The organism is Lacticaseibacillus pantheris DSM 15945 = JCM 12539 = NBRC 106106, assembly GCF_001311175.1.
GTDB lineage: Bacteria > Bacillota > Bacilli > Lactobacillales > Lactobacillaceae > Lacticaseibacillus > Lacticaseibacillus pantheris.
The window spans coordinates 1-57671 of sequence record NZ_BBAI01000002.1 but is presented as its reverse complement, the minus strand read 5'-3'; the positions used below and the strand labels follow the sequence as shown (position 1 = coordinate 57671).

General features: G+C 52.8%; 48 protein-coding genes, 3 tRNA genes and 11 pseudogenes (1 of these 62 running past the window's edge). 13 read left to right on the top strand and 49 right to left on the bottom strand.

Translation table 11 applies throughout. From position 1 onward, the window contains the following. The 8 genes from JCM12539_RS01370 to JCM12539_RS01340 all read right to left on the bottom strand — a co-directional run. Positions 1-297 carry the 5' portion of a hypothetical protein gene (locus tag JCM12539_RS01370; protein WP_054648672.1) on the bottom strand. The gene continues 108 nt to the left of window position 1, outside the view, so the window shows 297 of its 405 coding nt (coding positions 1-297); it begins with the start codon at positions 295-297; the stop codon falls past the left edge of the window. A gap of 39 nt (positions 298-336) precedes the next feature. Next, positions 337-831, bottom strand: coding sequence for a YveK family protein (locus JCM12539_RS01365; RefSeq protein WP_054648670.1), 495 nt, complete (start codon positions 829-831; stop codon positions 337-339). Between the two features lie 63 nt (positions 832-894). Further along, a complete protein-coding gene (locus JCM12539_RS14970; RefSeq protein WP_369396031.1) occupies positions 895-1068 on the bottom strand; it encodes a hypothetical protein in 174 nt (57 codons plus the stop codon). Continuing rightward, a complete protein-coding gene (locus JCM12539_RS13715) occupies positions 995-1159 on the bottom strand; it encodes a hypothetical protein (protein ID WP_225350179.1) in 165 nt (54 codons plus the stop codon). Before JCM12539_RS13715 ends, JCM12539_RS14970 begins: the two co-directional genes overlap by 74 nt. A gap of 28 nt (positions 1160-1187) precedes the next feature. Next, complete coding sequence (locus JCM12539_RS01360) at positions 1188-2765, bottom strand: peptide chain release factor 3 (RefSeq protein ID WP_054648668.1); 1578 nt, start codon at positions 2763-2765, stop codon at positions 1188-1190. 3 nt (positions 2766-2768) lie between these two features. Then, positions 2769-3917, bottom strand: coding sequence for an AI-2E family transporter (locus JCM12539_RS01355; protein WP_054648666.1), 1149 nt, complete (start codon positions 3915-3917; stop codon positions 2769-2771). A 450-nt stretch (positions 3918-4367) separates the two neighbouring features. Next, positions 4368-5138 (bottom strand): hypothetical protein, encoded by a 771-nt coding sequence (locus JCM12539_RS01350; protein ID WP_156301968.1) that lies wholly within the window; start codon positions 5136-5138, stop codon positions 4368-4370. 537 nt (positions 5139-5675) lie between these two features. After that, complete coding sequence (locus JCM12539_RS01340; protein WP_054648660.1) at positions 5676-6020, bottom strand: hypothetical protein; 345 nt, start codon at positions 6018-6020, stop codon at positions 5676-5678. A 268-nt stretch (positions 6021-6288) separates the two neighbouring features. Here JCM12539_RS01340 and JCM12539_RS01335 point away from each other — a divergent pair. Continuing rightward, positions 6289-7183: pseudogene (locus tag JCM12539_RS01335) on the top strand (LCP family protein). Between the two features lie 343 nt (positions 7184-7526). Here JCM12539_RS01335 and JCM12539_RS01330 read toward each other — a convergent pair. The 3 genes from JCM12539_RS01330 to JCM12539_RS01320 all read right to left on the bottom strand — a co-directional run bounded on the left by JCM12539_RS01330 (position 7527) and on the right by JCM12539_RS01320 (position 9587). Then, the gene (locus JCM12539_RS01330) at positions 7527-8264 is read right to left on the bottom strand and encodes a hypothetical protein (RefSeq protein ID WP_156301966.1); all 738 of its coding nucleotides are present in this window, start codon (positions 8262-8264) and stop codon (positions 7527-7529) included. Between the two features lie 7 nt (positions 8265-8271). Beyond that, positions 8272-8637 carry a hypothetical protein gene (locus JCM12539_RS01325; protein ID WP_156301965.1) on the bottom strand — a complete coding sequence of 122 codons (366 nt, stop codon included), beginning with the start codon at positions 8635-8637 and terminating at the stop codon, positions 8272-8274. Positions 8638-8819: 182 nt separating this feature from the next. Beyond that, positions 8820-9587, bottom strand: coding sequence for a tyrosine-protein phosphatase (locus tag JCM12539_RS01320; protein WP_054648813.1), 768 nt, complete (start codon positions 9585-9587; stop codon positions 8820-8822). A 204-nt stretch (positions 9588-9791) separates the two neighbouring features. On the opposite strand from JCM12539_RS01320, the gene JCM12539_RS01315 reads away from it, so the two are divergent. Continuing rightward, entirely contained in the window at positions 9792-10229 is a 438-nt protein-coding gene (locus tag JCM12539_RS01315) for a GNAT family N-acetyltransferase (RefSeq protein ID WP_054648654.1), read from the top strand. Between the two features lie 36 nt (positions 10230-10265). Here JCM12539_RS01315 and rfbB read toward each other — a convergent pair whose 3' ends face one another. The 5 genes from rfbB to recX all read right to left on the bottom strand — a co-directional run bounded on the left by rfbB (position 10266) and on the right by recX (position 15801). Further along, positions 10266-11279, bottom strand: a complete 1014-nt coding sequence (rfbB, locus tag JCM12539_RS01310; RefSeq protein WP_054648652.1) for a dTDP-glucose 4,6-dehydratase — start codon at positions 11277-11279, stop codon at positions 10266-10268. Between the two features lie 542 nt (positions 11280-11821). Continuing rightward, positions 11822-12340: a GyrI-like domain-containing protein gene (locus JCM12539_RS01305; protein WP_054648650.1), complete on the bottom strand. Its 519-nt coding sequence runs from the start codon at positions 12338-12340 to the stop codon at positions 11822-11824. Between the two features lie 929 nt (positions 12341-13269). Beyond that, positions 13270-14106 (bottom strand): histidinol-phosphatase HisJ, encoded by an 837-nt coding sequence (hisJ, locus tag JCM12539_RS01300; protein ID WP_054648648.1) that lies wholly within the window; start codon positions 14104-14106, stop codon positions 13270-13272. A gap of 181 nt (positions 14107-14287) precedes the next feature. Next, positions 14288-14824 carry a nucleoside tri-diphosphate phosphatase gene (gene ntdP, locus JCM12539_RS01295; RefSeq protein WP_054648646.1) on the bottom strand — a complete coding sequence of 179 codons (537 nt, stop codon included), beginning with the start codon at positions 14822-14824 and terminating at the stop codon, positions 14288-14290. Positions 14825-14994: 170 nt separating this feature from the next. Then, positions 14995-15801, bottom strand: a complete 807-nt coding sequence (gene recX / locus JCM12539_RS01290; RefSeq protein WP_054648645.1) for a recombination regulator RecX — start codon at positions 15799-15801, stop codon at positions 14995-14997. Positions 15802-15860: 59 nt separating this feature from the next. Here recX and JCM12539_RS01285 point away from each other — a divergent pair, with 59 nt between their 5' ends. Both JCM12539_RS01285 and JCM12539_RS01280 read left to right on the top strand, forming a co-directional pair. After that, entirely contained in the window at positions 15861-16190 is a 330-nt protein-coding gene (locus JCM12539_RS01285) for a hypothetical protein (protein WP_054648643.1), read from the top strand. Beyond that, on the top strand, positions 16184-17428 hold the full coding sequence (locus JCM12539_RS01280) for a helix-turn-helix domain-containing protein (protein WP_054648640.1): 1245 nt from the start codon (positions 16184-16186) through the stop codon (positions 17426-17428). Before JCM12539_RS01285 ends, JCM12539_RS01280 begins: the two co-directional genes overlap by 7 nt. A 189-nt stretch (positions 17429-17617) precedes the next feature. On the opposite strand, the gene JCM12539_RS01275 is transcribed toward JCM12539_RS01280, so the two are convergent. Beyond that, positions 17618-17875 carry a hypothetical protein gene (locus JCM12539_RS01275; RefSeq protein WP_054648638.1) on the bottom strand — a complete coding sequence of 86 codons (258 nt, stop codon included), beginning with the start codon at positions 17873-17875 and terminating at the stop codon, positions 17618-17620. 151 nt (positions 17876-18026) lie between these two features. Between JCM12539_RS01275 and rlmD the strand changes: the two genes are divergently transcribed. Further along, complete coding sequence (gene rlmD, locus JCM12539_RS01270) at positions 18027-19403, top strand: 23S rRNA (uracil(1939)-C(5))-methyltransferase RlmD (RefSeq protein ID WP_054648636.1); 1377 nt, start codon at positions 18027-18029, stop codon at positions 19401-19403. A 179-nt stretch (positions 19404-19582) separates the two neighbouring features. Further along, on the top strand, positions 19583-20056 hold the full coding sequence (locus tag JCM12539_RS01265) for a nucleoside 2-deoxyribosyltransferase (RefSeq protein ID WP_054648633.1): 474 nt from the start codon (positions 19583-19585) through the stop codon (positions 20054-20056). An 81-nt stretch (positions 20057-20137) separates the two neighbouring features. Here the strand turns inward: JCM12539_RS01265 and JCM12539_RS01260 are convergent, their stop codons facing one another. The 4 genes and pseudogenes from JCM12539_RS01260 to JCM12539_RS01250 form a co-directional block, all read right to left on the bottom strand. Then, entirely contained in the window at positions 20138-21310 is a 1173-nt protein-coding gene (locus JCM12539_RS01260; RefSeq protein WP_054648632.1) for a hydroxymethylglutaryl-CoA synthase, read from the bottom strand. A 38-nt stretch (positions 21311-21348) separates the two neighbouring features. Beyond that, on the bottom strand, positions 21349-22221 hold the full coding sequence (locus JCM12539_RS01255) for a hydroxymethylglutaryl-coenzyme A reductase family protein (RefSeq protein ID WP_156301964.1): 873 nt from the start codon (positions 22219-22221) through the stop codon (positions 21349-21351). Continuing rightward, a complete protein-coding gene (locus JCM12539_RS14450) occupies positions 22218-22589 on the bottom strand; it encodes a hydroxymethylglutaryl-coenzyme A reductase family protein (RefSeq protein WP_162203976.1) in 372 nt (123 codons plus the stop codon). Before JCM12539_RS14450 ends, JCM12539_RS01255 begins: the two co-directional genes overlap by 4 nt. A 1-nt stretch (position 22590) precedes the next feature. Further along, positions 22591-23771, bottom strand: a pseudogene (locus tag JCM12539_RS01250) (thiolase family protein). A 206-nt stretch (positions 23772-23977) separates the two neighbouring features. Here JCM12539_RS01250 and JCM12539_RS01245 point away from each other — a divergent pair. Next, on the top strand, positions 23978-24196 hold the full coding sequence (locus JCM12539_RS01245; RefSeq protein ID WP_054648630.1) for a hypothetical protein: 219 nt from the start codon (positions 23978-23980) through the stop codon (positions 24194-24196). Here JCM12539_RS01245 and JCM12539_RS01240 read toward each other — a convergent pair. The 3 genes and pseudogenes from JCM12539_RS01240 to JCM12539_RS01230 form a co-directional block, all read right to left on the bottom strand. Then, complete coding sequence (locus JCM12539_RS01240; RefSeq protein ID WP_173585382.1) at positions 24193-24756, bottom strand: restriction endonuclease; 564 nt, start codon at positions 24754-24756, stop codon at positions 24193-24195. The two genes, JCM12539_RS01245 and JCM12539_RS01240, sit on opposite strands and share 4 nt — an antisense overlap. A 299-nt stretch (positions 24757-25055) precedes the next feature. Continuing rightward, positions 25056-25969 (bottom strand): annotated as a pseudogene (gene galU / locus JCM12539_RS01235) (UTP--glucose-1-phosphate uridylyltransferase GalU). A 382-nt stretch (positions 25970-26351) separates the two neighbouring features. Continuing rightward, the gene (locus tag JCM12539_RS01230; protein ID WP_054648626.1) at positions 26352-27458 is read right to left on the bottom strand and encodes a phosphomevalonate kinase; all 1107 of its coding nucleotides are present in this window, start codon (positions 27456-27458) and stop codon (positions 26352-26354) included. 1205 nt (positions 27459-28663) lie between these two features. On the opposite strand from JCM12539_RS01230, the gene JCM12539_RS01225 reads away from it, so the two are divergent. Together JCM12539_RS01225 and JCM12539_RS01220 are read left to right on the top strand one after the other, a co-directional pair. Next, entirely contained in the window at positions 28664-28927 is a 264-nt protein-coding gene (locus tag JCM12539_RS01225) for a hypothetical protein (RefSeq protein WP_054648624.1), read from the top strand. Positions 28928-28941: 14 nt separating this feature from the next. After that, positions 28942-29172 carry a DUF2922 domain-containing protein gene (locus JCM12539_RS01220; protein WP_054648621.1) on the top strand — a complete coding sequence of 77 codons (231 nt, stop codon included), beginning with the start codon at positions 28942-28944 and terminating at the stop codon, positions 29170-29172. An 83-nt stretch (positions 29173-29255) separates the two neighbouring features. Here the strand turns inward: JCM12539_RS01220 and JCM12539_RS01215 are convergent. The 9 genes and pseudogenes from JCM12539_RS01215 to JCM12539_RS01175 all read right to left on the bottom strand — a co-directional run bounded on the left by JCM12539_RS01215 (position 29256) and on the right by JCM12539_RS01175 (position 36313). Beyond that, a pseudogene (locus JCM12539_RS01215) lies at positions 29256-29961 on the bottom strand (GntR family transcriptional regulator). Between the two features lie 11 nt (positions 29962-29972). Then, a complete protein-coding gene (gene proC, locus JCM12539_RS01210; RefSeq protein ID WP_054648619.1) occupies positions 29973-30773 on the bottom strand; it encodes a pyrroline-5-carboxylate reductase in 801 nt (266 codons plus the stop codon). Positions 30774-30968: 195 nt separating this feature from the next. Further along, complete coding sequence (locus JCM12539_RS01205; protein WP_054648617.1) at positions 30969-32237, bottom strand: C40 family peptidase; 1269 nt, start codon at positions 32235-32237, stop codon at positions 30969-30971. Positions 32238-32513: 276 nt separating this feature from the next. Next, a tRNA-Tyr gene (locus JCM12539_RS01200) sits at positions 32514-32594 on the bottom strand. Positions 32595-32706: 112 nt separating this feature from the next. Beyond that, entirely contained in the window at positions 32707-33339 is a 633-nt protein-coding gene (locus tag JCM12539_RS01195; protein WP_162203974.1) for a metallophosphoesterase family protein, read from the bottom strand. Further along, positions 33317-33535, bottom strand: a complete 219-nt coding sequence (locus tag JCM12539_RS12980; protein WP_054648613.1) for a metallophosphoesterase family protein — start codon at positions 33533-33535, stop codon at positions 33317-33319. The genes JCM12539_RS01195 and JCM12539_RS12980 overlap by 23 nt, the downstream gene beginning before the upstream one ends. A 231-nt stretch (positions 33536-33766) precedes the next feature. Then, a complete protein-coding gene (locus JCM12539_RS01185; RefSeq protein WP_054648611.1) occupies positions 33767-35242 on the bottom strand; it encodes a peptide MFS transporter in 1476 nt (491 codons plus the stop codon). A 922-nt stretch (positions 35243-36164) separates the two neighbouring features. Beyond that, positions 36165-36237: transfer RNA gene (locus JCM12539_RS01180), tRNA-Thr, on the bottom strand. 4 nt (positions 36238-36241) lie between these two features. Further along, positions 36242-36313: transfer RNA gene (locus JCM12539_RS01175), tRNA-Glu, on the bottom strand. Positions 36314-36411: 98 nt separating this feature from the next. On the opposite strand from JCM12539_RS01175, the gene JCM12539_RS01170 reads away from it, so the two are divergent. Then, on the top strand, positions 36412-37059 hold the full coding sequence (locus JCM12539_RS01170) for an NAD(P)-dependent oxidoreductase (protein WP_054648609.1): 648 nt from the start codon (positions 36412-36414) through the stop codon (positions 37057-37059). Between the two features lie 89 nt (positions 37060-37148). Further along, on the top strand, positions 37149-37520 hold the full coding sequence (locus tag JCM12539_RS01165) for a CvfD/Ygs/GSP13 family RNA-binding post-transcriptional regulator (RefSeq protein WP_054648607.1): 372 nt from the start codon (positions 37149-37151) through the stop codon (positions 37518-37520). 62 nt (positions 37521-37582) lie between these two features. On the opposite strand, the pseudogene JCM12539_RS14920 reads toward JCM12539_RS01165, so the two are convergent. Next, positions 37583-38175, bottom strand: a pseudogene (locus JCM12539_RS14920) (peptidylprolyl isomerase). Positions 38176-39417: 1242 nt separating this feature from the next. On the opposite strand from JCM12539_RS14920, the pseudogene JCM12539_RS14965 reads away from it, so the two are divergent. Together JCM12539_RS14965 and JCM12539_RS01145 are read left to right on the top strand one after the other, a co-directional pair. Continuing rightward, a pseudogene (locus JCM12539_RS14965) lies at positions 39418-40472 on the top strand (NAD(P)/FAD-dependent oxidoreductase). A 152-nt stretch (positions 40473-40624) separates the two neighbouring features. After that, positions 40625-41272: pseudogene (locus JCM12539_RS01145) on the top strand (VTT domain-containing protein). A gap of 68 nt (positions 41273-41340) precedes the next feature. Here JCM12539_RS01145 and JCM12539_RS01140 read toward each other — a convergent pair. The 15 genes and pseudogenes from JCM12539_RS01140 to JCM12539_RS01080 form a co-directional block, all read right to left on the bottom strand. After that, the gene (locus JCM12539_RS01140; RefSeq protein WP_054648601.1) at positions 41341-41631 is read right to left on the bottom strand and encodes a hypothetical protein; all 291 of its coding nucleotides are present in this window, start codon (positions 41629-41631) and stop codon (positions 41341-41343) included. 139 nt (positions 41632-41770) lie between these two features. Beyond that, positions 41771-42823 (bottom strand): DUF4097 family beta strand repeat-containing protein, encoded by a 1053-nt coding sequence (locus tag JCM12539_RS01135; protein WP_054648599.1) that lies wholly within the window; start codon positions 42821-42823, stop codon positions 41771-41773. Between the two features lie 377 nt (positions 42824-43200). Further along, positions 43201-44771 (bottom strand): annotated as a pseudogene (gene rny, locus JCM12539_RS01130) (ribonuclease Y). Positions 44772-45091: 320 nt separating this feature from the next. Then, complete coding sequence (gene recA, locus JCM12539_RS01125) at positions 45092-46195, bottom strand: recombinase RecA (protein WP_054648597.1); 1104 nt, start codon at positions 46193-46195, stop codon at positions 45092-45094. 57 nt (positions 46196-46252) lie between these two features. Beyond that, positions 46253-47527, bottom strand: a complete 1275-nt coding sequence (locus JCM12539_RS01120; RefSeq protein ID WP_054648595.1) for a competence/damage-inducible protein A — start codon at positions 47525-47527, stop codon at positions 46253-46255. A 254-nt stretch (positions 47528-47781) separates the two neighbouring features. Beyond that, positions 47782-48359 (bottom strand): annotated as a pseudogene (pgsA, locus tag JCM12539_RS01115) (CDP-diacylglycerol--glycerol-3-phosphate 3-phosphatidyltransferase). Between the two features lie 141 nt (positions 48360-48500). Next, positions 48501-49424, bottom strand: coding sequence for a helix-turn-helix domain-containing protein (locus tag JCM12539_RS01110; RefSeq protein WP_054648592.1), 924 nt, complete (start codon positions 49422-49424; stop codon positions 48501-48503). Between the two features lie 97 nt (positions 49425-49521). After that, complete coding sequence (ymfI, locus tag JCM12539_RS01105; protein ID WP_054648591.1) at positions 49522-50247, bottom strand: elongation factor P 5-aminopentanone reductase; 726 nt, start codon at positions 50245-50247, stop codon at positions 49522-49524. Next, complete coding sequence (gene yfmH, locus JCM12539_RS01100) at positions 50244-51236, bottom strand: EF-P 5-aminopentanol modification-associated protein YfmH (RefSeq protein WP_225350171.1); 993 nt, start codon at positions 51234-51236, stop codon at positions 50244-50246. The genes ymfI and yfmH overlap by 4 nt, the downstream gene beginning before the upstream one ends. Then, a complete protein-coding gene (locus JCM12539_RS13700; protein ID WP_225350162.1) occupies positions 51212-51550 on the bottom strand; it encodes a hypothetical protein in 339 nt (112 codons plus the stop codon). Before JCM12539_RS13700 ends, yfmH begins: the two co-directional genes overlap by 25 nt. Beyond that, positions 51550-52005: pseudogene (locus tag JCM12539_RS15445) on the bottom strand (M16 family metallopeptidase); the annotation flags it as partial. The gene JCM12539_RS13700 and the pseudogene JCM12539_RS15445, both read right to left, overlap by 1 nt. Before the next feature lie 26 nt (positions 52006-52031). Next, positions 52032-52802, bottom strand: coding sequence for a peptidase M16 family protein (locus JCM12539_RS15440; protein WP_225350160.1), 771 nt, complete (start codon positions 52800-52802; stop codon positions 52032-52034). A gap of 24 nt (positions 52803-52826) precedes the next feature. After that, positions 52827-54760 (bottom strand): annotated as a pseudogene (locus tag JCM12539_RS01090) (DNA translocase FtsK); the annotation flags it as partial. Positions 54761-55915: 1155 nt separating this feature from the next. Then, positions 55916-56425, bottom strand: a complete 510-nt coding sequence (locus tag JCM12539_RS01085; RefSeq protein WP_054648588.1) for a tRNA (cytidine(34)-2'-O)-methyltransferase — start codon at positions 56423-56425, stop codon at positions 55916-55918. Between the two features lie 15 nt (positions 56426-56440). Further along, a complete protein-coding gene (locus JCM12539_RS01080) occupies positions 56441-57385 on the bottom strand; it encodes a magnesium transporter CorA family protein (protein WP_054648586.1) in 945 nt (314 codons plus the stop codon). Positions 57386-57671: the final 286 nt, after the last annotated feature.

Sequence of the window (57671 nt, the reverse complement as noted above, 5' to 3'; positions counted from 1 at the left end):
CACGGACTGCAAATTTAATGAAGTGAAATTTGGAATCTGTGGTGTCCAGGATGAACGTAAATTAGCATTGACCAACGCTACGGATTGATTAATACTGGCCAAGGCCTTAACCAATCCGACAGCCACATCTGCCTGAGTATCATCTTGATCAACAGAGACTAAAGCCACTGATCCACTTAAAATACCGTTACGACGGCTCACAACTAAATTAGTCGCTAAATCCATGAAGTCTTCACTGATACCAGCATCATCAATCGCAACATTTGTAAATGCATCGTTCAAATTTAATTTGCTCAAAACCATTCCTCCGAATTAAGGACTACAATTCCTGACATCTTATTTCTTATGAATAGCGCCAAGTTTAGTGAAGCCAAGTTCATTCGTTAAGAACGAGTCGTTATCGATGCGCTTGTCAGTTAATTCCTTGTAGAAACCATACAGTAATACAACAAACGCACCGAGGATAACACCCATAATTAAACCGACCAAAACATACTTCTTGGTGCTACCAGTCTTAATGCTGCCGTCGTTAGCTCGGGAAACAATTGTAACCCGCGAGCCACTCATCATTGTTTGAACCCGCTCGCGGAAGACAGCCGCAGTGGCGTTCGCAATGTTTTTGGAAAGAACGGAGTCACTAGAAGTCGCTTTAATTTTAAATACCTGAGAGTTAGCGTTACTACTGATACTTACAGCACTACTAACTTGGTCCGTAGTAACGGCACCCTTACCGTACTTTGCGGAGACAACGTGATACTTAGGTGATTGTTTCTTTTCCTTCAGGTACTTGGTAATTTCACCCGTCACACTATTCTTGTAAGTGCCATACACTGCTTTTTTTTCCGGGAATCGTAGTTTCGCGATGCTTGTGAGTGAGGTTGTAGGCGACTTCCTTCATGATTGAAGGACTTTCAACAATATCCTTGTAGGTGTCAATTTTTTTTGCACCTCGGCCTGCTGCACCGTCAGTTGACTATCATCCTTACCACTTGCTTCAATATTCACCATCAACGCCGTGTCCGAAGTGAAAGTGGGATGAACCGTCTTTTTCACGTATACAAATGCCACTACGGCCAGCAATAAACCAGTTAATAAAATCTTCCACCAGTGCTTTTTTTAATGATTGAAAGACCCAGGCAAATTCAATTCCGGTTTCCATTCTTTTACCACCTATTTTTTTTGATTTCCTACAACTTACTCGTCAACTCCACGTCCGGATACTTATCGTGGAACCACCGCTCCGCAAAGGCATTCTCGAACAGTAACAATGGTTCGCCGTGCACATCCTTTACCAGCAGGTTGCGCGATGAGCTCATCTTTTCATCCAGCTGGTCCGGGTTAATCCATCGAGCCGTGCGGTTGCCCATTGGCGTCATCTCAACTTCGGAGTTGTACTCGTTTTGCATCCGGAACTTGAAGACTTCGAACTGCAGTTGGCCAACCGCACCCAGAATGTACTCGTTGGTGGAGTACGTCCGGTACAACTGCACCGCACCTTCTTGCACCAGCTGCTGCATCCCCTTGTGGAAGCTCTTCTGCTTCATCACGTTCTTGGGCGTCACCTTCATGAACAGCTCCGGCGTAAACTGCGGCAGCGGCTCGAACGCCACTCCCTGCTTGCCGGCGTAAATGGTATCACCAATCTGAAAGTTACCCGTGTCATACAAACCGACAATATCGCCGGCAACGGCCTCGGTGACCGTCTCCCGCTCGGCGGCCATGAACTCGGTGGAATTATTCAGCCGAATCGTCTTGCCCGTCCGCTCCAGCGTGACGTCCATCCCCTTGGTGAACTCGCCGGATACAACCCGTACAAAGGCAATGCGGTCACGGTGGTTCGGGTTCATGTTCGCCTGAATCTTGAAAATAAAGCCGCTAAACTGCTCGTTGGTCGGCTGCACCTCCGTGCCCCCCACCGTCTTCTTGGCGGTCGGGGCCGGCGCGTACTGCACGAAGCTGTTCAGGAACGTCTCCACCCCGAAGTTCGTTAACGCACTACCGAAGAACACCGGTGTCTGGTCGCCCCGCGCAATCTTGTCGGCATCGAACTGGTTGCCAGCATCATCCAGCAACTCGATTTCATCCAAAGTCGCACGGTAGGTCGCTTCCTTGGCAATCACATCGTCTGCTGGCAGGTGACCATCAGCGTCGAGCTCGACAAACCGCTGTTCCGGCGTTTCCGGACGGTAGCGTTCCACCCGGTTGTTGACCCGGTCGTACAGTCCCAGTAGGGTCTTCCCCGACCCCATCGGCCAGTTCATTGCGTAACCCTCAATTCCGAGTAAATCCTCAAGTTCTGCGATGAGGTCGAGCGGCTCCCGACCGTCGCGGTCCAGCTTGTTCATGAAAGTAAAGATGGGAATACCGCGATCCTTAACCACTTTGAACAGCTTCTTGGTCTGCGCTTCAATACCCTTAGCACTATCAATCACCATGACCGCAGCATCCACGGCCATCAGTGTCCGGTATGTATCTTCAGAAAAATCCTCATGCCCCGGAGTGTCCAGAATGTTGATGCGCTTACCCTGATAATCAAATTGCATCACGGAACTCGTAACAGAGATACCACGCTGCTTTTCAATCGCCATCCAGTCGGACTTTGCGAAGTGGCTCGATTTACGCCCCTTAACGGTCCCGGCCTCACGAATCACACCCCCGAACAGCAACAGTTGCTCGGTGATGGTCGTCTTCCCCGCATCGGGGTGAGAAATAATGGCAAAGGTGCGGCGCTTGGCCACCGCCTGCTCTAATTCAGTCTGTTTCATTACTTATTTATGTTCCTTTTCTTCTTTGCTTGCACCCAAACCACTCGTTGATGACGGCTCCTGGACCATCTTTTCACGCCGCCGCAACTGCAATACCTGCCACAAGTACACCACGACGTTCTTAGCCACCGCGTACACCGGAATCGACAGGATCGTACCCAGTAATCCGTACAGGTGACTCGCCAGCAACAATAAAATGATAATTGTTACTGGGTGAATATCCAGTGACCGCCCAATAATGTTGGGGTAGATAAAATTGCCGTCCACCACGTGCACCACAATAACGACCGCCACGATACCAAACATCTGTCCCCAACCCATGTTGACGGACACCAGCAGGGCCGGAATAATGCCGATATACGGTCCCAGATACGGAATCATGGTTACCACACCCGCGATAATCGCTAGCAGCAGTGCGTACGGCTGCCCGATAATCCAGTAGCCCAATCCGGTCATGACGCCCACAAAGATACATTCCAATGCCTGGCCAGCAATGTAGTGCGCCAGCGTGTCGTTCAGACGCCGGAAGACCTCCCCCACTTCATCGTTAATACTCGTGGGAAATAAACGTTGGACGGCCGGCACAAACCGGTGACCATCCTTTAACATGTAAAAGAAAATGATGGGCACGGTAATTACGGAAAAGAAGGTGCCGACGGCTGATCCCAGAAAATCAGGCAACCCTGCGGAGGTCGACTTTAAAATGCTGGCCGTAATCTTTGAAGCATTGATGTGGCTGATAGCATCGTCGAGGTCCAACGCTTGGTACCAAGAATAATGTGACGCCTTCGCCAACACCGTCTGAAAATCCTTGACCAGCGTTGGTAAGGCCAGTACTAGGCGGGCCACCTGACGGAGCATTGCCGGAACGGCCCACACCACAATCAGGTAAACTAATCCCGCTAGTACCAACATCAAAATGGCGAGTGCTAATCCACGCGGCACCTTCATCCGCTCCATCATTTTCACAAATGGATTGAACATGTAGTAGAGGAACAACGCCGACACCAGCGGAATCAACCAGATGGAGAAAAAGGTTGCGACCGGTTGAAAGATAAACGTGACGGAGCTCAGTCCGGCAATGATGAGGACCAGTATCAAGATCTCCACTGACCAGAACATTAGCTTTGATTGCCGTAAACGTTCAAACATGGTGCCACCTCCCTCCATAACGGCTGCCGTGTATGGCAGACTATAGAAATACCAAGGTTAATAATACCAGAAAGCGGCCTGAGCACCAATAGGACGCGCTTTACGAACAGATTACGTTCAGCGACGCGCACACGTCCCAATCATTGCCGGTCACCCAATAAATGCCCGTATCGCGGCAGTCTGAGGCCGCGACAAGTATCTTATCGGTACGACATCCCCCACAATTTAAGTTTAAGGAAATTTAGCTTTTTGACCAATACGTTTCGTCATCACTGAAATAGACTGTGGTTGACAACAGCAAAAAAAGAAACAGACCAATTGACCTGTTTCCTTTAGATTCACTAATTGAATAAGGCTCGACAATACGCTGTCGTCGCCATTTACTAAGTACACAGGCTCAAGATATTAAATAAACACAATCAGTCGAACGCCGGCAAATCAATCCAAATGTCATTTGCTCTTTTTGAATAAATACTGCGGAACATTATTCCAGGTCACGCTATAGCAATATTTCCAACCGGGCATAGGTTCCTTTGAAGAACGCAAAATGAAATCACCTTTTGTTCCGCCCCTAAATATAGACATATCCCTCAGAGAACCATACCGCGAAAAATCGCCCATTTTCTTACTGAAATCGGATTTAGTGCCAGTACGGTTCAAGTACATTGAGTGGCTGATTGGGGCCTGTACCATTCTAAAATACATAAACTTCCAAGATAAACTATCAACGTAAAGACGACTGCTGTCACTTGATGACGTTACCGTTTGATTCAATTTTTGAACATCACGAAATCTGACTAAACCATTTTCAAAGAAACTACCCTCGGTACCGACTCCGAAGTACCCAAACGGTAGAAAGTAGGCAAAGGTGCAGATGGGAACGAGTACAAACAACAAACGAATAGAAGTCTCCCGAAAACGTTGAATACAAAGAAACAATCCCAGGCCAACCAATATTGCTAATGGTATGTTTAGCAAGTTCCAATGATTATAGTTTGGCGTAACAACAAGTGCTAAAGGAATAAAAGCAACTATATTAAGCGTCAACAAACGCCTAAAAAGTTGTATGGCCTTGGGCATTGTCTCAAGGTTACCTAGCATACCCACCGGAGCAAAGATTAATAACCATGGAGCAACCGCTCCAAACGGGCTGACCGAATTCCATTGCAAGTAGTCATTCCCGCCTAAATAAATGAGCAAACCGTCAACTAAATTGTGCATACACCTATTGATCAACCCAGGTCCCCTAAGATTAATCAGTGACCCAACCGATTTGCCGGCAGAGGAGGAATATCAAAAAAACAAAAAACTTTGTCGCATGCGTCAACTTCAAAATATTAACCCGATACGCAAATACTATGATTGGGACGGCGACCAAAAGAATCACAGCAACAGATACTATGTACTCCCAAATCTTAAAACTGTCATCCTTAACAAACGCAATAAAGTAGAGCACACAGACTACCGGTAAATAAAGCCATGCTGCAACGTAACCGTATGCCGTTAAAGATAAGAATAATGCTCCAAACAATACATCAATAATCCGCAATAGTTTACTTTTACTCATTGCTCCGGAAGCAAACAGGATAGTAGCAAGCATAAACATTAAGGGAGCAATATTGGCATCGAGAATCCACCGAGATGATATGAATATCCACGGACTACTAATCAATGCAATATTGACCATGGTCGTAAGGCGTAAACTTTTTGACCACTGGTAAACCTTAAAGATAAGTAGGCATAAGATTAACCAATTCATCAATAAAAATGGAACCTTAACGTGACCATGCTAAAACCAAACCAGCGTACTAGTGGTGCATCAACAATTGCATATAAAATAGACTGGCCCTGTCCCCAAACACTGGATAAATATATGGGTAAATGTAGACCATGGATGTCAGTACCAAATCGAGCAAACGATACAACCTCGTTCGCATAGTTCGCCTCGTCCACAAAAACGTTTGGGACAGTTGACACCTTGTACAACAGTAAAATCAGAAACACAAATACCAGCGTAATATTCAAAACAATAAGAATCTTATTTTCGTAAGCCCGCCAGAAACGGGGCTTCCTTTTAACTAACGTCTCAACTTGATTATCCACAGTAAGCCTCCTACATGCATCATTATTTTACCAGAGTATGTACTAATTCTTGACCAAAACAGCACGCCAAAATTGTTCTTCTATCGCTAGGTGCCGCATACCACCGCAAAATCTCCCGGATATTAACTAATGCCACATCCCCCACAATTTAAGTTTAAGGAAATTTAGCTTTTTGCCCCACGTTTACCAACTTTTCGCCGACTAATGTATAATGTCAATTGATTAACAATAGTACATATCATTCCGAGGGTAGAGGGTATTAGTTAATATGAAGAAAATAATTCTTTGGATTTGCGGCATCATCGTAGCTGCCGCTGTTTGTTTGGGTGGCTACGGGTACTACAAGATTCACCACACTACGAGCGCGGTTTACTCGTACAACAAAAAAAACGAGTTCAACGTCCGACAACAAGACGAAGGCCACCAAGTCGGTTGCCTACCTCATGTTAGGCACTGACACCGGGGCTTTGGGCCGCGCCTACAAGGGCCGGACGGACACCATCATGGTGATGGTGGTCAACCCGAAGACCAATAAAACCACCATGGTTTCCATCGCTCGCGACACGAAGATCGAGTACAAAGGTGAAACCATCAAGCTGAACGCGGCATACGCATACGGCAGTTCGGATACGGCCATCGCGGCGGTGGAGAAGTTGCTCGACATTAAGCTTGACGGTTACATCCTGGTCAACATGGGCGGCCTGAAGAAACTGGTTAACGCGGTTGGCGGCGTGAGCGTCACCTCGCCAATTAGCTTCAGCGAAGGTGGCTACACGTTCACCAAGGGCAAGACGGAAACCATGGATGGTGCCAAGGCACTTGAGTTCTCCCGGATGCGTCACGAGGATCCACGTGGTGACTACGGTCGTCAGGAGCGGCAGCAGCTCATCGTGAAGGCCATCCTGCAAAAGGCGAAGAGCCAACCAACCAGCCTGCTCAACACCAACTTCCTGGACGCCGTATCGGACAACGTGCGGACTAACATTTCCCTCTCGTCTTTGAAGAACCTAGCCTCCAAGTACAAGAGCGCCATTGGCAACATCAGCTCCGACCAGATGCAGGGATCCAGCGCGATGATCGACGGCCAATCATATGAAGTCATGAGCACCAGTGAAATTAACCGGGTGCACAGTGAGATCAACGACGCCATCAACGCACAGTAATTAAGTCAATATACACGAAGTCCGGGCCACCCATGCAAAGGTGATCCGGACTTTTTTTTGCTTGTCACGCTGGCATTAGTTCGTAATCAATCAAACACCCATGTCCCGCCACATGGCCTCGTACGACGTATACGTTGGATAATCTTCCCCATGTTCAGATTCCGCCAGTGACCACACTGTGGATGCTGGCAAACGTTTGCCACCGCTATGCTTCAACCTTTTTTTTACCCCAAACGGTAACGAAAAACCAGCTAACACCTAAACCAACTTGCTGATATCACTACAAACAGGAAGGCAAATAGAAAAGCGCCGAACACCAGGCCCGACGCTTCCATCCACACTATTAAATGCCGCCGCTCCAGTTACCGGTATACTGCGCGTCATCACTAGAACTGTTGCTGCTAGCGCCAGCGCCGGTAGTGTCAGATTCGCCACTACCACCAGTACTACCGCTGTCGGTACCGCCCGTCGAACCGGACGTATTACCGCCATCCGAGCTCGTCGATCCTTGAGAACCACTGTTACCAGATCCGGTATAACTACTGCCACTACCACCGCCAGTGCCATAGCTAGAGCTGTAACCAGAGTTGTACCCGGAACTGTATCCAGAATTACCAGAGCCACTGCTACCAGAATTACCGGTAGTCCCACTACTACTCGTGGCATTGGCATTGTCGTCGGAACTGCTACTCGACGCATCAGTGGCGTCGGCGCTACTACTTGTGGCGGCTGCACTGCTACTATCAGCCGCGGCATCAACCGCATCCTGAGCCGCGTCAACGTACTTCATGTACCGGGTCTTGAACGCATCAACCTTAACGGCATTGACCGCCTTTTTGGCTGCCGCGATGGCGTCGGCCGTCACGTTACTTTTAACCGAGTAGTTCTTGCTCTCGGTACCGTTACTATTGGTCACATCACCTAGCGTTCCGTCGTACAGCTTCTGCACTAGCTTCACGGCAGCAACTTCCTGATTGACCAGCTTCATTTGGTCACCATACTTCGTGACAAAGACGCTGTAGGAAGACACATCCCCCCAGGCAGCAACCAAATTATCCGCGTTGTAGTCAGGCACAATCACCTGGCTGTCACCCAACGCGTCTTTTAGGCCGCTGGTCACCGCAAAAAAAATGTTTGGCCTTACTAATGTCCCGGTCAGCCCGGTTCACTAACTTCACGTCGGCGTTAGTTAACTTACTACCGCGCGCAACCGCCTTATTGTACAACGTGTGCGCCGCCTGAATTTGCTTGTCGGTTAACTTGTCCGCGGGTAAATTGTGCTGATCGTTACTAAACAGCTTGTCGACCGCCTGATCGAGACGCACAACTGCAGCATCCGTGTGTGTGTTCTTGGCCGTTGTGGACGTAGCTTCGCCTTGACCACATCCGCCCAAAACCATCGCCGCCGCGAGCATCACCATGCCCACCGTTAAATATCGCAACCATTTTCGCACTGCGTTTACCCCCGCTTTTGCTCATGACGTCGGCCCAACCCGACGCAGATAATTGGTCAATCGTTAGTTAAATTTTACACCCTGCCACGTAGAAGGTATACAGTCCACACTAATATGGCCCACTTGTGGCGTAAAAAAAAGTGGCCTCGCCGGGTACACTGGCTTGACCACTATCCTTGCTCTTAGTATGCCGGGAAGAAGCGTTTCTTCTTGATGGGCGTCTCCGCTACCCGGTGCACCGGATCGCCGTTAACGATGGCCTTAGCGTTGTCATCGAACATTTTGCCGACATCATTACCGTAAGCACCGATCAACTTTTTAAACGCCGCACTCATTTCGTAGTCCCGATTCTTAATGTGGTGTGCGTCTGACGCCAGCATGTGGCCGAGACCGTGGTCAATGATGTCTTCCGCGAACCGCTCCACCTTTTTACCAAAGGTGCCAACGTAAGAACTAGCCGTAATTTGGGCATAAGCACCCTTTTGAATGAGCTCAAACAGCTTTTCCGGATGCGCCATCAGGTCCTCGTTCCGTTCCGGATGGACAAAGACGGGCGTGACCCCGCGCTGCTCCAACTGAAAGACCATGTCATCGGTGAAAGTCGGCACCGCATCGTGCGGAAATTCCAGTAACATGTAGTGCCCCCCCTCGTCCGTCGTCATCAGGTCCTGATTATCCCACGCAGTCAGGAGGTCGCCGTTAATGCGTACCTCTTGCGAAGGAAAGACGGTCAAAGGAATCCCTTGTTGGTCCAGTTCGTGTTGAAACTCATCCGTTAACCGGATGACGTCGGCCGGATGGTTGGTAAACCGACCGTTCATGTGGTGCGGTGTCATGAGCGCGTGCGTAATGCCGTCGCGCACCGCGTCCTGGGCAAGGGATAAGGAAATTTCCATGTTTTCCGAGCCATCATCGATACCCGGTAACAAATGGCTATGTACATCAATCAATTTTGGTTCCTCACATTCTTTGGGGTGCAATGTTGCCAGCATGGCGTTAAGCCGCCACGTATCTGGGTCACTTAATACCCTACCATAAATTACCACAACCCACGGCCGCAGCAAGATGATGACAACAAAGTTTAAGTTCTTGCTTTTACTCGGGTTGGTTGCTAGAGTAGCCCTAACACCAATTTAGCCGGTAGGAGAAGAAAAATGACCACCATTAAGTATACTACGGATTTAAACAGCACCATTCACCAAGACTCCGTGCAGATTCGGGAGGAAGTCTTTGTCGCTGAACAGCACGTTCCCGTCGACTTGGAGGTCGACGATGACGAGGGCCGTTGCCTATACATCGTGGTGTACGGTGACGACGCCGAACCGTTAGCAACTTTGCGCCTATTACCCGCCGAGTACGGCCTTCACGTCCAGCGGGTGGCGGTACGCAAAGCTGCCCGGGGTACCGGCCTCGGCCGCGTGATTATGGATGCCGCGCGTGATTACGCCCGGGCCAACGGCATCCAGCAGCTACGCCTGGACGCCCAGGTGCACGCAACCGGCTTCTACACCGCTTTGGGTTACAACTTTGCGGATCGCCCTGAATTCATGGACGCGGGCATCCCCCACCGCGAGATGTACCTCGACTTATAATCCACATCGCCCCAGTCGTTCGCCACGGCTGGGGTTTTATTGACGTCCGTATTCGGCCTCCGTGGCGTCTTTGCTACCGGACCACCAGTCTTGATGCTGACGGTACCAGGCGATGTTATCGTCGAGCCCCTGAGCAAAGTCGCTGTGGCGGGGCCGCCAGCCTAACTCATTCACCAACAGACTGTTGTCCAGCGCGTACCGCCGGTCATGGCCCGGACGGTCGGCCACCAACTCAAAGTCGTCGGCTGGGCGCCCCATTCGGTCGAGAATCGCCGCCAGTACGTCCCGGTTAGACAGTTCGCAGTGCGCACCCACCAAGTACGTCGCGCCCACGCGCCCATGTTGCAGAATCATCCACAGTGCGGCGACATGATCCTGCACGTGAATCCAATCCCGCACGTTGCGACCATCGCCATACAATACGGGACGCCGACCAGTCAGAATGTTAGTAATCTGCCGGGGAATGAACTTCTCGACGTGTTGGTACGGACCGTAATTATTGGAGCAGTTGGAAATGGTTGCCTGAATGCCAAAGGAGCGGACCCAGGCCCGCACTAAGAGGTCAGCAGCACCTTTGCTAGCCGAGTACGGACTCGACGGGTTGTACAGTGACTCCACGGAAAACGTGTCGGCGTGCTGCGGGTCCGCCAAATCCGTCCGCAGGGGGAGATCACCGTACACCTCGTCGGTTGAGACCTGATGGAAGCGCACGCGATGCCGCCGCACCGCCTCAAGCAACGTATAGGTTCCATTAATATTGGTGTCAATAAATGGTTGCGGGTCCGCCAACGCCCGGTCATTATGGCTTTCCGCAGCCAGGTTAATCACCATATCACTCTGAGCAACCAGACGGTCAACTAGCGGGGCGTCGGCAATGTCCCCCACCACCAGCTGGCAGCGATTCGCCGGGAGGCTGGCGAGGTTGGCCCGATTACCCGCGTAGGTCAATTTATCGAGTACCACGATGCGCACGGTCGGCGCGTGTGCGAGGACGTACCGGACAAAGTTGCTACCGATAAAACCCGCGCCACCGGTCACTAACAAACGCATACTTTCGTCACCCCCTTTGCTTTTGCTACCATTATCAGCTAATCATCTTGGTAGAACAAGGCAATCGCCGTCAAAGTCGGTCCGGTACACAAAAAGAGCATCAGCCTTCAAGCTAACGCTCCAGAAAGTACGTATTTTCAGAGAGTGGAACCCCGCGGTTAGAAACCAGAGTATAAGTTAATCCAGACGAGAATCCCGCACTTGGATTCTTGTTTGGGTTTGCTTATACGGCGGTTTCTGCGGGGGGGCGACTCGTTTTTAACGCTTGTTGGTTGCGGGCACCACCGCAACTTTGCGCTGATGCTGATGCGCCAACGCAGTACCTAACACCACACTACCAATTATTCCGAGTGCAACGCCAACTCGTGTCATCGTCATTAACAATTAAACGACCCCCTTAACAAATATCTGTCGATTAACAATGCTTGCATTTAACTATGATGTCATTATGACCAAGAGTTGTGCGCAAAAGCCGGCTACCACGTGAATGGTAGCCGGCTTTTTAATGACTTTTTCGTGCCGCTGTTTAACAAATTTTAATGCTATTCAATATCATCAAAGCCCTCGAGCTGGTCCGGCCGTGCGTATATTGTGTACTCCACCCGCTGGGCGACACCCTGATTGTTCAAATCGTAACGTTCTAGGTAGTACGGTGTGTCGGTCTGGCCAATGTGTTCAGGTAGTTGGTAACCCGCCTTTTCCAAAGTGGCGAGGCCTTCATTATACGTGGTGGCCAACGGCAAACTGGTCATCATGCCCTTTACGTCTTTGTCGGCGACGGCACCCGTGGCGGCGGGCAGGTTCAGCACCTGATAACCATTGGGAACGTTGGCCGATTCTGGGATGACGCTACCAATCCAGTACTGCATCGAACCATAGGGTGAAAAGACGATGACGCTGGTCCGGTTTGGCACGTCTGCTAGTGGGTCGAGGGCTTTGAAGTGCCCCGCCTCGTTAAATTCATCCCACGCCGATTCAAAGCTGCCGTTTTCGTCAGCCGATGATTCGGTGAAAACACGCCCCACGACACGCTGTGCCGGGATTTGTGCGAACTCTTTCATTCTTGTGCCCCCATACTTGTGATCGATACTTCGTTTCTTAGTGTATCACAGAGGCAACCATCAGTGGGTTAAACTTTGTGTGACGGTTCAGTGATGGTTCAGTGGCGGTTCTGGCCGGTGGGGGTGCTGCGGGGTGCTGCGACTTTGTGGGCCGCTCCACGGTGACCGCTAATATTGGCTGGTAGTACTGGCGTTGCGGTTCCGGTTGAGCGGCTGCCCCCCGTGACCGGAGCTGTGAGCCTCACGCTCACGCCCGTTCCGGGCTACCGCGAATTGCCGTAGCCCGAGAAAACCACTCGGTCTAGCCAATTTGATTCTGTAATTCATAACTGCCAGTACGTGCTGACGCACTACTAGCAGTAATTCAAACAGAACTACGGGTATACAGCCGTCGCGGGGGCCAGCCGCTCAACCTCCACCACCACGCCAGTACGACCAACGATAGAAGGTCACAGGTAGATTCACAGGGCAGTTCACAGGTTACAATTCAAACGTTAGAACGATTGTAGACAAATTCGAAGTGCTTACTCAGATGACTAGTAACGTCCATGCCAGTACCCGTCCAGTTGGGGGATGATTGAGTAGGAAATCAAGACTACTGGGATTAGAGTCCACGAATTATCGGGAACCCGCGGGTGGGGTTTGGAACGGAGGTGTCGTGTCCGGAGACGTGGTTGCTGTGGCCCCGGAGCGCCCTAGAAGCGAAGCGACGTAGGGCGGCAAAGTTTATAGACCGAGTGGTTTCCTCGGGCTAGAAACTTCGTGGGAGGCCGGTACGGCCGGAGCGTGCGGGTATAGCAATCACGGCGCAGGACACGTAAGCCGCAGTTTCAAACCCCACCCGCGAGTTCGTGCCCCTCCAGCCCGTTACCATGGAGCGCCCCACTAAGCCGTAGCTCGCCGGTCCGGCCTACGCTGCCGTCGACGCGCTACTCCAGCAACGCTTCGACGGCGTAGTAGCCTCGACCGACTTCGTGGACATTGTGCGCGTCCGAGCCATAAACCAGTGGGACGCCCATACGGCGTGCACGGTCAATAACCCACGGTAACGGATACAGTTCGTTATTGAACTCCTGGTACAGTCCCGCAACGCCGACCTCCAGGCTAGCACCCCGAGCGTGCATCGCGTGCAACACACGTATTACGAGGTACTCGCAATCGCGAGTGAGTGTCCGCGGTAGACCAAAGTAATCCTGAAATTGCCGCACCAACCCCATCTGGCCCACACATCGCGGTGTGTAAACACCCAAATCGGCATGAACAGCGTGCAACAGCGTAGAATAGTACGACTTGAATAAGTGTTCCGGAAATTGCAACATGTCACCAAAACCGGTAGCAAAATCGTCCGGCGTAGTATCCAACTCCCACAACTTGCCGTCCCGCCCGCGCAGGTAGTGTAGTGCCAGTATGTTGTTATCAGTTAGCGGGCCCACCTCATTGAGGAAGTTGATCGTCCACCCTTCCAGTCCCGGCAGGTAATCCACTTCAAAGCCAACGTGGATACGCAACTGGTGCGCATACTTTCTTTGCAAAGACTGGGCGTACTCGAGGTACTGCGGCACCTGATCCATTGACATTGCGGCTAACTGCCTCAATTCAGTGTTGCCACCAAACTGGTCCGCAAACTCCGCCGGCAAAGGTGCCCGCTCCATCATGGCGTACTCCTTAAAGCCCATGGCAATGGCCCGTTGAATCATTAGTTCGGCATCTTCATCGTGACTTTGCGGTGAAAATTGCGTATGCGTGTGCCCATCAATTTTGAGCATCTGCGTACCCCCTCGTATACATATTAGCGAGTAGTGTAAACCAAAATGGTAATCAACCACCGACTATATTAAAAATGTCACAAATTCTTACGTTATTTAAAATTGCAGTTCAACGGCCGCAAAAAGGTTGCGCCGGTAATCCCTTCTCGGAACTACCGGCGCAACCTTTGAAGCCGCAACACTATTCACGGTGTGCTAGCTGCTGATAACGTTCATACCACAGGTTGATGTACGCCTGCGAAAACGGGCCCTTACCGTGGTCAATCCAATCCACTAACGTATTCACGTTAGCCTTCAAAATCCGGTCGGTGGTCTTGGGGTACCCCCACAACTTACTGTGGGCCTCATATTCATCCACATCAAGCAACCGCTTGTCACCGTCCGGAAAAACCTTGACGTCCAGATCGTAATCGATGTACTTAAGGGCCTCCTGATCAATGGTCATCGGTGAGGCCAAGTTACAGTAGTAGCTCACCCCGTTATCGCGAATCATCGCAATCACGTTGAACCAAAAGTGGCGGTGAAAGAAGAGCACTGCCGGTTCGCGCGTAACCCACCGACGGCCGTCGCTTTCAGTGACCAACGTGTGGTCGTTGCAGCCAATGATTGCGTCATCGCTCGTCTTCAACACCATCGTGTCACGCCAGGTACGGTGTAAACTACCGTCATGCTTGTAGCTCTTAATTGCTACGTAGTCACCCTCCTTGGGAATCTGCATTTGGCTAACCTACTTTCTAATCTACTCGCTGTGTGCGGGCGTAATTCTAGTTACTGCACACATTGCCTATATATCATATAGATTGTACCAAACTTCAAAGGGTTTCTGGGAAAAAGTCAGTGTGTCACCAGTGACAACACGTGAACCACTACTAACAAAGTTTGCCCCCACTACTCATCATCGTCCTCTGCCTCAATGTCATCCAGAATATTGTCAATCAGGTCATAACCAAAGCCCTTACGCACCAGCGCCTGCTTGACCTTCATACGCCGTTCACGACCCGTGTACCGGTGCTTTTGGCGCCACACTTTGCGTGCCGTGGTGAGCAACAAATCGTTTTCTTGTTCCTCATCACGTTCTGGGGCGGCCGTAGCGATAATCCGATCGATGTCATCCCCATCGAACCCCTTTTGCATCAAAGTTGTCTTCAGGCTGCGCACTAACGCTACGTGCGACTTGCGCGTCCCGTGCCGCACCACACGCTGAGCAACGCGCGTACCAACAGCTAACCGCTGCTCTGGCGTGTACTCCGCCACAGCGTTATCCACCAAATCGGCGCTAATGCCCTTCTGCCGTAACTTAGCGGTTAACTGCCGCGGACCCCGGTCACCCATCGTCACGTTGTCGTCTACAAAGTACTGCGCATAGTTAGCATCATTAATGTACCCACGCTCCTGCAAGCGTGCCACCACCGTCGCAATCGCGCCTTCAGGAATCTCCTCGTCGACCAGGCGGTCATGCACCTCCTTGGCCGTCCGCGACTGGTGGCTCAAGTACGTCACCGCGACGCTGGTTGCACGCGATAACGCGTCCTCAGCCTGAACGTGGGCCGTCTGCACATCATCCAGCTCGGCCCCCTTAATGAGTCGGAAGCGCACCAACGTGTCCTCACTGACCCCAAAGGCAAATTTACCGTCAAGAAAAATGTTATAGTAGCCGCGCCGCTTTTGCGGGGTAACCGCCGTAATTACTGCCATATTATCCACCAACCTTTTTACTGTTGTCTACGCCAATGTTACAATAACTGCAAAGACTGATGCAGGAGGGTCGCCCATGTTTAGAGATTACTTTTTTTAATAAACAGAGTGAGCAAAGCTTCCGCCTGTTTAAAATCATTAAGTCGTTCGACGCGGCCAACTTTACCGTCAACAAACTCAGCCTCATCGTGGGTATGGGGTACGCGCAAACGTACAAGGCGTTTCGTTCCATCCTGAGCGACCTGGTCACCCTCACCGGCAAGCAACCCGCCAGTGATAAGGAACCTGAATTTGCCATGATGTCCGCGGATGTGGACGTAGACCAATACCAATTTTTTTTTTACTCCGCAAATCGACCAGCTTCCAGTTTTTCAGTGCCAGCTTGCTGAATGACGGAGTCGATACCAAGGAATTCTGTGCGGTCCACAATATCACACTGCGCACCCTCAAGCGGTTGATTGCACCGTTCCGCGAGTACCTCCAGGAACACAACATCGACATCGATATGACGCTGGGGCGCGTAACCGGCGAAGAACTGCGCATCGTGTTTATGATGCACGAATTTTTCAGTCAGGGCTACCGTGGCGGTCCGTGGCCGTTTACCAATCCCGACGAGGCCGAAACAATTGCTATGTACAACGCTACCAATTCGGCCGAACCTGGGAAGGGGTTCCCGGCACACACCATGCCCACGCGCAGAGCACTGATTGACATCGCCACCGTGGCGCTGCGCATGCGGCAGGGACACGTTAACCGCCTTAATCCACGCCTAATCACCATTTTCAGCCGGCGGGATCCCATCCCCACCATGAACATCACACCGAAATTTTTCCCGGAATTGTCCGAGGACGAAACGCGTCGGGCCCGCCTGACCGCCTACTTTTTCTGGACTAACCTACCAACGTTAGCCACCGATAACCGCGCCATCAACCGGGAATATTGTGAATACATGCAAAGCTTTCCCAATCCGGTTGCCAGCCTGGTCCATCAGCTGCGCGAATGTATTGCCCAGTTATTGTCGGCGCAGCAGCGCGACGTTTTCCTATCTAACCAGGTCGTTGAAACCAACATGTACAAGGCCGTGCTCAACTACTACGTCCTCGAGGCTCCCGTCGTCAAGGTTTCAGATTTCAGTGAGAATCGCTACCAGATGAAGCAGTACCAGCAACTACTTGATGCCATCCATGCCAGTATCATGAGTATCCCCAAAGACGAACCGGAACACGTTTTTGTTCGGCTGGCCCAAGGCATCGAGGAATCGGTGTTCACCACGATGGCCCCCATCCTGCCCATGTTCAAAACGGTCGAGCCACTGAAAGTGCGGGTTGAACTCGAAAGCGAATCATTTCTGAACAAGGACATTATCGGTTTCCTGAACAGCTTTGCCGTCATCAAGGTCCTACCGCCTAACAGCCCTGTACCACCGGACGTCATCCTGTGTTCAATCGACCACTACGATCGGGTCTACGCGCTGACCCACGCGACCGTACCGGTGGGCGACCACCAACCGACCATCATATACTGGGGTAACCGCTCTGAGGATACGGATTTGCTCCACATTCTGGAACGCGTGGGCAAACTCGCCGACGACAAGGCCGCCGCCATTACGTGCGACGGGCCTAAATAACCAGAGTATAAAGATGCCATCATCACGCTCACAGGCGTTGGTGATGGCATCTTTGCATTGCTGGATTTTTTTAGTGCACTGGCCGCGCCCGGAAACCCCGAAAGAACACAATTCCTTCGTACGCCACCACCATGATAATGAGCCCCGCCAGGGCCACAAAGTAATTATCGAGCCAGTGCAGCACGTAGGCTAGGAGGATGAGGCAAAGATGATGCCAAAGAAAATCATCTGGAACACGCGGTCAGCTTCGATGACAAACTTAGCGTCGGTCGCTTGAAAATGAATTGGCGTACGTCGCGTCATGCGGCCAACCCGGTATTCAACCTGATCGCCACGGTGGACATCCAAGTCAATACTGTCATTGTCGTGTAAGGTGTGCGCTTCGCCGTTGTGCCATACGGTCGCAATCACCCGTGGTGCTGACTGGTTTGTGTACGTGATTTTCATGTTATTTTCCCCTTTTGCGTTCGACGTACGGGTACGCCGTCCGCCACGAATCTGCTTTCATTATACCAACCACGGCTCTAAATACCCACCCCCGGACAGATTTTACCCGGCTAATTTGCTATAATGGCGAGGAATACAAACGGAGGAAAATATGGATCAAATACCAGCGGGGACACGCTTTCCCCTCACCATTAAGCGACTTGATATCAACGGGGCCGGCATCGGCTACTACAAACGGAAGATTACCTTTGTTCCGGGTGCCCTACCGGATGAAGTGGTCGTGGCTGAGGTCACGCAGGACCATGAGCGCTACATTGACGCGCGGGTGCACCGAATTCGTAAACAATCACCAGAGCGGGTACAGCCGGTTGACCCACTGTATGGCAAAGTAGGCGGCATTGAGCTCGGAGCCCTCGCCTACCCGGCGCAATTACGTTTTAAAACGGACGTCATCCGCCAGTCGTTAGAACGTTACCGTCCACGCGGTTACGAGCACTACGATGTGCGCCCAACCATTGGCGCGCCGCAACCGCTGCATTACCGCAACAAGGCTCAGTTCCAGGTACGGGTGGTTGATGGCCACGTGCGGGCAGGACTCTACGCTCCTGGCAGCCACGACCTAGTCCCACTGAGCGACTTTGCCACGCAGATGCCCGTCGTGTCGGCTACCATTAACGAGCTTTGCCAAATAATGGAAGACTTAGGGACGCCAATCTACGATGAGGGCCACAACAGCGGTATTGTGAAGACTCTAGCGGTCCGCGCATCGGTCGCTACCGGCGAAATCCAGGTGACGTTTATCACTAACTCCGCCAAGTTACCGGGCAAGGGTCGCATTTTGGCCCGCATCGCGCAGGACCTGCCCGCGGTAGTGAGCGTCAACCAAAACGTTAATCCCGGCCGCACGACGTTGGTGTGGGGTCCGGAGACAAAGTTGCTGGCGGGTGAACAGTACATTACGGAACGACTTAACGGTATGGACTTCTTGCTGTCGCCACAGGCATTCCTGCAGTTGAACCCTATGCAAACGACCCGGTTGTACCAAGAGGCATTAACCGCTTTGGATTTGGCCCCGCACGAAACTTTGGTCGACGCCTACTGCGGTGTCGGGACGCTCGGATTAAGCATGGCGCATACGGCGGCCACGGTTCGGGGGATGGATACCATTCCGGCGGCGATTGACGACGCGCGGGCGAATGCGGAGCGCAACGGCATCAAGAACGTGCAATACGAGGTCGGCAAAGCGGAAGACGTATTCCCACGCTGGCTGGAGGAAGGCTTCAGACCGGACGCGGTGATTGTGGATCCGCCCCGCACGGGTTTGGAAGGCAACTTTATCCCTGCGCTACTGAAGCGCGGCCGAAAAAAATTTGTGTACATCAGTTGTAACCCATCAACGTTAGCGCGCGACTTAACGAAGCTCACGCAGGCATACCAGGTGGAGTATATCCAGTCAATCGACATGTTCCCACAGACGGCAAGGTGTGAGGCGATAACGGTGTTTAGAGAGCGGAGACCCCGCGGGTAGAAACTGAAACATAACTCGCTTTGACAGTGAAGCCTGGGCTTGGCTTCATTGTCAAAGTGGGTTATGTGCAAGTTTCTGCGGGGCGGAGCTCGTTTTAGAGAGCGGACCCGGCCGCTTAGAAATTAGAGCATAAGTCGCTAACGCTAATTATTCCCAGTAACTCACACAGGAGAAAGAAAATGAAAATCTACTTTGCCAATGGCCTATTCAGCCAGGCTGACTTTGATTTTAACGCGAAAATTGTCGCGCGCCTGAGGGCCGACGTAACCGGCCTCGACATTTACCTACCGCAGGAAAACGACAGTATTAATGACAAAGAGGCCTACGCCAACTCCAAAATGATTGCGCACGCCGATACCGATGAGCTGGTCGCCAGTGACCTGGTCATTGCGGTGCTTGACGGCATCACCATTGATGCCGGCGTCGCATCCGAGATTGGTGTGGCTTACGCTAAGGGGATTCCCGTCATCGGTCTGTACACCGACAGCCGACGTCTGGGTGCCACCAACCAGCAAAAGCTGGACGCACTGCAAGAGGTAGCGGAAAACCAGTTCCACTACATGAACCTCTACACCACCGGATTAATCAAGCTCAACGGTGAAATCGTCACGTCGGTCGACGAACTAGTCGAAGCAGTGGCGGGCCGCAACTAAAACTGTTATGAACGCACAAAGCGGGAGCCAACATCACGTTCGATGTTGCTCCCGCTTTGTGTCTATTATGGAGTTAGTCCGCTACTCCGGACGTTCTTCGTACTGCCGTTCCTGATTCTCTACGCCCGTCAACACATAACGACCGCTAAGATATTGTGGGTCGGCCGAATAATCGTCCGCCGAGTAAGGCACTTTGTTGTTAAACACGCGCTCATACTCCGCAACGGATAGTCGCTGCCGGCTGTCCAGGTACTCCCGGTGCGCGTCCGCGTGGAGGAACCGCGCAAAGCCCTCCTGCAACTCACCACTAAAGAATTCACCGACCGCGCCGGAGCCGTACGAGAACATCCCCAAACGGTCACCCGCCTGCACGTGTCCGTCGTTTTCCAGCAGGCTAACCAATCCCAGGTACAACGAGCCCGTATAGATGTTACCAATCCGCCGACTGTAGACAGTGGATTCCTGGTAGGCATCGAGCAGTGCCGTCTGCTTGTCCTCACTTACCTCGGGTAACGCGGTCCAGAAAGCCTTCAACCCCATCTTGGTGTATGGCAGGTGGAAGTTAACCGCCGCAAAGTCATCCAGAGTCAGTCCTGTTTGCTGCTGGTAACGGGCCCAAACGTCATCAAAGAACTTAATGTACTGCTCCGTGGAATACTTACCCTTCGCTAAGGCCAGGTCGGTGTATACTGGCCGCCAAAAGTCCATGATGTCGCGACTCATGAAGACGGAGTCATCATTAATGGTCATGATGGCCGGATTAGCACTGATCAGCATTGCAACTGCTCCAGCGCCTTGGGTCACTTCACCGCCGCTGTTCAAACCGTACCGCGCAATATCGGCCGCAATCACCAATGCCGTCTTGTCGGGGTGCGCTGCCACGTAATCACGTGCAGTCATTAATCCTGCCGTTCCGCCGTAGCAGGCCTGCTTAATCTCGTAGGTACGCACCCACTCTGGCAAACCCAATAGCCGCTGGATGATCACGGCCCCAGACTTGCTGGCGTCAATGCCCGTTTCCGTTCCCAGGATCACCAAGCCAACTTTGCTGGTATCAATGTCATCAATAAACTCAGCAGCAGCGTTCGCACCCATCGTTACAACGTCCTCGCTGCTCGGGGCAACTGCCTGTTCACTTTGACCAATCCCAATGATGAACTTATTTGGGTCTACCCCGCGAGCCTCAGCCAGGTCCTTCAGGTCAACAAAGAAATGTGGGCTGTACATGCCCAAACGATCAATCCCAATTTGCATTGTGTGTTACGCTCCTCTTCATTTGTTTACATTAACTTTTACTGACGCATTTGGTGCAGTAGGCTTTGCGCCCGCGCAATCGTTTTATCGCCGTCCTGTAGCTGCTGGGTCAATAAGGCAACCTCGGCGCCCACTGCACCGGCCGCTACGGCCAACGCACCAGCCTGTAGGTGCATGTGTCCGGCTTGAATCCCCGGGCCAACCAGCGCGCGAATCGCGGCGAGGTTTTGCACCAAACCCAACGCCGCCAAAATGGACTGCGCGTCCGCAACGGTCTTAATGCCTGCCAACCGTTGCGCAAGACCCGCACGGTGTAATGCACCCACGGCACCACCGACGACGCCCAACTTGAGGGGGACGGCCAACTCACCATGGAGGCGTGACTCCGCCACCCACCACCGCGTCAGGGGCAGGTAACGGCCCGTCCGAGCAGCGTACGCGTGCGCGCCGGCTTCCACAGCCCGGTAGTCGTTTCCCAAGGCAATGGTGGCGGCCGCGATACCGTTCATCACGCCCTTATTATTGGTGGTAGCCCGATCAATATCGAGTAGGGCAAAGTCGCTGGTGCGGGCAATCAGTTTTGCAACCGTCGCCCCGTCAGCATGCCGCGTAGCAACCGCCTCAACCGGCAGGTCCACGCGCGCAACCACCGCATCATCGCTGTAGTTACTGAGAATACTAATCAGTGGCTGCTGGTGTAGCCACCCACCGATCAGTACGCCCACCCGCTCAGCAATGGTGTTAACAATATTGGCGCCCATTGCCTGTTGCGGGTCAACCACCAGGGTGACCTTCACGAAGTCGTCCACGGTGGTAACCGTCACCGTTTGTAACCCGCCGCCACGACGCACAATCGACGGGTGGGCGGCTGCCGCCGCAGCTTTGATATCCGCCGTCTGCGCTCGAATCAAGCGGACGCGTTGGGAGTGTCAGGGAGATCCGCAAAGACGACCTCGGCCGCTACCCGGTGTGGCGGCACTTGCACGGTCACACCGCCGCCAGCGAGCGCCATCCGCGCCCCGTTGTTGGCCGCCGCTACCACGCTTGGTTCCTCGCCCACCAACGCCACATCGTGCGTGATGCCATTAACCCGTAGCCCTCGCACTAGACCCATGGGCAACGGAAACTGGCCAATTTGATTTTCGGTCAGGTGGTCCGCCGTGGCCTGTGGCAAGGGCGCATCCGCGAGTAGTAACTCCGCATCGCCCGCGGTCAACATCCCCGAGTCCACCAGGGCCCGGACGCGCTCCTCACGCGTCAACTGGTAAAACTTTTTCATCCTACGCCTCTCGGTGCAACCGTAAACCCATGCCCAGACCGCCGCCAATACACAGTGCGGCAATACCCGTCGTCGCGTCGGCCTGTTGCAGGTCATGAATGAGCGTCGTCACAATGCGTGCGCCCGACGCGCCGAGCGGGTGGCCCAAAGCCACGGCCCCACCATTCACATTGACCCGCGCGTCATCTAAGCCCAGGTCCCGCACGACCGCAACACTTTGAGCCGCAAAGGCCTCGTTAATCTCGTAACGGTCGATTGCGTTCACCTGAACGTCAGCACGTTGCAACAGCTGCTTCACCACGTACTTAGGTGAGTAACCCATCAATTCGGGGTCGACGCCCACTTCCGCAAAGTCGTCAATCACGGCTTGGTAAGTCACCCCTAGCCTCTCAGCAGTCTCTTTGCTCATCAGCAGCATGGCGGATGCCCCGTCGTTCAATCCACTCGCATTGCCGGCAGTGACAGTACCGCCGTCCTGGAACGCTGGACGCAGACGGGCCAGCTTAGTTAAACTGGTATCAGGACGTGGTGCCTCGTCCGTCGTCACCACCACGTCACCCTTCTTCTGGTGCACGGTGACGGGCACGATTTCGGCCTCAAAGCGACCAGCCTCCTGTGCCGCGACGGCCTTTTGGTGGGATGCAAGGGCAAAGCTGTCCTGGTCCTCGCGGCTAATGTTGTACTGCGAGGCAACATTCTCCGCGGTAATACCATGTGGTGCCCGGAAAAGGCGTCCAGCAGGCCGTCTTTGAGTAGCCCATCAGTGAACTGGGCGTTACCTAAAACGTGCCCCCAACGCATCTGGGGCGCGTAAAACGGTACGTTACTCATGCTCTCGGTGCCACCAACAAGCACAACGTCCGCTTCACCCATTTGGATGGCGGCAGCTCCTAGGTGAATTGCCTGGAGCCCGGAACCACACACTTCGTTGACGGTCATCGCCGTGCTACTGTGGGCCATGCCGCTGTTCAACGCAACCTGGCGGGCCACATTCTGTCCGTTGTTGGCCTGATACACGTTACCAAAGATGGCGCGGTTAACTTGGTCTGGTTGGAGCCCAGCCCGATCAATGGCCGCTTGCGCCGCAACGACGCCTAATTCAACGGCACTCTTACTAGATAGTTCCCCGCCAAACTTACCGATAGGTGTGCGTACTGCACCCGCAATTACAACTTCTGTCATCTTATGCCACCATTCATTATTATTCGTTCAGACTTATAATGTTCCGTGATTTCTATTTTATCAGACCAAACTGGGCTAGCGTATATACTTTGCAAAGCCTTAAGGTTCTACGAAAGGAGCGCTCAGTATGCGCGTTATCGACCTACTAGCCTCATGCTGACCTCAACCAAAATACCACCATCTGGATGCATAGCGCGGAGCAACCGTTGCGGGTAACCGGCGTGGCCCCTACCGACCCCGATACCCCTGACCAGTTAGTGCTGACCACCGCGCCAGCACCAGCCCACGCCCTCAAGCGTTGGGAACTAATTATGTTGACGCAGGCACCCGCATTACGCCGGTGCACGGTGTACGCTCAGGTGGACGACCAGCTGGTGCCCATCTTCGGCTTTGCATTCCAGGACGGCGCAATCGTGTTGCACTAACTGGGCAGCCGCTTCATGAGCTTCCGCAACCCTTCCCGGTCAATCAGGGTTACCCCCAACTGGGTGGCCAAGTCATTGGCCGCGTCCGAGAAGGTGCTGTTGGTCAGCACCACCGCCTGGTCAAGCTGGTAGTACTCCTTGCCGCTCCAGACTTCCTGGACGGCGTGATTACCCACAAAGCCGTTGTAGCGTTTGCACTGCACCCCAAACTTAATACCCTTCTTGGTGGCAATTACGTCCACACCCTGATCACCGCTACCCTTGGTTTGCTGAATCCGCGTATACCCGTTGCGCTTCAGCAAGAACGCGCAGAAATTTTCAAACTCCAACCCGTCCATCGCGTCGACGTGCGCCATGGTGATGTCGCGAAACCGGAAATGGTGCCAGAACACCCATACGCCAACACTGACGGTAAACAGGCAAATCACCACAAAGGCGGTGGGATCACAAATAGCGTGCCAAGACTTTGGCACCATATCCCGAGCCCACAGACTGTATACCAACGCAACCACCATGAGTACCCACAATAACTGCACTAACCGGTGGAGTACCCGCTTCAATAACCCTAACATGTTTGTACCTCGTTTAGAGGGTGGAGCAAGGCGTTTAGAAAGCAGAGCCTAAGTAACTACCACCGAAAGGCCCGCACTTGGGCTTTTGGTGGTAGTTGCTTAGGCGGCGCTTTCTGCCTTGCGCAACCCGTTTCGTTACACTTAAGGTTAGCAGAATGTACGGTTTGCGGCCATGTGCACGTGCGATTTTTAATGGTTTCACTAACCAAATACACACCAAAACAGCCCCGGCAACCATCACTACGATACAAATCGTGACGGGAGCCGGGGCTGTGCTATTTTGATGATTACTTCTTCGGTGCCTTGGCACCCTTATCGTCGGCCAGCAGGCGCTTGCCGAGTTCTTCCAGGTATGGACGCAACTTGTCCTTCACCTCTGGGTGTGTCAGGCCGTACTCAATGGTAGTCTGGACGAAGCCAAACTTGTTACCTACGTCGTAACGGTCACCAGTAAACTCGTGGGCAAAGACGCGCTGGGTTTCGTTCAGCTTGTCGATGGCGTCAGTCAACTGAACTTCGCCACCCTTACCAGGCTTCAGGTTGTCCAGGATGCCAAAGATTTCTGGTGTCAGCAGGTAACGACCAATGATGGCCAAATCGCTAGGTGCATCCTCAACGGCCGGCTTTTCGACAAAACGGCTCACGTTGAACAGCCCAGGCTTAACCTCGTCGCTAGGGTCAATAACGCCGTACGCAGAAACCTCTTCGTGAGGAACGCGCTTAACGGCGAGAATGGAGCTGTGGGTGTCCTCGTACTCGTTAATCAATTGCTTGGTCAACGGTACCTTGTCACTCATCAAGTCGTCGCCAAGCATCACCACGAACGGCTCGTCAGCAACGAAGGACTTAGCCAAACGTACGGCATCGCCCAGACCATTCGGGTATGGCTGACGCACGAAGAACAGGTTCACACCGATGTCAGTCGTGGACTTAACCATGTCCAACAGGCGATCCTTGTGCTTAGCCGCCAAGTTTTGTTCCAGTTCCGGTGCGGAGTCAAAGTGGTCCTCGATGGAACGCTTCTGCTTGCCTTCAACAATCAGAATGTCCTCAATTCCGGAAGCTTGGCCTCCTCAACGATAAACTGAATGGTTGGCTTGTCCACGATGGGCAACATTTCTTTGGCCAATGCCTTAGTCGCCGGCAGGAAACGAGTACCCAAACCCGCAGCAGGAATAATTGCTTTACGAACTCTTTGCATATCTACTCTCCTTATGTACACCATGTCGATGAAAACGATTTGATAAATTAATCATACTCGATTGACCTGGGGTAAAACAAGGTTCTTCACTAAATCATCACCTATGAGGCCATGCTTTCATCACTTTCATTAACTATTAACCGCCGTCACGATGCCTGTCAACACACACAACAACTGCATCAGCACCGTTTTGGAAACAATGTTCTGCTAAACATGGCTGCAGGTTAGATTCAGAAAAAAAACGTGCTAACGGTCAATTTTAGAATTGCAAAAAAAATGGTCCAGCAGGCACCCCGACTTTGCGAGATCCCTGCTGGACCAATGATAAGTGTCAAATCCAATTGTTAGGACCGTCAACCAACATGCATGTTAAGCGTGGTGGTTAACTGGCTACGTGCTGCGCCACCTGATTAGGGTCGGACTCGTGCACGCATAAATTTAGTGGCTCAATCCCCACGGACGTCCAGGAAGCAAGCAAAGGCGCCACGTCAACCGTCGTATCAATTAGCGCGATGCCACAGTCGCCGCCACCGGCACCGGAGGATTTAGCCGCACCGCCGAACCGCTCGGCAATCTGCCGAAGCTGCAGTAGGACAGGCGTTTCAATTTCCACCCCGGAAAACTGGGTCAAATAGTTAAGTGCATCCTGATTATCGCGAATGCCCTGTTGAATGGCGGCCAGGTCGCCGGCACGGAACCCGGCAATAATCCGCTCAAGAATCGCATCACTTTGCTGTAAAAAATTCTGGTAATCAGTTTCTTTGTTGGTCGTGGTTTGCGAATCTGCAATCCGGTCAACGAGGTGAGCGGTTGAAGCCGGCGATCCGGTCCAACCAATCAGCAGCTGCATGTTGGCCGGAGCGGTCAACAGCTCAATATCCAATTGTGGCCAATCACGGTTTAACAATTCCGTGATGGTGTGCTGCCGGCGCGCGGCGGCTAACCACTGTTTGTCAAAGGAGCGATAGGCAACCCAACCACCGTAGACTGAAGCGGCAATGTCACCCAAGGAACCATTGCCCTGAACATCGAGGTGAGCAATGGCCGACAGTTTATAGACTTGGTCGGCCGTCATTTTTAGGCCGTAGAACTGATTTAACGCCTTGACCGTCGCGACGGTGACAGCAGCAGAGCTACCCAACCCATACTTTTTGCCGTCTTCAGAATCAAGGTCTGAGTCAACCTTTAAATCATACAACGCCAACGGGTGGCCCATCTCCCGCGCATACTTTTCGGTCAAACGGATTGCCGACAGGATGTAATGGAACGGGTTGTCACGGTCGTCAAAGACGATCTCGTCACCTACACGTTGCCAGTAAATCGAATTTTCTTGGTATTGTTTCGAAACGATACTGCCATAGCCGGTTGTTGCCCCAACTGAAACCGTCACAAACTGGTCAATCGCCACGACGATGGCCGGGTGTCCGGTTTCGACCACTGCATATTCCCCCGCAATGTACAATTTACCCGGCGCCTTTGCTGTTATCACTACCAGTTACCCCCACAAATATCAGATATGTATCCACGTTCGCCAGTATAGACCACTCGTGGTACTTTGAAATTTACATTTCCCGTATTTATCAATTCCTTAAAGTCAGACATACTGAACTATTTTATCATGGACAATTATTTTTGCAATGCGCACCCCCGTGGCTACTACATTGTTGGACAGTGGAGCCGGCAGCGTCGGTCGGACCGGGGAGCTGCGGCTTTCGTGGGGCACTCCATGGTAATCCACTGCTAGGGCGAAGGCTCCAACCCGCCAAGTGCGGGCGTGTTTCCGCCGCGATTTCTAGCCTGCCCGGAAAACCACCGGCCAGTCTAGAAATTCGTCGCGTTCTAATGGCTAAAGCCAATGGAGCTCTCGGACTGCTTCGCCATTCCTGCGAGAATCAGTCAGTAAGCGCTAAAGCGCAAACTGACTGTGTTCCCCGGCAGTGGTTACCATTCCGACCCCACACGCCTCCGCTCACCGACCCAACCGACGCGGCCTCACGCTACTGTGCCAACCACGTCTCCGTCCCGAAGTCCACCCACGGGTTCCCGATAGTTCGTAGTCTCTAGTTATTTGCCCCATACGTTATACAGCTAAATTAGTGAATGTTACAGGTTTCACCATTCTTGCAAACGTGCGGTATAGCATCGTCTAGATGCGATCTGCCATCTGACCTTTGGATTATGATAGACCTCTGAACGTAACAATGGCCATCTACAGTTGGTCGTACTGGCGTGGTGGTGGAGGTTGAGCGGCTGGTTCATGCGACCGCTGTATGCCCGTAGTTCTGTTGGAATTACTAACAGTTGGTGCTTTAGCGCCTACTGTTAGTTATGACTTACAGAATCAAATTGGCTAGACCGAGCTGGTTTTTGCTCGGGCTACGGCAATTCGCGGTAGCCCGGTACGGGCGAGAGCGTGAGGCTCACAGCACCGGTCGCATGAACCAGCCGCTCAACCGGAGCCACCGCGCCAGTACGACCAGCCACCGGTAGCGGCCACCGTGTAGAGGTCCACCACATCCCACGGAGCCAAACCGCCACCCCCTGCGCACACTTCGCAGGAGTTACTCCATTTGTTGGGTTCGTAAGCAGCTGGCCAGCCCTTACCAACAAAAATGGCGGTCAACGGGTTACGGTATGCCCAAGGTGTTTGGCCATGCCGCAACCCATTAACCAGCCCAAAAGGAGTGTGCCAATATGGCCCAAAAGTTTAGCAACGCCAGCGTAACCTTCACGCTGATTAACCCCCAGGATGCGGACGCCCAACCCGTCACGCACCGCATTGATTACCTGACAGAGAACGCTGATACACCCGCGCTCAGTACGCTGGGTGCAGCCTTCGCCGCCCTCTACCCAGAATTAGAATTGGCGGATATTAGCGTCAACGTTGAGTCCGCAGTCTCTGCGGATGCCACTACAACCGACGGTAATGACCAAACCACCGCCGGCAACAACCAATAACAGGAGGAACTGCCATGCGTAGCCTATCATTTACCTTTAAGACCGCTGCAAATAAGTCCAAAACTTTGCGCCTATCCGCCTATTCCGGTGATTTAAGCGCCGACGCCGCCCAGAAGTTCATGACCGCGTTGATTGATTCAGACCAGTTTTACCGCGAGGGTGTGAAGCAGTACGCAACACCAGTGTCCGCCCGGATGATTGATACCACGAGCGAAGACATCTGGGTAGCTGAACCCACCGCATAACCTAGGACTAAGTCGATAAGACAAGGACGCGCTCCGGCCAAATGGTCGGAGCGCGTTTTGCATCCATTGCCGCTCGCTCGGCTCTACTTCCGGTCCAAAACGAACTCGAACCGACCGCCTACATACTGCGTCCGCACATATTCAAACGGACGCCCATCCCCCAAAAAGGACACCTGCCGTAATCGCAGGATAGCATCCCCGCGCTTAACGTCAAGATACTTGGCAATCCGCTCGCTTGCCGTCACGGCAGAGACTTTTTGTTGTGCACCACCGAGTTTGTAGCCACCCTTGGTCTCCAGCACGTGGTACAGGGACCGCGTGACTTCGGATTTATTGAATCCCTGAATCAGGTCTAGCGGAATAGCCGCTACCTCAAAACAAATGGGCACCTCATCGCCATACCGGACACGCTCCATACGTAGCACCTGCTGACCGTCCTTGAGCCCCAACTGTTCAACCTCTGAGAGTGAGGGGTTAGTGATGTGGTAGCTCACCGTACGGCTGGACGGCCGCTTCCCCTGAGCCAGCATGACGTCCGTAAAACTGGTGACGCCGCTCATGCGCTCCTGCACCTTCTGGCTGGCAACAAACGTACCCGCACCAACGCGCCGCTCCAGGATACCCTCGTCGACTAACGTTTGAACGGCCTGACGCAAAGTCATGCGGGAAACCGAGAAGGTAACCGCCAACTCACGTTCAGCCGGAATGCGATCGCCGACCTGCCAGCGACCGTCCTCGATGTCTTTTTTTAATGCGGTTATGAATCTGAATATAAACTGGTGACTGCATTGTGTTATCCCCTATTCGCCCTTATCCATTGCAATAGTCGCGTCCAAGCCTGCCACGACAGCGTTCTTGAAGCCAGCCGCCTGCATTGCCAACATACCGCGGATAGTTGTACCACCCGGGCTAGCAACCGCATCGGCCAGGTCGGACGGCGACGAATCACGAGCGAGAACCAGCTCTGCACTACCCGCAACGGCCTGCGCGGCGATTTGTACGGCTACTTTTTTGGTCAAGCCATACTTAACCCCCACACTCGCCATTGCGTCGATAAACTCGTACACAAAGGCGGGGGAGGAGCCGGCCAGCCCCACAAAGGTGGCAAAGTCGTCCTCAGGTAGCTCCACGGTACCACCAATACGGGCCAGCAACCCCACCACACTGTTGGTGACATCGCTAGTTGCCGCCGCGGGGTTCGGGGCGTACGCAGTCATGCCTGCACCAATGGCGACGTTGAGGTTGGGCATGATGCGCAACATAGGTTGGGTGGAGCCAGCAATCTGGCGCAAACTAGCCAAATCAATTCCGGAAACCATGGAGACTAAGTAGGTCGGACTGGCCGTAAATGCTGAATGCACCTCAGTCAGTACGGCATCAACCATTTTGGGCTTGACAGCGAGAAAGACGACGTCACTGTTGGCCACTACTGCACTATTATCAGTCTCAATTTGCGCGCCCAGTGATTCTGCGTACGCCTGGTAATGCTCGAGGTGTCCGCTATGTAAATGGAGATCACTACCAGTAACTGCTTTGGCCGCAACCAAACCGTCAATAATGGCACGGGCCATGTTGCCCACACCGATAAACCCAATTTGCATAAAATTTCCTCCCACTAGGCATTAATACCTAGACCAATTATTATTAGACTAGCGAAAAACACCGGCACTGTCAACGGCCAGCATTAGTGTTGGCAATGACTGCCATTGATTTGGTCATTGATGGGTATTAACCATACCAAAAAGGGTACCCCTCCCGAAGGAAGAGTACCCTGAACGTACATAATGTACGGTAAATTACATGTTAACGTGAACACCAAAGCTTGGCTGGAAGTAACTGCTGATGGTTTGGATCTTAACCACGTCACCAGTCTGTGGTGCGGCAATGTACTGGTTGTTGCCAATGTAAATTGCGTCGTGGTAAGTAGCACCAGCGGCACCCCAGAAGACGATGTCCCCTGGCTGCAACTGACTAATTGAAACGCGGGTCCCGGCGCTCTCCTGAGCGACGGTGTAACCACCAACGTTCATACCAGCACCATTAGCAAAGGCGTAGTAAACCAAGCCGGAGCAATCAAACCCAGCTGGGGTCTTACCACCCCAAACGTACGGTACACCCAACTGTTGCTCAGCAACGTTGATCACAGCTTGGACCTTAGCGGCACGACTCGAAGACGTGTTCGTGGTCGTCGTTGTGGTTGTGTTGGTCGTCGTGCTTGCCGTGTTAGTCGTTGACGTCTGCGTTGCAGCGGCCTGCGAGCTAGCAGGAGCGGATGACGGCGTGGTGGCAGTCTGCTGGGTAGTGGCAACTGCGGAGCTAGCAGGAGTCGTGGATGCTGCGGTGTTCGCAGCCGCCTGACTTGCAGCAGCAGCTGAAGATGCGGCTGCGCTCGATGCAGCAGCTAGACTAGCAGCCTCGGCACTAGCGGCGGCACTGGAAGCAGCAGCAGATGACGCAGCAGCTTCAGAACTAGCAGCATAGTCAGTAGTGGTTGTGGTCGTCGTAGCTTCTTCACTAGCTGCGCTGCTAGTAGCGGACGAAACCGCGCTAGAGGCTACGCTGCTAGTAGCAGACGGTGTAGCAGAACTAGCGGCACTAGATGCTACGCTCGTCGCGGACAAAGTCAGCTGCTGGCCAACGAGAATGAAGTTCGGGTTGCTGATGTTGTTGGCAGCAACCAGTTGAGCAACGGTCACGCCGTTAGCACTGGCAATCGCGGAAAGCGTGTCACCGGCTTTGACCGTGTATGTACCCGTAGCGGATGAACCCTTAGCAGCTGCTTCAGTTGCCGTAGCGGCAGTGGAGGCCAACTGCAAAGTCTGACCTGGCAGAATGAAGTTAGCGTCGGCAATCTTGTTGTCACTAACCAACTTCTTCACCGTAGTGTTCTGGTCAACGGCAATCTGGCTTAGCGTGTCACCACTCTTAACGGTGTATGTCTTGTCAGTTGCGGCCGATACGTCCGCAGTCTTGCTGACACTAGCGGCACCAAAGGCCGTCAAGCCCAGGGCACTAAGTGTTGCCACTGAGAGTAGGTTTTTCTTGACGCTGTTAGCTTTAGTCATAAATTATGTCCTCCTAGATATTTTTGCAACTTTTTAAAAAAACAATATTTACTCTTTAACGATTATGGCAATGATAACGCGGCCACGTTACAGGCATGTTACAGAACCCGGGACGAAAAATTACACTCTCGTCACATGTTTCTAAACTTTGTTGCAACTGTGACACTATCGTGAACATACCACCCAACAACTGTTCCGCAATAGCGGCATTTATGCTACCAGCAAAGGTGACGAAAACGCCGATACGTGGTCACGTACCGGCGCTAAACGTCGTGATGGGGGATCTAGGATTCGAACCTAGGAACCCGAAGGAACGGTTTTACAGACCGTCGCGTTTAGCCTCTTCGCTAATCCCCCAATACCTATGCTATTTTGCAAGGAACAAAAACATTCTAACGAATTCCTTAAGGTAGTGTCAACGTTATTCGATTATTTTATGGTCCATCTGGTCAATCTTAAACTTTGACCGCTACAAATCAATCACCGTGAGGCTATTTTGCCACTCCGTCATGAAATCATCCGTAACCCACTCGGCACGTCGCTTGGTGCCATAACCCACTGGACGGTGGTAAAAGGTCGTGCTGCCAATCGTTCGCGGTTCATCCCGCCGGTGCCAGTGACCAAACGCAGCCGCATCAACGTGAAATTCTTGTAACAATTCACCCATCCGCTGACTCCCGAGCATTGCCGCCAGCTTTTCACCTTTGGGGTCGCGTAACATGGCCGGTGGCAGTAGCCGCACTTCCGGCACAAAATGGCTTACAAATAGAACCTTCTGCCCGGTTTGCACGTGTGCGCGTAAAAAGATCCGCATATAACCCAATTCGTGTTCCATGCGTTCCTGGTCACTCCCTGGCTGATCAATGGTACTGTCCACCCAGAACGCCTTTTTCCAGTGCCAATAATACTCCGGATGAATAACTGCATCGGGGCCCACAAAGCTGTAATCATACCAGCCGTTATTTCCCACAATCACCGTTTCTGGCGAAGCTGGCGGTACAAACGAACGCTCATGGAGGTAAAGTGGATCCTGCAATCCCTGAATGGTCTTATAGTCAGCTCCCCGCAGCATGTCGTGGTTACCCGCTAAAAAAACGCACATCAAAACTATCACCCGCAACCGACTGGAGCGTGTGAAAATACTTGCGGGTCTTCCGAAAGTCATTGTATGTATCCCCAGTGTTCACGTAGAGGGCTACACCCTGCTCACGCAAATAACGCACCTGGGGCGCCACCACGTCATCAGCGTTTACGTGATTAATATCAAAGTGGTTGTCAGAACTAATCGCGATGCGCAAGTAACTCACCCTACCCTTAATCCAGCAATGTATATTTGTAATTATACCCTTTCAAAACAAAGATATTAATCCTTATCACCGCTAAGTGCGAAATTCCTCCCTCAAAAGTGAGACAGCATCAAATTTACAAGCATCATCCCCAACTTTTCAAAAAAACCATTCCACGCAAAAAGGGTGATACTAACCACCATAACGCTGGTCAGTATCACCCCTCCGTGACAAGCTTTACATTTAGTTAACGCCGGCCATCAGCCGCTCAACTCGCGGCGTAATGAACAACAGCAGGACGGCTAGAACCACGGAAGCAATCCCGATACCAGCAAAGTACCAGAATTCCGTTTGCACCGTGTAGAGCTTAACCACCTGCGCATTGATGGCCTGGGCGGCCGAATCGGCCAGGAACCACATACTCATCATCTGCGACTTGAACGCCTTTGGTGCCAGCTTCGTAGTCACGGACAACCCGACTGGCGAGATCAGCATCTCGGCAATCTCAACGATGGCCCACGACAGCACTAGCCATAACGGCGAAACGCGCGCGGACGTCCCGAACAGCCCAACCGGAATCATCATGGCAAAGTAGCTCAGACCCGCAAAGATCAGTCCGTAGACATACTTCTTCGGGCTGCTAGGTTGCTTTTTGCCCATGTGGACCCACAGCCAAGCAAAGAACGGTGTGTACACGACGATGAACAGCGGGTTCAAGCTCTGGAACCAGCTGGCCGGGATGTGGAAGCTCCCCAGAGTCAGCTGGGTTTGGTTCTGTGCGAATAACGCCAAAACGGTGGAACCCTGTTCCTCAATTGCCCAGAAGAATACCGCAGCAATGAACAGCGGAATGTAGGAAATCACCCGAGACCGCTCGATCTTGGTCACCTTTTTGCTACGAATGATGGTCACAAAGTACCAAATAGGAATCAGGATGGCGATCATCGTAATTAGGTTCACGACGCCATCACCGGTCAGCGTCCCCGTCACACCCATAGCAACCAGAATGATGACCAAAACGGCAATCAGACCAGCAACTTTCCAGAGCAACGGGCGCAACTCGTCTGGCTGAATTGGGTCGGGTGCCTGGAAATCTTCTTTATTGAGGTACTTATTACCATCAATAATGTAGATAATCAGGCCGATAAACATCCCGAACGCAGCAATTGAAAAGCCGAGGTGGTAGTTAACCTCCTGGCGCAGCCACCCCACGATAATGGGTGACAGGAAACTACCGAGGTTAATGCCCATAACCAGCAGGCTAAACCCACTGTCACGGCGCATATCGTCCTTGCCGTATAGGCCACCAACCATTTCGGAAATATTTGGCTTCAGCATCCCCGTCCCAATCACAATCAGGATAATGGCGATGATCAAAGCCGGAACCCCGGCCGGGACGGCTAGGGCAATGTGCCCAAACATGATGAAGATACCACCAACAAAGACCGTGCGGTGTCCACCCCATAGTCGGTCAGCGACAAAGCCACCGAGCACACTACTCATGTACACCAGTGACCCATAAATGGAAACGATGGATGCTGCCAGCACGGCGTTCATTGCCAACCCGCCGTGTTCCAGCGAGGCAATCATGTAGTACAACAGGATGGCACGCATCCCGTAGTAACTGAACCGTTCCCAGAATTCAGTAAATGCTAACGTGGCGAGGCCACGCGGTTGACCAAAGAATGCATGGTCAACATCTCGCTTGCTCTTGCTCAAGGTATGATCCTCCAATGCTAATTAATCCGGTATTACCCGGAGTTGAATTCAAATAGCGAATGGAAACATTTTATACTCTTATAAAAATGCATACAAACAAAAATTATATATTACCTTGTTTTTAGAAAAAGCAGTGAGCTTATAGTGGCATGACGTTAGATTAGCGTTAATTTAACGTTAGTAGTCAACATTATTCACGTTACATAAAAATGTATTTTTCGTGTATGACTATTCGGTACAATCGCGATATGACGGGAATAATCGCGGCGACGTCTAGTGTGCGTGAACAATTGCCATCGAACTGTAAACAGCGACACGTGTTCATTCCGGACGCAATAAATGAAGCGACACGTGGACGATACTCATAAACGCTCATTTAGCGCTCACGCACCAACGATTGGATCCACAATAACGTTGACGTCAAACAACTTCTATAAGAATGTTCAGCAGATCTAGTATGTACAAAGGAACATCATTAATGGTGACTGTTCTTGCATGCAAAAATGCGGTTTTACAGGCTACCAGGCCCCGTGTAAACTACTAGCATTTCAAGGTTAGCCGTGTGGATATTCTATTTAGAGGTGAACGCTATTGCGCTCCCGCGTTAGCTTTGCTTATGGAAACGAGTTGCTCCCCGCAGAAACTTGCGCGTAACCCGCTACGGCAATGAAGCCAAACCCGGGCTTCACCGCCGTAGCAAGTTACGCTCCAGTTTCTAAACGCGGGGCTCCACTCTCTAAACGAGTTGCGCAGACCAGAAAGCGACGTATAAGCTACTAGCACCAAAAGGCCAAGTGCGGGCCTTTCAATGCTAGTAACTTATACTCTGCTTTCTAACCGGCCTGCTCCACTCTCTAAAAAAAAGCCCCACGCTGACTAATCAACGTGGAGCCTTAACTGTTGGCGGGAATGACCCGCAAAATGCCATCTACTGGAATCGAACCAGCGACCTTCTCTTTACGAGGGAGATGCTCTACCGACTGAGCTAAGATGGCATGATGACCCGTACGGGATTTGAACCCATGTTACCGCCGTGAAAGGGCGGTGTCTTAACCACTTGACCAACGGGCCATCTAAGCAACAAAATAGATTATACGGAGTCACTGCGTTGTTGTCCAGCCCCTTTGCCCACATTTTCACCAAAAAAAGTTTTTCGAAGGGAGAAAATTATGCGTATTGCAATTATCGGGGCCACCGGCCATGCCGGCACCGCCCTCGTTCACGAAGCGGAGCGCCGCGGCCACGAGGTCACCGGCTTTGTGCGTCACCCAGAACGTGCCGTTGTTTTGGGGGACAACACCAACGCCCGCATTGTGAAGGCTGATGCCTTTACCCTAACCGCGCCCGTGCTGACCCGCTTCGATGTAGTGATTGACGCCTTCAGCACCAGTCCAGACCACGCCTACTTACACGTCGACTTAGCCACCCACCTGATTGCGCAGCTCCGGAACATCACCACCACACGGGTTGCCTTCATTTTGGGCGCGGGTAGTCTGCAACACCCTGACGGCGGCACCGTCCTCAGCAAAATGGAGCAAAATCCTGAGCTGGCTGGCATCATCAACACACCGCGCCAGCAGGCTGCCGAACTCGACTTTCTGCGCCACGTCAGCAACGTCAACTGGGTGGGCATCTCCCCGTCCATGACCTTTGCGCCTGGTCCGGCAACGGATTACGTGGCGGGCAAAGACACTTTGCTGGTCGATACACAAGGACGTTCACACCTCACTAGTGGTAATCTGGCGCTTGCACTCATGGATGAAATTGAGCAGCCACGGCACACCCAGGAACGCTTCACCGCCCGTGATGCTGAATAATGCAAGCATTTTTATCGGTTAATGACTAGGCTTTTGATACCGGGTTAGGTTATACTGATACGGAATAATCAGGAAATGAAGTGTAACCTATGGACTATCGAATTGGCGATATTGTCACGGGTAAGGTTACCGGTATTCAAGCGTACGGCGTGTTTATTGCGCTCGACCCACACACACAGGGACTGATTCACATTTCTGAGTGTCGCCACGGCTTTGTTAAGGGCCTGGAAGACATGTTTCACATTGGTGAGCAACTAGAGGTCATTATTCTCGACATCGATGAGTACAGCGGTAAGATTAGCCTTTCGCTGCGCGCCCTACAAAACCCAGGCCCATTGAGTGAGCACCGGCGCCGTAAACACTACTGGACGAGCCGCAAGGTGCATAACGGCTTTAAACCCATCGCCGACAGACTAGACGGCTGGGTCCGCGAAGCACTGCACCGCATTGACCAGGAGTAATATCCGGGAACCAACCCACAAACACCGCACAATCTGCGGCGGTTTTTGTGGTTAACGGATAGCTACTCGGCCGTAATAATATCAACCCGATCCAGAGTCACGTCCTCCAGCGGCTTATCAGCGTTGTTAGTCTTCACACCGGCGATACTGTCCACTACGCCCATGCCCGTCATGACCTGACCAAAGACGGTGTGGTGGTGATCCAACACGGTGTACCGCCCGCTTCCAGGTAGCGTTGAGCAATTTCCTCTGGGTAGCCGGCAGCGCGCATCTCACCAGCAAAGCGCTGGTCGAGGTGCTGGTTCTGCACGATAAAGAACTGGCTGCCGTTAGTGTGTGGACCAGCATTAGCCATTGATAGCGCGCCACGCACGTTGAACAGCTCATTACTAAATTCGTCCTCGAACGGTTCGCCAAAGGCACTTTCGCCACCCATACCGGTACCGGTTGGGTCGCCGCCTTGGACCATAAAGTCCGGAATAACCCGGTGGAAAATCAGGCCGTTGTAGTAACCCTGTTCCGCTAGTTTGGTGAAGTTTTCGACGGTTCTAGGTGCCTGGTCTGGAAACAGTGCAATCCGCACCACCCCAAAGTTGGTGGTCATCTCGGCAATTGGTCCTTGATAATTCTCTAAGTCTAATTGTGGTAAAGTCATGTTTATTCCCCCTAATTTCTTAACCGCTTTGCGCCCGTATATCATACCCGAAAACGCCGGCTACGGCTAGGGCGAAGACTGGGCGGGTACGAACGCGCGGGTGGCCTTTGGGACGGAGGCTTACGTGCCCTACGCCGTAGGTTGCTACGGTGGTGGCTGACGGCAGCGTTGGCCGAACCGGTGAGCTACGGCTTACGTGGGGTACTCCATGGTAATCCACTGCTAGGGCGAAGGCTGCAACTCGCCAAGTGCGGGCGAGTTTCCGCCGCGATTTCAAGCCTGCCCGGAAAACCACCGGCCGATCTTGGAATTTGTCGCGTTCTAACGGCTAAAGCCGTAAGAACGTTACACCCCGGCAGTGGTTACCATTCCGACCCCACACGCCTCCGCCCACCGGTCCGACCGACGCGGCCTCCTGCTACTTGTGCCCGCACATGAGGCCTCCGTGCCAAAGGCCACCCGCGGGTTCCCGATAGTTCGTGGTCTCTAATCTCATGAGCCTAATCCTATACCAATACGTTACCTGACCGAACGCGTACCAGAATAAACTCCAGTAATCACGCGAATATGCACTACAGATTTGTCTGGGGCTGTTCTACTATTTCAATTAGGGCTGTAAACTCCTTCGTAAACATAAGGATCAACATCTAACGTTGGTCGTACTAGCGTGGTCGCGGAGACCAGCCGCTCAACCGGAGCCACCACGCCAGTACGACCAGCCAATAGCAGCAATCACCGTTCCAGTCGGCTCAGCCCACCGACCAATTCACCCTGCTATGAACCCCACAATATTTTTAGCAACAAACAATCGGCTATCTTAATGTCGTGACCATAACTTTGATATCAGTGCCAGATTTACTAACAATCAGGGCAAATAATCACACTCTAAGGAACTGCAATTATCACAATGGATGGTAAACCAATGATGAAGTTGGTACGTGGTGGTGTAGGCAAATAGGCTTAATCCGTGGCGGCTGTATACCCGTAGTTCTGTTGGAGCGAAGCGACGTACAGAATCAAATGATGGAAATCGAGCGGTTTTTGCTCGAGTTACATCATTCGCGGGAGGCCGGTACGGCCGGAGCGTGAGGCTCTCAGCTCCGACCACGGATTAAGCCCTATTTGCCGGAACCACCACGTACCAACATCCCCACCATTTCGTAAGCACTAACTAAAAGTATGGGGAAAAACTAGCGGCGCGCGCAGATAGTGTGTACACTGGTCAGGTATATAGAAAGGATAATGATCATGTTACATCAATACGAATTAACCATTATCGGCGGCGGCCCCGCAGGCATGTTCGCGGCTTTTTACGCCAGCATGCGTGGAGCGGACGTTTTACTAGTAGAAAGCACGGGCGAACTTGGCGGCCAGCCGGCAACCCAGTACCCACAAAAAAATGATTTACGATATTGCCGGCATTGACGGTATTAACGGTGTGGACCTAACGGCGCGTTTAAGCGCGCAGATGGATCACTTCCACCCCAAAGTCCGGTTTGATACGCGTGTTGATGGCATCATTCCCGCCACGGATAGCAACCTAGATATCGATTGGATCAAAGTCGATGCAGACACACCGACGTCTGCGGCTAATCCTCACGGCTATGTGTTGCAAACGAATCACGAGCCGATTGCCACGCAGACCGTGCTGATTGCCACAGGTGGCGGCGCCTTTGCCCCTAGGCGTCTGGCCGTTGACTACCCCACCGACTGGGACGGCGACCGCATCATCTACACGGTGCGCGACCTGGCAGCCTTGCAGGGCCAAGATATTGCAATTGCGGGGGCGGTGATTCCGCAATCGACTGGGCCCTAGCACTGGTCGACCAGGCATCATCCGTACACCTCATTCACCGACGCAACAGTTTCGTGGACTAGAGAGCAGCGTTGCCCAGTTGCAACAAAGTGCCGTGGCCATCCACACCCCCTTTGTCATTAATGCACTGGACACCACAGCAACCGGCAAACTCGCCATCGACCTGCGCCCCATCCACGGTGACCAACACGAGCAGCTGGTGGTCGACCGTCTCCTGGTCAACTACGGCTTTGCTAGCGACAATAAGCAGCTACGGCGCTGGGACCTGAGCCTGGAACACAACCAGGTTGCGGTCGACCGTCTATACCAGACGTCGCGCCCCGGAGTGTTTGCAATCGGGGATGTTGTCACTTATCCCGGCAAAGTTAAACTGATTGCGAACGCATTCGGTGAGGCACCCATCGCGGTGGACGCCGCCCTCCGGACCATTCATCCGGACCTCCGCCAGCCGCCACACTCTGCAGCGGTCATTGGCCAGTAGTAGCGGGTAATCGACTGGCGGGTAGGCCCCCCAACCACGCGACCACGGACTGAAATCACCCCATCCCAGCCGCTCTTACCAAAACTTAACTCCCTCCGCCACCAAACTTCGTGTACAATCAGATGGTAGTATCAAATCTGGGAGGAAAAAAAATGTCAACACTCATTGATTTCGTGATTCACATTGACGCGCACCTCGTAAACATCGTCAACCAATTCGGCGGTTGGACTTACGCCATCCTGTTTGCCATCATCTTTATCGAAACAGGGGCCATCATCCTGCCGTTCTTGCCCGGCGATTCGCTGCTATTTGCCGCTAGCGCCCTTGCCGCCAACTCGGTCTATCACCTCAATATTTGGCTCTTCGTCTTCCTTTTTTTTGGCGGCCTGCATCCTTGGTGATTCGTTGAATTTCCACGTGGCTAAGGCTTAGGCAAAGCCGCCGTGAATAGTAAGTTCTTTGGCCGTTTTATCAACGAGGAAAAATTGCACGAGGCGGAAGGTTTGTTCGACCGTATGGGTGGATTTACCATCACGATTGCCCGCTTCATGCCCATCATCCGCACCTTCATCCCCTTTGTCGCGGGTAGCTCGACTATGGCCTACCGGCGTTTTCTACCGTACAACCTACTAGGAGCGGTCTCCTGGGTGACACTTTGCTGCGCTGCAGGATTCTGGTTTGGTAACTACCCTGTCGTCAAGGAGCACTTTAGCCTTGTCGTGATTGGGATTATCATCGTTTCACTAATCCCGATGATGGTGTCCGCGATTCGCGGTGCACGCCACAAAGCTGCAAATTAATTCAACAATCAATAAAGTAAATGACCAGGATGCCACCCGTTGAGCGGATAGCATCCTGGTCATTTTAATTACTGTTTTGGTTCGTCGTCATCATCATTCAAGTTATGCACTTCTCGTCGCGGTCCCTGCGAGTAGTCGCCATCGTCCCGCCAGCCCGGATCGTCATTCCTTGGCCCGGGGCGGTCTTGATGACGTCCGCCACCCGTTAGACTAGTTATCAGCCAAACGATTAACATCACCACCAGTAACGGTAACGCAATAAACTCAATGAGAAACCAGGCCACGCTCGCAAAAATACTGATAATTGCCGCAACTATGATGAAGATAATAATTGCCGCTAAACAGCCAAGAATTGGCATCGTCGTCCCTCCTAATTATCAAAGATTAATATATCCCCAGCACCCGTGCTCAGTGACAGGTTACCCGACTTTTCGCCCGAGCGGTTAAGGTCAACTTGACGGGCGTTTTCCGGGTTTGGTACGTCATGCGCCTGAAAGACTAGCCGGCCAAATTGGTCTGCACGTGACCCGTAAGTGCGGCGTTGCGCGGTAGGCTGACACCAACGTTGCCGTTCACTGAGGCTCCCGTAATGGACTCGACCGGCGCATTCATATCCGCTCGCGCTACGCCGTTGACCGTCTGAAAGCGGAGTGCGTTGACCGTACCAATGACCGTTAAATCACCATTGACTGTGCTCATCACGGCATCTTGTGCCGCTAAATCACGAACGCTGATATCACCGTTCACGTTTTCCACTTCAAACATACTGGCCTTTAATGACCGCACCCGCAAATTGCCGTTCGCTAACTTGACGTAAAAATCCTGACCGGAGATTTCATCAAATGCCACGTCACCATTCAGTACTTGGGTATCAAAGTGGTCGTACTCACGCCGCGGCAACCGCACGTCCAGGTCAACCGTAATGCGCTTGTCCGGCACGCGGAACGACAGGCTGTCACCGTCGGCATGAATCACGCTCCGATCAGCCAATATCTGTGCTGGGTCACCATCGTTCCGACCATAGACCCGCACATCAGCCGTGATGTGTACCCCCGGCTCATCCCACGTACGGTAGTGTACCGAACCGTTAGCAACCTCAAAGGCCAACACGCTAGCAGTACAATCGGCAAAGTCAAAGGTTTTAGTCCCACGCCGGTTCTGACCACCCGGGAGGCGCCGTGCAACGTCGTGCCAGTCGACGTTGTCAATTACATCACGCATCGACCGCCGAAAAAGGTAACGTAACGGTCGCTTGCCGACAGTGGCCTGCTCTTCGTCACGTTCATCAGATGATGATGGTGTACCAGCCGCACCTTTGTTAGGGGTCCGCGTTTCCTCAGCCCGTAAAACGGCCTGCTCATTATGCTGCCGGACCCGGGCCGCCGTCGTCATGGTGGTTGCATCATCGCCATGCCAGTCGACCACAATGGTCCGTCCAGAACGGCCCGTCACGCCACCCTGCTTTGCAATATCCTCAAGTAACGTCAGGCCCTCTGCGCTGGAAATTACACCGCGCTTAATGAGGTCAATGATGCGCTCCCGGTCATTCATATGCGTACCCCCAAACTGAACTAAACCACACTTTATGATGTCTATATTATTGCATGTAGGGGTGAATTGGTGCATGGGTCCTAAGGCCGAGATTGCGGAATTGTTTATTTTTTTAGAGGAAAGTAACGTTTTGGGATCGGCACCTTTACGGCGTTATTATCGCTGGCGGTGAATGCTACCGGACTCTCGCGTTATCCGTGCTTATTGAAATGAGCTGCGCAAGCCAGAAAGCGACATATAAGACACCAGCACCAAAAGACCAAGTTCGGGCCTTTCGGTGCTGGTGTCTTATACTCTGCTTTCTAAACGGCCTGCTCCGCTCTCTAAAAAAAAGAGGACCCGACCTAGTCGCGTCCCCCGCCGTCCCGTATACCCGCCTACTTGGCGTACTCAACGGTACGTTTTTCCCGAATAACCGTGACCTTAATGTGGCCAGGATACTCAAGTTCATCTTCAATTTTCTTACGGACATCACGTGCCAGTACTACCGATTGCTCATCAGTTAACTGGTCTGGAGCAACAACCACGCGAATTTCACGTCCCGCCTGAATGGCATAACTGTGATCGACGCCCTTAAAGTCATTGGCAATCTCTTCCAGTTTCTCCAAACGGTGGAGGTAATGTTCAAGTGATTCGCTCCGGGCACCCGGCCGAGCCGCAGAAATTGCATCTGCCGCCGCCACCAACACCGCAATGATGCTGGTTGGTTCCGTGTCCCCGTGATGTGACGCAATGGTGTTGATCACGACCTTAGGCTCATGGTACTTCTTCGCCACTTCAACGCCGATTTCAACGTGGGAACCGTCGACCTCGTGGTCCAACGCCTTCCCAATATCATGTAATAACCCCGCGCGTTTCGCTAAAGCTTCGTCCTGACCCAATTCGGCCGCCATGCTCCCGCCAACTTGGCAACCTGAACGGAGTGGTCCAGAACGTTTTGACCGTAACTAGTCCGATAGTGCATCCGGCCGAGAATCTTAATCAGGTCCGGGTGCATCTTGTGAATACCCAAATCAAAGATGGTCTGTTCACCAAACTCGCGAATCTGGTCGTCAATTTCCTTACGGGCCTTGTCGACCATTTCTTCAATTCGTGCTGGATGAATGCGTCCATCCTTAATGAGTTTTTCCAAAGCCAGACGGGCCACTTCCCGGCGAACCGGGTCGAAGCCTGACAGAACCACCGTTTCTGGTGTGTCATCGATAATAATATCAATACCCGTCAACGTCTCTAAAGTACGGATGTTCCGACCCTCACGGCCAATAATGCGGCCCTTCATGTCATCGTTAGGCAGGTTGACCACCGTCACCGTGGCGTCTGAAACGACGTCCGCCGCGCTCATCTGGATGGCATCGGCAATAATTGCCCGCGCCGTCCGGTCAGCAGTGGCCTTGGCCTCATCCTCACTGTCTTTGATCATCAGTGCCTGGTCATGAGCTAACTCATTCCTAGTCTGGGCAAGAATTTCCTCGCGCGCATCGTCGGTTGAAAGGCCGGCAATCCGCTCCAGTTCGGCACGTTGCACCTCGTCACTCTTATCGAGTTTGGCTGCCCGTGCGTTTAATTCCTGCTCACGATCCTTTAAGTGGTTATCGCGATCCGTTAAGCTTTGTTCCTTCCGGTCCAAAGTGTCGTCACGCTTATCCAGGCTTTCCTCACGACTAAGTAGGCGGTTTTCGGATTTTTGGACCTCACTCCGCCGTTCCTTTAATTCGTCCTCAACCTGGGTTCGGTAACGGGTCGTTTCTTCCTTGGCTTCAAGAACCTTTTCCTTCTTCAAGGTTGCGGCTTCTTTTTCAGCCGCTGCGATAATACCCGTTGCCGTACCGGTGGCTTGGTCTAATTTGGTTTCATACCAGTTTTTGCGTAATGCATAACCGATTACTAAACCAATAGCTAAAGCGATGATTGCGGCAAGGGCTATCGCGATCAGAGTTACTGAACTCACGTTTTCACCTCCGCATCATCTAAATTGTGCAAATTTCAGATGCTAGTTTAAATTTTTAAAGATTATTACAGCTATTAAGTTTAACCTTGTCTAATAGGTGTGTCAACTTTCTAAGCCCGTCACCGCGGGAATTAAACCGCTTGCAAAGCCGCGCTAACGGCATTAAATTCCCGGTACTCTAGGCAATACCCCAACGTTACCCACTTCGTAAAAAAAATATTACGCAGATAATTGCGGCCGTTATCCAATTAAAAAAAGTGCTGCCTCAGCGGCAACACTTTCACAGACTATCAGTCATTTTTCACGTGGTTATACGTACCCTAAACCAACGTCTCAGGGTCCGAAGTCTTCTTCTTGTCCTTCGTACCCCCGGCAAGTTCTTCAGTCTCTTCCTCGACACTTTCACCCATGCCGTCCATGTCGTACGCAGACCGCACTTTGAGGCGAATCTCGTCCTTCATGTCGGGGTGCTCATCCAGGTAGTTCTTGGTCTTCTCACGGCCTTGACCAATACGGTCCTCGCCGTAGCTGTACCAAGAACCACTCTTCTGCATAATTTCCTTATCTACGGCCATATCGACAATTTCACCAGTCTGGGAGAAACCGTGCCCGTACATAATGTCCACTTCAGCCAATCGGAATGGCGGTGCCACTTTGTTCTTGACAACCTTAATCTTGGTGCGGTTACCAATTACCACGCCGTCTTCCTTGATCTGCTCCGCACGCCGCACTTCCAAACGCACGGTCGCGTAGAACTTCAGAGCACGCCCACCAGGCGTGGTTTCGGGGTTACCGAACATCACCCCAACCTTTTCACGAATCTGGTTAATGAAGATGGCAATCGTCTTCGTCTTGTTAATCTGACCGGAAAGCTTGCGCAGGGCCTGCGACATCATGCGGGCCTGGAGCCCAACGTGCGCATCCCCCATCTCACCATCAATTTCCGCCTGTGGCACCAATGCGGCCACGGAATCGATAATGAGAATGTCGATGGCACCACTAGAAACCAGCGCATCGGCAATTTCCAGCCCCTGCTCACCGGTATCTGGCTGGGAAAGCAATAAGTCGTCAATGTTGACCCCCAAAGCGGTAGCGTATTTCGGGTCCATCGCGTTTTCAGCATCGATGTACGCGGCGGTACCACCCTGTTTCTGAACCTCAGCCACGGCATGCAAAGCCAACGTGGTCTTACCAGAACTTTCTGGTCCGTACACTTCGATAATCCGTCCACGAGGAAAACCGCCGACACCCAAAGCGTTATCGAGGGCTAGGGAGCCTGAGGATACGGTCGACACGCGGGTATCGGACTTGTCGCCCATCCGCATAATCGAACCCTTACCAAAGTTCTTTTCAATCTTCTTTAGCGCCGTCTGCAATGCCGCCTGACGTGCGGCCTGTTCCTTTGTTTCGCCTTTATCAGCCACAATACGGCCTCCTTCGTTTCACATTTATCACTACAACCATCATACCGGTCAGTTCACCTAATTACAAGCAAAAATCGAACAAATGTTCCCACGACAATAATTTATTTTTTTAAGTGCTTGTAACACCATGAGTAATGCTGACTTAACCGCCCGGCCCCGGACATCATTACGACTACCCTGGAAATGAAACTCCGTGGCGGTGACGTGATCACCAACCGCTAAGCCAATCCATACCGTACCCGCGGGGTGTCCCTCCAGGCCATCGGGACCAGCCACGCCGGTCAAACCGACGCCGATATCGGCACCCAGCGTTCGTTGCGCCCCTGTTGCCATTGCTTGGGCAGTGGCGGCACTCACAACACCATCACTCGCAATCACGTCGGCGTCAACACCCACCAACTGCTCTTTGGCCGACGGAGCATAGGTCACAAAGCCACCGTTCAGCACGTTCGACGCTCCCGCCACGCTACCTAGCGCGGATTGAAAGGCCCCGGCAGTTAGACTCTCCGCCGCAGTAATGGTTGCCCCAGCGTCTTCGAGTGCATGCACCACGTGGGCTGCAAGGGTTTTATCACCGCTCCCGTAGTAGTACTGACCAATCCGCTGAAGAATCCCGGTCCGCATTGGTGCAATCATCGCCTGCGCGTCCTCGTCGTTATCTGCCCGCGCGGTTAAACGTAACTCCACCTCATAGTCACCAATGTAGGGTGCAACGGTTGGGTTACCTTGTTCGGCGATAATGTCACCAATCTCGGTGACCAGCGCGGATTCACCTAAACCAAAAAAAGTGCATGGTTTCACTGGCCAGTACCTGTTGCTGCTGCCCCGCAAGTAAGGCACCAGCTCTTTATCCACCATCATTTTGAATTCACGCGGCGGTCCGGGCAACAAGACGTATCGGTGTCCCCCGTCCTCCATAAATGCACCCACGGCTAACCCGTTGTGATTAGTTAACGGAGTCGCACCTGACGGCAACATTGCTTGGACCAAATTGTTCGGCGTGAGGGCCTGCTGCTTGCGCTTGGCCATGGCTACCAACTTATCGTGGTGGTTGGCATCCGTCACCAACTCGCGGCCCAAGTGTGCCGCCAACGTTTGCTTCGTTAGATCGTCAGGCGTGGGGCCAAGGCCCCCCATCAGGACGATGATATCGCTACGCTTTTCCGCAACGGTAATCGCCCCGTCTAACCGTTTTTGATTATCGCCCACCACCTGCTGGTACCGACTACCGATACCCAGATGGGCCAACGTCCGCGCTAAATACGCAGCGTTGGTGTTCACAATCTGTCCTAACAGCATTTCCGTACCTACAGCAATTAATTCCGCGTTCATGGCTACCCCCTTGAATAGTTATTTCGCATTTCCACTTAGTTTAGCACAATTAAATTTGGCCTCGGCCAAACTTTTTTTGGTCGGCATATTTGCCCAAGTTGGGCAGTAACGGCCCCCACTTTGCCCTTAATACTGCCAACAGTACTCATCACCAGAACAAGCTTGGGCCAGCGGAAACTGTCCACTGGCCCAAGCTTGTTCATGGCGGGCTCAAAACCTACGATAACACCCACCGCATAATCGGTTGATTAAATTTAGAAACTATCGGCAAAGACGCCGCGGTTCTTGTAGAAATATTCGACCCCCGAGTAAATGGTGAAGAACACCGCTACGTAGAAGAAAATCTGGGCCAACGGGAAACCGATGGCGGCAAAGCGACGTTGTTCAACAATAGCAAAATGATGGCAATCATCTGCGTCGTGGTTTTAATCTTACCCGGCCATGCCGCTGCCAGCACTTCACCCTCGTTGGATAGCAACAACCTTAACCCAGTCACTGCCAGTTCCCGCCATAAAATAATGGCAACCGCCCACGCCGGAACGCTTCCCTGCACTGCCAGGAAAATGAAGGCCGTGATGACCAGCAGTTTGTCAGCCAATGGGTCGGCAAACTTGCCGAAGTTCGTGACTAGGTGGTTCCGCCGCGCAATCTGACCGTCAGCAAAGTCCGTCAGGGACGCCACCACGAAAATAGCCATAGCAACGATAGCACTCACCGCAATCCGCGTGCCCATCCAGGTAACGGTACCCATGGGCCAACCCAACGCTAAAACTAGAGTAAAGATGGGAATTAAAATAATGCGCATCATGGTTAATTTATTCGGTAAATTCACAAAAATTCCTCCCAAAACGAAGTTCGTTTATTGGCCGGTCCCGACCTGCAACCGGCCACCAGCGCAATTATACCCGTAAACAGAACGTCACGCACCAGACAATCCGCCCGATACGTGACCATTCTGCAAACTACTCAATTATTAATTACTGCCTGAAGCGTCAAAGGTGAGTGTCTGCACAACACTTGTGCTGGACTTAAGGGCCGCCTTCTTACCGTTGATAGTCACACTGGTAGCCGGAGCGTTACCGGTGCTGACCGTAAATGCGGTCGTACCACTAGCGAGGCTCACCGTATGCGACTTGCCAGACTCCAGCGTCCCCTGCCAGGTAGTTGTCCCGGACACACTAACACTAACCCAGGCGGTACCAGATGAAGCTTTAAGCGTCACCTTGTTGCCACTATTCGGGAAGTGACTCAGAGTAAAGTTCTGGGTACTCCCCGAGACACTCGGCTTAGAAATACTAAACTTACTGCTTGATTTCTTGCTAGTCGTCTTCTTGCTGCTCGACTTGGACGCTGCCTTGTTGCTAGAGCTACTGCTAGTCTTACTGCTGCTAGAACTGCTCTTGCTACTCGACTTCTTGCTGGAAGCAATACTGTCAGAATCATCCTTAGTGCTGGACTTAGAGACCGGAATATCGCTGGTCGTATCATTTGACCGTTGTGACGTTAAAGTCAGTCCGTACACAACCGCAATGATGACCACCGCGGCCACCGCGATAATGATTTGCGGCAGGAAGCGCCGTAACCGAGCTCCCCGACTTTGCGGCTTAGTGGTTGTCCGTGTGGGGCTATCCTCTGGATCAGGCACCACGTTTTCCGGCTTGACCTCGGGAATATCCTGCTGGTACTGCTCCATCAAGGCCGCCGCATCCAGTCCGACAACCTGGGCGTACTGCTTGATAAACGCACGCACGTAGAAATCGCCAGGCAGGGCGTCGAAGTGCCCCTCCTCAATTGCAATCAAGTAGCGTTTTTGAATCTTAGTAATCTGCTGCAGATCGTCAAGCGTGTAGCCCTTCTCTAATCGTGCTTCACGAAGCTTCTGGCCGATCTCGTCCATAATTTATATCCTCACCCGTTTACATAGTTTCATCACTAGTAAGTCTAACATACTGCACCAGCTTCTTGAATTAAGAAATGGTTATATCCCTAGGCTTTTAGCGTAACCAACCGCCCGTTACGTTTAACGTTTGCCCAGTTAAATAACCGGCGCTTTCTGAAATCAAAGTGTTGATAAAGAACGCAATGTCTGCTGGCTGGGCCAAGCGTTGCGCCGGAATGTCCTCCGTGACCGCATCCAAAGCCGCACGGCCAAACTCCGCGTTCATCTTAGTATCCACCGCACCCGGAGCCACAACGTTCACCGTAATGCCCAGGCTGGCAACCTCCTGGGCGTACGCGTGGGCAAAGGCCGACTGCGCCCCTTTGACCGTACTGTAGCCCACCTCCATCGGTGAACCAGCCTCGCCGTAGACCGACCCAACAAACACGATGCGCCCGTGGCCACTGACCGCCAACTTGTCCTGTAGTTGCCGGATGACGGCCATGGGGGTTAACAGGTGCACCCGCAACAAGTTCGTCAAGTGCTCGACGGTCGTGTCGGCAAACAACTCGTAGTACGTCATCCCCGCCGCAACCACCACCGCATCAACGCTAAAAAGTTGCTGCACAATCGCGTCCGCTGACTGCACGTCGGTCAGGTCCGCCCGTACCGTCAGGAAATCCTGATGGGGGTATGCCGCAGCCAATTCAGCCGTCAGCGCATTAATGCGGTCCTCGTTATTGTGAAAGTGGAGGTACAGGCTCCATCCCTGCTTCGCCAATTCGCGGGCCGTAGCGGCTCCGATGTCGCCGGATGCGCCTAAAATTAACGCCGTGCTCATGCCTCTTCCTCCGTAGCGGGCAGCATGTGCAGAATGGTCACCCCATCGTCGTTTACCAGCTGCCGTCCCGCGGCCACCACCTCGTCCAGACGCATGTCCGCCATGATGGCCGGATAATCAAACATGTTGGTGGTACCAAATGCTCGGCTCGCCAGCTGATTGGCAATAGTCTCCAGCGAATTTAATGACGCAAAGTACTTGCCTAATGAAGCTTTGACCAAGCGGGCCAACCGGTCGGCATTCACGTCGGGATTATCCTCAAACCCGTGCAGAGCCTGCATAATGGCGTTCGTCATGCGGTTAGGGTCAGTCGCATCCCCACTAAACAACGCAAAGTTATACCCGCGGCCAACGGTAAATTCGTAACCAAAGGTATCATCAATCACACCCGTGTCGTACCAGTCAGCGTACGTGTGGCCTGAATCACCAAAGATGAGTTCCAGGAATAACCGCGTGGCGAGCTCCAACCGCAACCCCGCGGCGTCCTCACCAATCGACGTGGCACCCTTAAGGCCAACGTAGCCCTTGGGCCGCACGATGTCCATCCGCTTCACACTATACGGCTGAACCACACTCAAATCATAATCACTGTGGGTGATGCGATCTTGTGGAGCAACGACTTCAGCTTTGCCCGCCTGGTTGTCAGCCACTACCCGGATCAGTTCATCGGCGTCAAAGTTGCCGACTACCGTTAAGACCATGTTGGTCGGGTGGTAAAAAGCGGCATGCATTGCCCGGAGAATATCGGGCGTGATCTCACTAATCGACGCCACCGTGCCCGCAATGTCTTGACTCAACGGGTGGTTCGGGTACAGGTTGGCCAACACGCTGGTATAAGCACGCCAACCGGGATCATCGTCGTACATCTGAATTTCCTGACCAATAATCCCCTGCTCCTTGGCCACCGTCGCGTCCGTAAAGTACGGATCCTGGACAAAGTCGAGCAGGATTTCCACGTTGTGCATCACGTTACGCGTGGTTGAGAACAGGTAGTTGGTCTTGGTGGCGCTAGTAAAGGCGTTCGCGGACGCCCACTGGCCCCAAACAGGTCGAAGGCGTCATAGTCAGCTTTGTCAAAAAGTTTGTGTTCCAGAAAGTGCGCCGTCCCCGCGGGCACAACCACGGGTTCAGCATCAGCCTGCAACCGCACCTGATCATCCACCGCCCCAAAATTAGTGGTGAACACAGCGTAGGTCTTGTGATAATCGGGCTTGACTACCAACTGCAACCGTAACCCGTTAGGTAGGGTCACCCGCCGTAGGGACTCACCCGCGTCCGCATACTGTTTGGTCGAATCGTCCATTATTGTTCCTCCCCATCAAGAAAGTACACCGCCTGGAGCTTGAACGTGGCGGCCGCTGCAGCCACGTCTTCCCGCGTAACGGCCTCGACCCGCGCACTAAAGGTCGCTAGATCAATTGCCGCTGCTGGCTGTAGTGCTGCGGTTAACGCTTGATTCATCAGGAACCGCTGGCTGTCCAGCGCTGATTCCCGACCGTTCAAAATTTCGTCCTTAATGGTCCGGAGCATTTCATCCGTAAAGTCGCCGCGTACCACGGTAGCCAGTTGCTCCGCGATGAGCGCCTCGGCGGCCGAGCGATTCTCAGCTTCAATTCCAGTTTGAACCATCATGAAATGACGCCGCTGGTTCAGGCTGGAGCTAGCAAAGTAGGCCAGGCTCGCCTTTTCCCGTACGTTCCGGAAAAGCAGTGATAGCGGTGAGCCACCAAATAGCTGGTTAGCTACCATGCTGGCAAAGTACTGGGGCCCGCAATCGTCACTCTCTACGTGGTAGCCAAGTTTAGCTTTGCCTGTTGCACCGCCGCCTGCTCGTGGACGCGCCGTACCGGCAACTGCACTGGTTGGTCGTAACCCGTGCTCAGTTCGACCGTGCGCGCCGCAAATCCCAGTTGTTTTGCCAACGGCATCACGGTATCAACCGTGACCGGCCCCAACACAATGATTTCAATCGCGTCATGGGCAATGGCATCGTGATAAACAGCGGTCAACGTTGCGGGGTCAATACCGTCAATATCTTCGGGCTCCCCAAAGCTAGGGGCGGCCTGAACGGCATCATCGAAGTAACTGTGTTGTAACGCCAAGGCCGCCTGGGTGCCCCGGTCCTCCTTTAACGACGCCAAGTACATGAGCATATTATCCCGCTCACGTTCGACGGTTGCGGGATCCAGCGTGTCACCCGCCATCAACGGCCGCATTAATACGGATTGCAGGAAAGCAAAGGCGTCTGGTAGCAGTGAATGGTCGGTGTACTGATCATTCAGCACGCTGATCGCCGCCCCCATCCGGTGCACCGCGCCTTCACGCGCAACGCCAAAGCCGAAGCTGGCACCGTACATCTCTTCCAGACGGGCAGATAGTTGGTCCTGCGTGGGGTAATCGGCACTGTTAGTTTCCAGCACGCTGGTGAGCAACGCACGCCGCCCACTTTGCTGTGCCCGTAACGGGGCCAAAAACTGGACGTTAATGCGGGTAGTTTTAAATTGATTAGATTCAATTACGTTAAGGTACACACCATCAGTAATTTTTGTTCGCAAACTATTCTCCTTTATTAGGCCACGTTATTCGCTTTGACCATCCTTGTCGCCCTGATCATCCGCAGGCTTGGCAAAAACCTGCCGGGGTTTGCTCCCCTGACTAGGCCCAATGTAGCCGCGATTCTCCAAGTCGTCAATTAACCGGGCGGCCCGGTTATAACCAATCCGGAAACGTCGCTGGAGCATCGAAGTGCTGGCTCCCTGCTTCTGGGCGACGAAGGCCAACGCCTCGTCGAAGAGGTCGTCCTCAGCATCGCCCTGATCGTCAGGTTGCTCATCCTCAGCAGTCGGGATCATCGATTCATCGTAAGCCGGGGCCACCTGGTCGGTAATAAACTTCACGATGGCTTCCACGTCGGCCGACGGGATGTACGCGCCCTGGACTCGCTGTGGTTTGTTCATATCAATTGGGTCGTACAGCATGTCCCCACGACCCAGCAACTTTTCCGCACCGTTCATATCCAGGATGGTTCGGGAGTCAACCCCACTGGACACGGCAAAGGCAATCCGGGACGGGATGTTGGCCTTGATGAGACCAGTGATAACGTCAACGGATGGCCGTTGAGTCGCAATAATCATGTGAATACCGGCGGCCCGGGCCATCTGGCCAATCCGAATAATGGCGGTTTCGACTTCGGAACCAGCACCATCATTAAGTCGGCCAATTCGTCAATAATGACCACAATGAACGGCATCTTAGGCACATTGCCGTCCGGATCCTGGTTGACTTTGCGGTTAAACTCCTCCATGTTCCGGACGCCGGCAGCCGAGAAGGCCTCGTAACGCCGTTCCATTTCCTTGAGGATTTTATTCAAAGCCGCCGGCGCCCGCTTGGCCTCAGTCACTACTGGGGCTAGCAAGTGCGGAATACCGTCGTAAATGGACAGCTCCACCTTCTTAGGGTCAATCAGCATCATCCGTACATCCGTTGGCTTGGTGGTCATCAACAGGCTGGTAATAATGACGTTAATCATCACTGATTTACCCGAGCCAGTGGCCCCCGCAATCAGTAGGTGCGGCATCTTGGCCAGGTCGCTAGTGACAATTTCACCAGTAACGGTCTTACCCAGCGGCACCACCAACGGTTTGTTCGGGTGTTGCTTGACTGCAGAGAATACTTCCTGGTACCCAACGGTCGCCACGTGGGCGTTAGGTACCTCAATCCCAATCAAACTTTTACCCGGAATCGGGGCCTCAATACGAATGTCCTTCGCCGCTAACGCGAGGGCCAAGTCGTCGGTCAGGTTCACAATTTTGGATACCTTCACCCCTACTGCGGGCTCAATTTCATACTTAGTAATGGAAGGACCGAGACTGGCAGACTTCACGGTGACGTCCACGCCGAAGCTCTTGAAGGTTGCCTCCAGTTTGGTACGGTTCTTCTGAATGTCACTTAATTCTTCCGACTGGTCAACCGGCTGCGGCTGGGACAATAAATCGACCGATGGCAGTTGGTAATCATCGGTGGGTTCACCAGTTTGGGCAAAGGCGTCGTCGTAAGACAGTTGCTCGGCGTGTTCATCCTGCGCGTGCTCGGAGGCGGCCGGTGTTGGCACCGTCATGCTGGGTGCAACTTTGCTCGTCGGGGCCGCAGAGGACGGCACGTTGATGTGAAAATCGTCGTCCGCAACGGGACTATCAACCTGTCCGACCAATGGTTCGTCGTGATCATGCGGAGTTGGTAAAGGTTTGTCGGTACTACCAGCAGCGGCTTTGTCCGCCTTACGCGCCTGAGCCTCAGCACGTTTTTGCTTGCGGCTGGCGTTACGTTTATCCGCCGCATCGTCATCATCGGCCTGGGCGTCATGCTCATCACGCCAGTTGACATAGGTATCACGGATTCGACGACCGCCCTCAGCAATCCACGCACCAAAGCTTTGCAACGCGTCGAATAACTGTGCGGGCGTGACGCCGAGAAAAATCATTACGCCGGCGAGGATGGCAATCCCGGCCACAATGAAGGAGCCCAGCGAAGACACTAGGGCGTACGTCAAAGTATAAATGGCGCTGCTAATTTGTCCACCACCAATCGGATTGGCGGTAGTCAGCTGCTGGAAGTCGGCCTTCAAAATGGTCCACGACGCCGACATAAAGTGGCTATGTACCGCTAACTGGTTCATGGTCGAGGCCGTTAGCCATAGAAGCACACCGACGTATAAAACGGCGACGCCCCACCAGACGCGGCGCTTAATCCGCGGCATCTTGCCGGTAAACAGCAGCCACGCACCCAGGATAGCGAGAAGCCAGGCCGCGACCACAAAGGTATCGCCGACAACAATCCGTAACATGTTGGCAAAGGTGACACCAACGAGGCCCAGCTGGGTCGCGGTCAGCACGCTCACAAGTAGTAGAATTGCCCCTACCCAATTAAGTGTGTATTCCCCGCCAGCTGTGCGCTTGGTGGTCGATTTTCGTGCAGTAGTTGTTTTGCGGCGTCTGTTTGCCATGCTTAGTGCCCCCATTTCTCTAATCGATTATACAAGACTTCGCGCCCACTGTCGCATTCAACGGTGCGGGGTTGGCGGCGGAGATAAATTCCGGCTTGGTGGGCACTCCACGGTGGCCGCTGTTAGGGCGAAGCCTACAACCGGCAAACCCCGGCCGGTTTCCGGCGCGATTCCAAGCTTGTCCGGAAAAACCACCGGCCAATCTTGGAATTCGTCGCGCCGTAAGTCGCCTGCGGCTCCAACGGCGGCAAGCCCCCTGACAGCGGCCCCCGTTCCGGCCCAGTCGCCTACATTTATCCCCGCCGCCAACCACTCACTGTCAAGTTTACGTACAATTGGGGGTGGTCCTGCGACAGTGGCGCCTAACCGGGGTGAAGGCGTCGTGACCGGAGACGCTGTTGCTACGACCCCGAAGCGCTGTTGGAAATTAGTGCCAGTTGTGCGTCAACACTTACTGGCACTTATTGACGTACAGCGGCAAATAATTGCGCCTGAGTGATTTTTCTCAGGCGCAATTATTCGTGGGAAGCCCGGAACGGGCTGGAGCGTGCGGGTGAAGCAATAGCGGCGCAGGTCGCGTAAGCCGCAACCCCGGTTATGCCCCGCCACCATACTCCCACGACAAAAATGAGCGCTACCAGTGGTTGGTAACGCCCGGACGTACGTTTACTTGAGTTTGTCGTGTGGGTAGGCGTGTACTCGTTCCAGCCCCGCAAAGTTTTGTTGCCGCAGCGCTTCGTAGATGACTAGCGCGGCGCAGTTGGATAGGTTCAACGCCCTGATGCCGTCAGTCATGGGAATCCGCAAACACCGGTCCGCATATTCTCGTAAGAATGGTTCCGGCAACCCCGTCGTTTCTTTGCCAAACATGAAGTACTGCTCCCCGTCGGTCGCCGATAAATCGCGGTCCGAATACGTGGTGTCGGCAAACTTTGTAATCAAATGCAGGCGGTCACGGTCCTGCACCGTTGCCATAAAGTCTTCCAGACTATCATGAAACACTAGCTGCAGTTTATCCCAGTAGTCCAAACCGGCCCGCTTGACGTTGTGGTCATTAATTTCAAACTTCATCGGCTTGATGATATCCAAAATTGCCCCAGTACCCACGCACGTCCGCGCAATGTTCCCGGTATTTTGTGGTATTTCTGGTTGGTATAAAACAATATGATTCGTCAATGTTGTTACTTCCTTTTAAAAATATTTGTGCCGCCAAAAATCAATGCTGATTGCGGCCGCAATGATAACGGATATAAAGATTGTGATGGCCCAACTGAGCGCCGAATGGGAGAACGGTAACGCCACGTTCATGCCATAAAAAGAGAAGACCAGGGTGGGAATTGTCAAAATAATGGAGTAACTCGTTAGGAACTTCATCACGCTGTTCATGTTATTACTAATGATGGATGAGTATGTATCCGCAGTTTCTTTAATAATGGAGTTACTAATCTGCGACATCTCCGTAGCCTGCTGGATTTCAATGCCGATGTCTTCCAACAAATCCTGTTCATCCTCCGCCAAACCCAGCTGGTGGGTCCGACCAAGATTATCCAGCACATTTTTATTCGTCCTCAAACTCATCATGAAGTAGACCAAGCTGCGCTGGATACCCATCAATCCGTACAGATCCTCGTTGCGTAGCGTCTTCTGCAACTTTGCCTCCGTCCGTTCACGTTCCTTGTTCATGTCACGCAGGTACGCCAAGTAACTAACGCTGACCTGGTACATCATCTGCAGCACCGCCAGCATCCCGCGCGCCGGGTTGAAACCTGCAATTTTACCCTCCACAAACATTTGTAGAAGCGGCACCTGCTCATCATGCAAAGTCACAATGCAGTCGGGCGTGATGATCATCGCTAGCGGGATGGTCTTGTAACTGTACCGTTGGTGTTCGTGGGCGACCACCGTCGGCATATCGTAAATAATCAGGCCACTGTCGTTGTCCTCGTCGAACTCAAACCGGGCCCCCTCATCAGGGTCGAGCCCATACAATAGAAAGTCTTCCGGCACGTGCGCCTCATGCAATAGACGCGTACGCTCGTCGGCATCTGGGGCAACCACATTGATCCACGTTCCAGGCGCAATGGTTTTGACAGGGTACAACGACCCAGCCGCATTGCGCCGATATACGTCCAACATTGCGTGTCCTCCTCGAAAAGATTGATACACCAATTGTACGGCACCCAGGTGGAAAAGTCAGGTGGCAACAGCCTTGTGGTGGGTTGAACGCGCGGGTGGCCTTTGGGACTGCGGCTTACGTGCCCTACGCCGTAGGTTGCTACGGTGGTGGCTGACGGCAGCGTTGGCCGAACCGGTGAGCTGCGGCTTACGTGGGGTACTCCATGGTAATCCACTGCTAGGGCGAAGGCTACAACCCGCCAAGTGCGGGCGTGTTTCCGCCGCGATTTCAAGCCTGCCCGGAAAA

Bases quoted from the DNA above. Each gene is read 5' to 3' on its own strand.
- JCM12539_RS13715 (WP_225350179.1), bottom strand. From the start codon at position 1,159: ATGGAAACCGGAATTGAATTTGCCTGGGTCTTTCAATCATTAAAAAAA.
- JCM12539_RS01360 (WP_054648668.1), bottom strand. From the start codon at position 2,765: ATGAAACAGACTGAATTAGAGCAGGCGGTGGCCAAGCGCCGCACCTTT.
- JCM12539_RS01355 (WP_054648666.1), bottom strand. From the start codon at position 3,917: ATGTTTGAACGTTTACGGCAATCAAAGCTAATGTTCTGGTCAGTGGAG.
- JCM12539_RS01350 (WP_156301968.1), bottom strand. From the start codon at position 5,138: ATGCACAATTTAGTTGACGGTTTGCTCATTTATTTAGGCGGGAATGAC.
- JCM12539_RS01315 (WP_054648654.1), top strand. From the start codon at position 9,792: ATGACCACCATTAAGTATACTACGGATTTAAACAGCACCATTCACCAA.
- rfbB (WP_054648652.1), bottom strand. From the start codon at position 11,279: ATGCGTTTGTTAGTGACCGGTGGCGCGGGTTTTATCGGTAGCAACTTT.
- JCM12539_RS01305 (WP_054648650.1), bottom strand. From the start codon at position 12,340: ATGAAAGAGTTCGCACAAATCCCGGCACAGCGTGTCGTGGGGCGTGTT.
- hisJ (WP_054648648.1), bottom strand. From the start codon at position 14,106: ATGCTCAAAATTGATGGGCACACGCATACGCAATTTTCACCGCAAAGT.
- ntdP (WP_054648646.1), bottom strand. From the start codon at position 14,824: ATGCAGATTCCCAAGGAGGGTGACTACGTAGCAATTAAGAGCTACAAG.
- recX (WP_054648645.1), bottom strand. From the start codon at position 15,801: ATGGCAGTAATTACGGCGGTTACCCCGCAAAAGCGGCGCGGCTACTAT.
- JCM12539_RS01285 (WP_054648643.1), top strand. From the start codon at position 15,861: ATGCAGGAGGGTCGCCCATGTTTAGAGATTACTTTTTTTAATAAACAG.
- JCM12539_RS01275 (WP_054648638.1), bottom strand. From the start codon at position 17,875: ATGAAAATCACGTACACAAACCAGTCAGCACCACGGGTGATTGCGACC.
- rlmD (WP_054648636.1), top strand. From the start codon at position 18,027: ATGGATCAAATACCAGCGGGGACACGCTTTCCCCTCACCATTAAGCGA.
- JCM12539_RS01265 (WP_054648633.1), top strand. From the start codon at position 19,583: ATGAAAATCTACTTTGCCAATGGCCTATTCAGCCAGGCTGACTTTGAT.
- JCM12539_RS01260 (WP_054648632.1), bottom strand. From the start codon at position 21,310: ATGCAAATTGGGATTGATCGTTTGGGCATGTACAGCCCACATTTCTTT.
- JCM12539_RS14450 (WP_162203976.1), bottom strand. From the start codon at position 22,589: ATGAAAAAGTTTTACCAGTTGACGCGTGAGGAGCGCGTCCGGGCCCTG.
- JCM12539_RS01225 (WP_054648624.1), top strand. From the start codon at position 28,664: ATGGCCCAAAAGTTTAGCAACGCCAGCGTAACCTTCACGCTGATTAAC.
- JCM12539_RS01220 (WP_054648621.1), top strand. From the start codon at position 28,942: ATGCGTAGCCTATCATTTACCTTTAAGACCGCTGCAAATAAGTCCAAA.
- proC (WP_054648619.1), bottom strand. From the start codon at position 30,773: ATGCAAATTGGGTTTATCGGTGTGGGCAACATGGCCCGTGCCATTATT.
- JCM12539_RS01205 (WP_054648617.1), bottom strand. From the start codon at position 32,237: ATGACTAAAGCTAACAGCGTCAAGAAAAACCTACTCTCAGTGGCAACA.
- JCM12539_RS01195 (WP_162203974.1), bottom strand. From the start codon at position 33,339: ATGTGCGTTTTTTTAGCGGGTAACCACGACATGCTGCGGGGAGCTGAC.
- JCM12539_RS01170 (WP_054648609.1), top strand. From the start codon at position 36,412: ATGCGTATTGCAATTATCGGGGCCACCGGCCATGCCGGCACCGCCCTC.
- JCM12539_RS01165 (WP_054648607.1), top strand. From the start codon at position 37,149: ATGGACTATCGAATTGGCGATATTGTCACGGGTAAGGTTACCGGTATT.
- JCM12539_RS01140 (WP_054648601.1), bottom strand. From the start codon at position 41,631: ATGCCAATTCTTGGCTGTTTAGCGGCAATTATTATCTTCATCATAGTT.
- JCM12539_RS01135 (WP_054648599.1), bottom strand. From the start codon at position 42,823: ATGAATGACCGGGAGCGCATCATTGACCTCATTAAGCGCGGTGTAATT.
- JCM12539_RS01120 (WP_054648595.1), bottom strand. From the start codon at position 47,527: ATGAACGCGGAATTAATTGCTGTAGGTACGGAAATGCTGTTAGGACAG.
- JCM12539_RS01110 (WP_054648592.1), bottom strand. From the start codon at position 49,424: ATGGACGAGATCGGCCAGAAGCTTCGTGAAGCACGATTAGAGAAGGGC.
- ymfI (WP_054648591.1), bottom strand. From the start codon at position 50,247: ATGAGCACGGCGTTAATTTTAGGCGCATCCGGCGACATCGGAGCCGCT.
- JCM12539_RS13700 (WP_225350162.1), bottom strand. From the start codon at position 51,550: ATGGACGATTCGACCAAACAGTATGCGGACGCGGGTGAGTCCCTACGG.
- JCM12539_RS01080 (WP_054648586.1), bottom strand. From the start codon at position 57,385: ATGTTGGACGTATATCGGCGCAATGCGGCTGGGTCGTTGTACCCTGTC.